This window comes from Arthrobacter sp. TmtSoilC51, assembly GCF_055388015.1.
The window spans coordinates 3,099,696-3,156,787 of sequence record NZ_AP035877.1 but is presented as its reverse complement, the minus strand read 5'-3'; the positions used below and the strand labels follow the sequence as shown (position 1 = coordinate 3,156,787).

Below are 57,092 nucleotides of genomic sequence, written 5' to 3'. Positions count from 1 at the left end.
GCGCAACGCGGAGGCAGCTGGCCTGCAGGGCCTGTTCAGCGCCCACGAATTGGGTGCGGAGCTCTTGGCGGGCGCGAACCTGGTGTTGATGCAGTTGCCGAAATCGCTGGCGGAGCTGGAGGAAAACGCCGACGCCGTTGCCCGCTACGCTGCGCCTGATGCGGTGCTGCTCGCAGGGGGTCGCATTAAGCACATGTCCCTGGGCATGAATGGGGTCCTTGACCGCTATTTCTCCTCTGTACAACCGCAGCTTGCGCGCCAGAAGTCCAGGGTGCTGGTGGCAAGCAATCCCAAACCAGTTTCCGCCACCCCTCCCTACCCGGTGGTGGAGCAGCTGCCGGAACTGGGAATCACGGTCTGCGCTCACGGTGCTGCTTTTTCAGGTGCGCGCCTTGACATCGGAACCCGCTACCTCTTGACCTTCCTGGACCGTATGCCGGAAGCGCGACGCGTTGTGGATCTGGGCTGTGGGACCGGCATTCTTGCCACGATGTTTGCACGGCACCAGCCGAAAGCGAGCGTGGTGGCCACTGATCAGTCTGCGGCGGCTGTGGCATCCACCGTGGCCACGGCAGCTGCCAATGGGCTGGGTGACCGGATTTCCGTGATCCACGACGACGCCATGTCCACACTCGATGCAGGAAGTGCGGATCTTGTCCTGCTGAATCCACCATTCCACCTTGGAGCCAGCGTGCATGCCGGCGCTGCCCTGAAGATGTTCCAAGCGGCCGCGCGCGTCCTCGCTCCCGGCGGTGAGCTGTGGACGGTGTACAACAGCCATCTGCAATACCGGCCTGCCCTCGAGCGCCTCATAGGTCCCACGGTGGAGGAAGGCCGGAACCCGAAGTTCACGGTGACGCGGAGTCGTCGTGGATGAGCGGCCCGTCGCTCTCACATAGAATTTAGTGTCATCGTTACCAAGCCCTGACCCCGGTGCGTGCGTGTGCGCATACCCGTGTGAGCGTGGGTATCGTACGATTCAGACAAAGACGAAGTACGATGATGTTTTTTCCGAATGACTAGGGGAATCAGTGACTGAGATCCGGCAGCCCACACCGAGGCGCGGAACGAATCTACCCCGCATGGGTGACTTTAATCTGACTGTCATTCTGGAGGCGATCCGGCGGTCGTCGGGTGGGCTCAGCCGTGTGGAACTCGCCCAGATTGTGGGACTGTCGCCTCAGACCATCTCCAATATTTCCCGTCGCCTGCTTGACCAGCACTTGATTGTGGAGGCAGGCAAAGAGGGCACTGGCCCAGGCAAGCCTCGAACCATCCTTCGGCTCAACCCATCGGGCATGTATGCCGTGGGTGTCCACCTTGACCCTGCAGTCATCACTTTCGTTGTCCTGGACCTCCTTGGCGACGTCGTCAGGCATTCGCGGATGGCTACTCCCGGGGGCGATCCTGCCGCTGTGATCACGAGCATCGCCCAGCAGATCAAGGTCCTTATTGAGGAATCGGGCGTGGATGCATCCAAGATCGCGGGGCTCGGCGTAGCCGTCCCGGGCCCGATCGACCTCGATGAAGGTTCCGTTGTGGAGCCCCCGCTGTTGACTCGGTGGAACCGCGTGCGCATCAGGGAGGCCCTTACGGAGGCGACCGGCCTGGAGACTCTCGTGGACAAGGACGTCACCAGTGCCGCGGTGGCCGAAACCTGGGCTGGCGGGGCCAGTGGTGCGGGCAGTTTCGTCTTCATGTATATGGGCACCGGTATAGGCTGCGGCATTGTCCTGAATGATGAAGTGGTCCGTGGGACGTCGGGGAACGCCGGCGAAATCGGACATATCATAGTTGATCCAACGGGTCCGCAGTGTGACTGTGGGCTCCGTGGCTGCGTGAAGTCCTCGTGTATTCCCCAGGTCCTGGTCGCAGAGGCCGAGGCGGCCGGTGTGTTGGACAGCCATGGCGAGGACGCGGATGGGCCCCAGGTACAGGAACGATACGCACTGTTGTGCGACAAAGCCGATGCTGGCGACGAAAAAGCCATTGCCATCCTTGACAAGTCCGCGACGCTCGTGGCCCGTGCCGTCTCGGTAGTGACCAACACCCTTGATGTCGAACGAGTTGTTTTCGGCGGTCCTTTCTGGGGACGCATGTCCAAGTACTTCCTGGAGCGTGTTCCGGGCCTGATCGCTGAGAACAGTGCGGCCCGCATGATCCACGGCATAGAAGTTGTGGGTTCCGGGGTGGGCGAGGATGTCGGCGCTATTGGTGCGGCGTGCCTCGTCCTGGAGCACACGCTGGCACCACGCGCCCAACGGCTACTGCTTGAGGGCTAACTACTCAGCCACGTTGACTCGATTGGAGCAAAATGCGCCGCCCCATGAGGTTTGCCACTGTCCTGCCCGTCGTAGCCGCTCTTCTCGCTGCAGCCGCTTGTTCCTCGACGCCTCCAACTGCCGCGAACAAGACCCTGAAGATCGTCTACCAGAAATCCGACTCCTTCACAGCCCTGGACGCCGTGATGCAGGACGCCAAAAAGGAATTCGAGGCGGCCAACTCTTCGGTGACGGTCAACCTCGAACCGATACAAGCCAACGACGACGATTATGGCACCAAACTTGCGCTGGCCCAGCGCTCGCCGGATACCGCGCCGGACGTCTTCTATGAGGACACGTTCAAGGTGCGTTCGGACGTCGACGCCGGGTACCTCCTCAAGCTGGACAGCTATCTTCAAAAGTGGGACGACTGGTCCACGTTCAACGAAGCCGCCAAAGCAGCGGGCCGGGCTGATGACGGAGGTATTTACGCGGTGCCGGTCGGCACGGACACGCGTGCCATCTGGTACAACAAAGCGGTGCTGAAGAAGGCCGGAATTTCCGTTCCGTGGCAGCCGAAAACGTGGGAAGACATCCTGTCCACGGCACGTGCCATTAAAGCCTCGGACCCCACCGTGATTCCCTTCAACATGTACGCGGGCAAGGGCACGGGCGAGGGCACTGTCATGCAGAGCTTCTACGAACTCCTCTACGGGACCGACAGCACGCTCTACGACGAAAAGGAAAAGAAATGGGTGGTCGGCTCCCAGGGGTTCACTGACTCGCTGGCCTTCCTGAAGACCCTCTATGACGAAAAGCTCGCAGCGAGCCCGGCTGAAGCCCTCGATGCCAATGTTTGGAAGAAGGTCTTTGGCGAGTGGTTCCCGCAGGGCAAACTGGCGGCAACGGTGGAAGGCTCCTATTCGCCGTCGTTCTGGCAAAAAGGCGGCCCCTATGAGTGGGCAGGCTACGAGCAGGACATGGGTGTAGCCATGTTCCCCACCCGGAACGGACAGGAACCTGGCGGCGTCAGCATGTCCGGTGGCTGGACTCTGGCAGTCGGTGCGAAGAGCAAAAACGCCGAGCTTGCGTTCAAGTTCCTCACCACCGCGCTGAACAAGAAGAATGCCTTGGCCTTTGACATCAACAACTCACAGATAGCGGTGCGCACCGACGTCGCATCGGAATCGAGCTACCTTGCTGCGAATCCTTTCGTGAAGGACGTGTCAGCCTTGGTGAAGGTGACGCACTACCGCCCGGCTACCGCAGATTACCCAAGGATCTCGACGGCGGTCCAGGTAGCCACCGAGTCTGTCATCACTGGAAAGCAAAGCCCCGAGGACGCCGCGGCGGAGTATGACGCCACGGTTCGCAAACTTGTTGGCGATGACAAGGTCCTGGAGAGATGACATCAGAGAAATGACAGCTGGGAAATGACGATTCGCCGCTACCTGCGGCTGCTGCCGGTTGTTCCGTCCGTTCTCCTGCTCCTGTTCTTCCTCCTGGCCCCGGTTGCCTGGTCCTTCTACGCGTCGTTCACGGATGCCGCACTCTCAGGCCGGGCAGCCCGGGATCCGCACTGGGTGGGGCTGGACAACTATGTCCGGATGTTCAGTGATGACGCGTTTCCGCTGGCTGCTTGGCTGACCGTAGTTTTCGTCGCGGCATCGGCTGTGCTCGGCCAGAACGTGCTCGGCCTGCTCATCGCGCTGCTCATGACGCACTCGCGAAAGGCAGTTTCTTCGTGGGTGGGAACGACGGTTGTGGCGGCCTGGGTACTCCCGGAGATCGTGGCTGCGTTCGCCGCTTACGCCTACTTCAACCGGGACGGCACGCTGAATCAGATGCTGGCCTTCTTTGGCGGGCAGGGGCTGGACTGGCTGTACACGTTCCCACTGGTCGCGATCATCCTGGCGAACACGTGGCGCGGAACGGCGTTTTCCATGCTCGTGTACAGGGCTGCCCTCGCGGATGTGCCACACGATATCTCGGAGGCTGCCCTGATGGATGGGGCGCATGGCTGGCAGCGTCTGGCATTCATCACATTGCCCATGATCAGGAGCAGCATTGCCACTAACTTGATGCTGATCACCCTTCAGACGTTGGCCGTGTTCACCCTTATTTGGGTGATGACGGCTGGCGGTCCGGCCAATGCGAGCACTACCTTGCCGGTGTTGGCCTATCAGGAGGCCTTCAAATTTGGGGATATTGGCTACGGCACCGCGGTTGCTTCGGTACTGATTTTGTTGGGAGTGGTCTTCGGCGCAGTGTATGTGCGCCTGCTCAGGGACCAGAGGCCGTGACGTCCAGGCCGCGGCTTGCGGCAGATATCGCTTTGGCCGTGATCGGGTTCTGCTTCGTGGCGCCTCTGCTGTGGTTGCTGCTGGCCGCCGTCGATCCTCAGGCCGGCTATCAGACCGCGCTGCCGTCGGCGCCATCGATGGAGAATTTTGGCGCGGTGTTCACGCCGGAGCTGTTGTTCCAGCCCCTGGCCAACAGTTTCCTTCTTTCAGCGGGAACAGCGGCCGTCAACCTGGTGGCAGCTGTCCTTGCTGCGTATCCGTTGTCCCGCTACCAATCGAGGTTCAACAAGCCGTTCATGTACTCCGTGCTGTTCGGGACGTCGTTGCCGGTGACGGCCATTATGGTGCCCGTCTATGGGTTGTTCGTCCAGCTCCAGTTGCTCGATTCCATGGTGGCAACCATATTCTTCATGGCAACAACCACCCTGCCGATGGCCATCTGGATGATGAAGAACTTCATGGACTCCGTTCCCTTGGAACTGGAGGAGGCGGCATGGATGGACGGTGCCTCAAGCATGGCGGCCTTGCGCGCGGTGGTGCTGCCTCTCATGAGGCATGGCTTGGGCGTGGTGTTCATCTTCGTCTTCATACAGGCATGGGGAAACTTCTTCGTTCCCTTCATCCTGTTGCTCTCCACGGCCAAGCAACCAGCCGCGGTGTCCATCTTCAGCTTCTTTGGCCAGCATGGTGCCATAGCTTACGGACAGCTCGCGGCGTTTTCCATCCTGTACTCAGTGCCGGTGCTGTTGCTGTACGTGCTGGTATCCCGGAGCGTAGGCAGCTCCTTCGCGTTATCCGGCTCGGTGAAGGGTTAGTCGATGTCCTCGACTATTTCGCCGTAGGGTATCGACTCGTCCAGATGAGCCTGGTGTCCGGTGGGCCCCGTGTTGTAGGTAATCCGGACCCCGTGCCTCTGGTCTGCCGCGGACTGCAGCAGAACTGGACGAACGGCGTCGATGACGCGCTGGCTTTGGCCGTTGAGATACTGCTCGTAGCGGGCTGGTAGCTGATGCATGGCAAAAGAATAGACCTCAGAAGTCCACATGGGGAGGGCTCCCCATTGCCACGGTGTTCAGGGGAGGCTTGGATAGAGTCTCCGATGCAGGTCCTGGTGCGGTACGACGGGCTGCCTGCCTCAATGATTGACGCCAGCGAGGGGACCACGAGTGCTTCAGAACACAGCCGCAACGGGAATCGAGGCACGGGACACCGGAATCGAGGCACCGGAGCTGGCCCGTGCCCAGCAGCTCGTTGGCAGCATTATCTCCAGCTTCGAGATTAAGGTGGTGGGCCAGTCCAGGCTGCAGGAGACGCTGGTGATCGGCCTCCTGACCGGCGGACATGTCCTTTTGGAGAGCGTCCCGGGCCTGGCCAAGACCACGGCGGCCCAGGCACTAGCGGAATCGGTGAGTGCCGATTTTCGCCGAATCCAATGCACCCCGGACTTGTTGCCCAGCGATATCGCAGGCACCCAGATCTTTGACGCGGCCAAAGGCACCTTCATCACCCAACTCGGTCCTGTTCACGCCAACATAGTGTTGCTCGATGAAATCAACCGCTCCAGTGCCAAAACGCAGAGCGCGATGCTGGAAGCGATGCAGGAACGGCAGACGTCCATCGGCGGCGAGTCATATCCTCTGCCTGAGCCTTTCCTTGTGCTGGCAACTCAAAACCCGATTGAGCAGGAAGGGACCTACCGCCTTCCGGAAGCACAGATGGATCGCTTCATGCTCAAGGACGTCCTGGACTATCCCAGTCCGGCGGAGGAAGCCGAGGTCATCCGGAGGATTGACGCTGGAGTGTTTCGGGCAGCGCAGAAGCCCCCGGCCGCCGCGTCACTTGATGGCGTGGTCCAGGTCCAGGAACTCGTGAAGAAGATTTACATTGATCCCGCCATCATCAGCTACATCGTTGGCTTGGCCTATGTGACGCGTCATGCCTCCCAGTACCTGGAACCCCGGTTGGCGGACCTCATCGAATTTGGCGCAAGCCCCCGGGCCAGTATTGCCTTCAGCCAGGCAGCCAGGGCGTTGGCACTGCTCAATGGGCGGGACCACGTCATCCCGGAGGACGTCAAGAAACTGGCCCACAGGATCCTGCGCCACAGAATAGTGCTGGGCTTCGACGCCGTGGTTGAAGGTGTTCCCGTGGAAACCATCATTGATGCAGTGCTCGCGTCCGTGCAAACGCCGTAGGGGGAGCCCCGTGCCGAGCCTCCTCAGACGCGTGAAGTCGAAGATGTTCATCTTCGCCCATCGTAGGACCCTCAGCTTGCTGGAAGGCGAATACGGTTCTGTCTTCAAGGGCCGCAGCCTGGACTTCGACGAATTGCGCTCGTACGTCCCCGGCGACGAAGTCAGGGACATTGATTGGAAAGCCACGGCCCGCCATGGATCGCCGCTGGTCAAACGCTATGTGGCCGTACGTCGTCATTCGGTGCTGCTGCTCGTGGACACAGGACGGAACATGGCAGCCCACGCTGCCTCCGGTGAATCCAAAAAGGACATTGCCATTGATGCTGCCGGCGTGCTGGGCTACCTCGCCTGCACGCACGGGGACGACGTCGGACTCCTGCACGGCTCGGCCGTCACGTCCCTCTACATCCCGCCCCAGAGCGGTGAAGAGCACTTGGAGCGGCTGCTCCGGGAAATTGATGCGGGCATTTCCCTGGACGGGCCGGCGAGCGCAATCACCGAGCAACTCCACTACGCGCTGAGGTTCTTGAAGGGCCGCCTGCTCATTGTGGTGCTCGCCGATGAGTTTCTGCCCGACGCCCACACGCAAACGCTGCTCCGGCGCCTGCGGGCACGGCACGAAGTCCTTTGGCTCACCATCCTCGACGCCGAGTTGGCCAGGGAACCGGGGTACCCGGCGCCTACGCAGGAAGCCAGCATCGACGTCGGGAACGGGCACCGGATCCCGGCGCCGTTGGCGGGGAACAGTGAGGTTCGTGCCGCCTATACCCTCGCCATGCGCAAGCGCGGGGAGGAGCGCTGCACCATCTTCCGCCAGCTTGGGATTGCCGAGCAGGCGGTACACGCCACAGGCGATGTCCTGCCCGCGGTGTTCGCGCTCCTTGAGAAGCACCGCTCGGGCGCGAGGTCCGCAAAGGGCAGGTTGGTGCAGTCCGCGAGAGGCAAGCCCCAGGGCGGCAACCGTGCAGAATGACGCCGGCTTCTACGCACCTCTTCAATACCACCAGTTGTGGCTGTGGCTGGGGCTGGTACTTCTGCTCCTCGTAGCATGCTGGTACGGATGGATCCTGCGGCCAGTCCGCAAAGCAACGCCACAGACACTGGCGGGCGCCCCCGTGGCGTCACGCGACCTGGAACCGCTGCGGGCCAGGTGCCTGTCGGCAATAGGCGCCATCGAAGGAGAGGCCGACGCCGGCCGCATCCCCGCACGCGACGCCCACCAGCGGCTCAGCCTCCTCGTGCGGGAATTCGCGGTTGCAGCCACAGGGCTTCCGGCCACCTCCATGACACTTGAGGAACTGCGCCTCAACGGGCTGGATCAGTTCGCCGTGGGCATCGCCGCGATCTATCCCAACGAATTCGCGCCCGTGGCCGCACATTCCGTACGGGACTCCGCAAATACTGCCCGCCAGGTGGTACAGGCGTGGAACTGACCTACTGGTGGATTCTTCCCCTCGCTGCCTTGGCACTGGTGATCGCCGCCAGAGAATTCATCCGCCGTCGACCGCAAATGGGCCGGCCCGTGGCGCACGGCGAGCGCCTCACCCATCTTCCCGAGTACCAACACGCACTACGGCGCTACAAGGCCACTTTGGTCCTGGCAGTTGCCGTGGGCGCGTTATTCCTCACGGCCACAGCAACAGCGGCGGCAAGACCCGCGCAGCGCACCACGGAGCGGCCCGAAATCCGGAACCGCGACATCGTCCTCTGCCTGGACGTTTCAGGATCCATGACCAGTACGGATGCTGCCATCGCCAACGTGTTCCAGCAACTTGCCCGGGAATTCGACGGCGAGCGCATCGGCATGGTGATCTTCGATAGCAGCAGTGTCCAACTGTTCCCGCTGACGGACGACTACGACTACGCCGCCGAACAGCTCACGGTAGCCCGGAAGGCCCTCGATAGCGGAGCAGGATCTTTCTTCGACGGGACATGGAATGGGGGAGGATCGTCCCTGATTGGCGATGGCCTGGCATCCTGCGTGCAAAGCTTCCCGGACGTTGAATCCGGGTCCGGGTCCGGGAACGCCAAGCGCTCGCGGTCTGTTGTGCTGGCGACGGACAACTTCCTTTCCGGTGAACCCATCTTCACCTTGCAGCAGGCCGGCGAGTTGGCCCGGGGCAAGAACGTCAAGGTGTATGCGCTGAACCCAGGCGACTTCGACTACGGAGATCAAGCTGATCAGCCAGGCGCCCAACTCAGGGTGGTTGCCGAAGGAACTGGTGGCAGCTACTTCACCCTGGACAGTCCCGACGCAGTGCCCGGAATCGTCCACCGAGTGCAGGAAACCGAAGCCATCAGCTACCTGGCGGCTCCACAGATTGCCGTGGCCGACTCTCCGGCGCTACCGCTTGGGGTCGCGCTGCTCGCAGGCGTGGGAATGCTGATACTCGGATGGAAGTTGAGCCCGTGACCATTCTTCCGATCATCCCCTGGGGACTCCTTGCAGCCATAGGCATAGCAGTCATCGCCTTCACCGTGTGGGCGATCGTTCGCAGTCCCCAGCCCAAAAGGAGGGTGCGGTTTACCGCCTTCCGGGGTGCCGCCGTCGTGCTTCTGGTCCTGGCCGCACTGCGTCCGGGATGGGCCGGCAGTGAGGCGAGGACCGCGGTGGCGGACCTTGACGTATTTTTCGTCGTCGATACCAGCACCAGCATGGCCGCAGAAGATTACAACGGCACGGGGACGCGCTTGTCAGGTGCCGCGAACGACGTGATCGCTATTGCCAAGGAACTGGCGGGAGCAAGGTTTTCCCTCATCACCTTCGACAATAAAGCGACCGTCCGCATGCCTTTGAGCCAGGACGCCACAGCGCTGCAGACAGCCATGACCACACTGCAGCCGCAAAACCCACGGTATGCCAACGGCAGCAGCGTTACCGGCGCGGGAACGTTGCTCAAGGACAGGCTCAAAGCTGCCAGGGAGCAGCATCCAGGGCGTCCAGCGTTGGTCTTCTACGCAGGCGACGGCGAGAACACAGCGGCCGCAGACCCAGCACCGATGCCGGTGGATGCGAACACCGTAAGTGGAGGAGCGGTGCTGGGTTACGGCACGGGGCAGGGTGGCCGGATGAAAGACCCTTCAGACACCGCAGGCGGGTACCTAAAGGACAAGAACGCCGGCAATAGCCAGGACGCCGTGTCCAGAATCGATGAAGGACAACTGAAAAACATCGCAGCTCAGCTCCATGCCCCGTACGTCCACCGAAGCGGGAACGAACCTACGGCTGACATGCTTGCCAAAGCCCAACCCGGCGCCCTTACGCCCACAGTGGACGATGGACCCGGCCGCGTGGAACTCTACTGGCTCCTGGCGCTCGCCGGATTCCTGCTGGCCGTTCATGAACCCCTCCGGCATTTCACGGCGCTACGGGAAGTGCGGGGTCAAAGTTGAGATCCGTCCAGCTGCGGTCTCTTGCCCTGTGGTCCATCCCGCCAGCCCTGCTGGCACTCGCCGTGGCACTGAAACTCCTGAGTGTGGGCGCCTTGGGAGGGTATGCAGCACATACGTTTGGCACGGCCGATCAGGACGGTGCGGCCAGAGCCGCGTCCTGGCTGCAGGTGGCAAACCTGATCGAGCCGCACAAAGCCTACTTCGCATCCGGCGACGCCCACGTTCTGGCCGGCGACTTCACTGCGGCTCGGAAGGACTTCGAGGCGGCGTTGGATGCCGGTGCTGGCCAGGACGAATGCCAAGTGCGGGTCAACCTGGTGCTGGGCGTCGAGAAACTGGGCGATGCCGCCCTGTCTGCAGGCAGTAAACCGACGGCAGCTACGTTGTTTCGTGAAGCATTGGATGTCGTCGAGTCCGCGCCTGCCCCGTGTGGCGAAGAGGGTCCCGGAAATTCGGCGGGGGAAGGGCGGGCCCTGGATTCGGCTACTGACCGGCTTAAAGCCAAGATAGCTGCGGACTCCAAAGGAAGCGGCGAGGTGCAGGCCAAGGGTACGCTGCCCGATCAACAGCAGGAGCAACTGCAAAAACTGGGGGAGACCGCGGAAGAGGCGCAACGGGAGCGGGCGGAAGGGCAGCAACGTGAGGAGTACCTGCGCGGCCCCGCGAATAACTCCGGCGTAGACAGGCCCTGGTGAGCCATTCGACGAACAAAGTTCGCAAATTCCTCTTCACGGATCGTAAAACTGCGTCTTAATTCGGTAGTCGAGTTGAACCGATCCTTGCCCACAACCTAGTGCCCCCATGTGGGCCTGACATTTGCACACGGAAAGCTTCATTTCAGGCGTACCAGTCGCGGCTGCGTCCTGCTGGAGTTCTTTCGTGTATCCCAAACTCAATTCATCGATCATGCAATCAATGGTTTCCTTGGATCCATTGGGTGTCGTTCGATGACGAACAGCCAAGGACGCAAATGTCGCCACCAAGCCTTGTTGACGTACATCCCAACCTCGCCGGAACGGCCCCCGTAGCACTTTCCTACGAACTGTTTCCCCCGCGTACTCCGGCCGCCGCAGAAACCCTGTGGACCACCATCCGTGAACTCGAAACCACCGAACCGGACTACGTCTCCGTGACGTACGGCGCAAGTGGGTCCAACCGGGACACCGCAGTTGACCTCATCAACCGCCTCCTGCTCGAAACCACGCTTCGGCCCCTGGCCCACTTGACGTGTGTTGGCAACACGCCGGTTGAACTGGCGGAGATCATCGGTGAACTCCTGGACCACGGAGTCCGTGGCATCCTCGCACTGCGCGGGGATCTGCCCAAGGACGGAAGCCAACCCGCCAGTGGCTCACTCCGGTACGCCCAGGACCTTATTGAACTGATCCGCCGCGTGGAGCAGCGCCGTTCTGCACTTCTTTGCGCTGGCAAGATCGCTGTCGGAGTTGCCGCGTACCCCACAAAGCACCCTGAATCGCCAAGTGTGGGCCACGACGTCGAAGTCCTCCTTGCCAAGCAGCGTTCAGGCGCGGACTTCGCGATCACGCAAGTCTTCTTCCACGCAAACGAATACTCGGACCTCGTTGCACGTGCGCGTCGGGCCGGGGTCACCATCCCGATCATCCCCGGCGTCATGCCGCTGACCAGCCTCCGGCGCCTTAAGCGCCTCGGCGAGCTGGCCGGCGTCGACCCTTCCGTGGAACTCATGGCGCGCCTCGCTGCCGTGGACACTGAAGCAGAGCGCCGCAGGATCGGCGTGGCCGCTACGGTGGACCTCGCCAACGCGGCACTTGATGCCGGAGCACCCGGCATCCACTTGTACACCTTCAACGAGCACGCCTACGCGCTGGACGTGCTGGACAAATTGGCGCTTCCAAGGCCTGCCAGGCCTCTCAGCCGCGCCGTCCCCACGGCCCGTCGCCAGGAATTCGCCAGCTGAATCCGTCGCCGGACGCGTTCGGCACTGCGACACCATTTTCAAGAACATCACGTCATCAAGGAGCTTCTCCATGCCTGAAAACAACACCTCCGCCACTCCGTTCCCGGCAGCGTCCCTGCTCGGCTACCCGCGCATCGGCCGTCGCCGCGAGCTGAAGAAGGCCGTCGAAGCCTACTGGGCCGGCAAGATCGACGCCGCCGCCCTGGAAGCCGCAGCCAAGGACATCCAGCTCACCATCGCCAAGCGCCTGGAGGATCGGCCTCACCGAAGCTGCCGCTGTACCGGGCACGTTCTCCTACTACGACCAGGTACTGGACACCACTGCACACCTCGGCGCAGTTCCGGCGCGCTTCGGCAAGCTCCTCAACGCCGAGGGCCAGCTGGACATCGACGGCTACTTCACCTTGGCACGCGGCAACAAGGAACAGCAGCCGCTGGAAATGACCAAGTGGTTCGACACCAACTACCACTACCTCGTTCCGGAAATCGGCCCGGAGGCGGAGTTCACCCTCGCCTCCACCGCCAAGGTTGACGAGTTTGCCTTTGCTCTGGCCAACGGCATCGAGACCCGCCCTTACATCGTCGGCCCGGTCACCTACCTGCTGCTCTCCAAGGCATCGGACGACGCCCCCGCCGGTTTCGCACCGCTGTCCCGCCTTGAGGACATCCTTCCCGTCTACGTGCAGCTGCTTGAGAAGCTTGCAGCCGCCGGCGCCAGCTGGGTCCAGCTCGATGAGCCCGCGCTGGTTGTTGACCAGGACACCCCGGCCGCCGAAATCGAAGCAGCCGTTGCCCGTGCCTACGAAGTCCTCACCGCTGCCGCCAAGCGTCCGCAGATCCTCGTCTCCACCCCCTATGGTTCGCTCGATGGCCAGCTCGGGACGCTTGCCGCCACCAACATCGATGCCCTGCACATCGACGTCTTCAAGGGCGCAGTTCCGTCCGCAGCAGCCCTTGACGGCCTCGGCAACAAGACCTTGGTTGCCGGCGTTGTTGACGGCCACAACATCTGGCGCAACGACCTCGCCGCATCCGCCGCGAAGCTGGACGAGCTGAAGGCTGCTGCCGGCAAGCTCGCCGTCAGCACCTCCACGTCCACCCAGCACGTCCCGCACGACGTCGCCGAGGAGACGCTCCTTTCCGAACAGCTCCGCAGCTGGCTCGCTTTCTCCGACCAGAAGGCAGTGGAAGTCAAGACCCTCGCTTCCTACCTGGCAGACCCCGCGTCCGCGAAGGCTGCCATCGACGAAGCATCCGCCGTGATTGCTTCCCGTGCAACTGCTGAAGGTGTCCGCCGCGACGACGTCCGCGCCCGCACCGAGGCACTGACCGTTGCGGACTTCAACCGCTCCGAGTATGCGGTTCGTGAAGCTGCCCAGGAAGAGGCCCTGCACCTTCCGCCGCTGCCCACCACCACCATCGGTTCGTTCCCCCAGACGCCCGAGATCCGTTCCGCACGTGCCCGCAACAACAAGGGCGATCTCACAAATGAGCAGTACGAACAGCTCATGAAGGACGAGATCAAGCGCGTTGTGGACCTGCAGGAGGAACTGGGCTACGACGTCCTGGTCCACGGCGAGCCTGAGCGCAACGACATGGTCCAGTACTTCGCAGAGAACCTCGAAGGCTTCGACGTCACGGTCCACGGCTGGGTCCAGTCTTACGGATCCCGCTGCACCCGTCCGTCCATCCTGTGGGGCGACGTCACCCGCAGCGCTCCGATCACGGTTGCTTGGGCCGAGTACGCACAGTCCCTGACCAACAAGCCGATGAAGGGCATGCTGACCGGTCCGGTCACCATCCTTGCTTGGTCCTTCGTTCGGGATGACCAGCCGCTGGGCGAGACCGCCAACCAGGTTGGCCTGGCACTCCGCGACGAAATCGCTGACCTCGAAGCTGCAGGCATCAAGGTCATCCAGGTGGACGAGCCGGCACTGCGCGAGCTCCTCCCGCTGCGCAAGGCAGACCACGCCGACTACCTCAAGTGGTCCGTTGACTCCTTCCGCCTCGCGACCGCCGGCGCTGCCGACGCCACGCAGATCCACACGCACCTCTGCTACTCGGAGTTCGGCGTGATCATCGATGCCATCGACGGCCTCGACGCAGACGTCACCTCCATCGAAGCTGCACGCTCCCGCATGGAGGTCGTCCACAAACTCGAGTCCCACGGCTTTGGCCGCGGTGTTGGTCCGGGCGTCTACGACATCCACTCGCCGCGTGTTCCGGGTGAAGCTGAAGTCACCGAACTCCTGGCCACCGCCGTCAAGCACGTTCCGTCCCGCCAGCTCTGGGTCAACCCGGACTGCGGCCTGAAGACCCGTGGCTACGCCGAGACCGAAGAGTCCCTGCGCAACCTCGTCAAGGCAACCCAGACAGTTCGCGCCACGCTGCTCGAAGCTGCCAAGTAAGTCAGCCTCCACAGACGACGGCGGCCGGTCACCGAAAGGTAACCGGCCGCCGTCGGGCGTTTAAGCTTCAGCCTTCAAGATTCCCAAAGAATTTCGTCATCCACTACTCCGTCTTCGTCCGCCGCCACTACCAGAAGCTCATCGGTGAAGTGTGAGCCCAAGGTGAAGTCCAGGACGAAATAGCGCTCGGGCTGGCCGGGGTAGATGGCCACATGACCCAGCTTGAGGGCTTTGAGGAAGACATCGTTGGTGAGCTGGGACTTGTCCCGGACGCCGAATACCGATTCGAGCTGTTCTTCCTTGAGCTGGGAACTGTGGAAATGAAGGAACTGCTGGGGATTGGTGCCGTCCTGGTCCAGTTCGTCAGCGATCATCTCCCGGACCTGGTCAACCAGCTCCGGCAGGAAGCGCAAGCGGTAGTCCACCTTGTGCATGGCGGCCTCGTCGAAATGGTCATGCGCCGCGACGTTGAGGTCCAGCTCAAGCTGATTGCCGCCGAGTTCGTGTTTGGTCACGAAGCAATGTTCACGCCCGTGATTGAGCTCGATCTCCCCAAAATGTGTGCTCGCTACCTTGCCCATGTGATCAATCTAACCCCAACATCCGGCGGGTTCCAGCAATTGGGAAGAATTCACCTTCGACGCTGCGGACCCTTGACAGGCGCTTGTTTCAGGGGATGCAAACCGCTCTTTTCCGACGTGCCCCGGAGGGTGTCGGCAAGAAGTTGCGTGAAGAGTTGCACTTGCGCTGTGCGCTTTTCATTGATGAGCAGCGCGAACACGTTCCGCGCCAGCCGGATGTCAGGAACGTCAAGGACCACGACGCCGGGCGGCCGGTTGCGCAGCGCAAGCTCCGGTACCAGCGAGGCGCCCAGACCGGCTGCGGTCATCTCCAAACTCGCGTGGAAGTCGTCGCTGTAGGCCACGACCCGGGGGTGCAGGTTGCAGCTGGCGAACAGCCGCTCAATCACCAGGGCGTCGCTGGTGCCCGGGTGGTGCACGATCCACGGCATATCCGACAGATGCGCCGCCTCGATTTCGGCGTCCTCGCGGATCTTCCATGATGCCGGGAGCACTACGCGGAAGTCGTCATCGCCGATCCATTGGCGCTCCAGGGAATGCGGCCATGCCAATCCTGACTGGCCCACCTGGTACACCAAGGCGACGTCCAATTCTCCGCCACTGCGCAGCCCCTGGATGGTCTGTGCCGGCTCAGCGACTGATACACGCAGTTCTATGCCGAGTCCGTTCCATCGTTCATTCCGCAGGATGTCCGGCAGCACGTACGTGGCAAGGCTTGGGAAGATGCCTAGCCGCAACTCCTGGGCGGGTGCATCGTTTGTCCTTGACGCGGCGGCCATCAGCGCTTCGACGTCGGTAAGCACCTTTGACGCGTGCCGGGTCATGGTGATGGCGGCCTCGGTGGGAATCACGCTCCTCGCTGAACGCTGGAAGAGTTCGACGCCGGTGTCGCGTTCCAGCGCGGCCATCTGTTGGGAAACGGCGGACGCTGTGTAGCCGAGCTGCGCGGCTGCCGCGGCGAAGGAACCCAGCCGGGTGACCTCCAACAGGGTCCGAAGATGGAGAAGGTTGACCATCAGCTGTCCTTTTGCTCGTTTCTTCCTGCCAACACAGGGGAGTGGTCTCCCTTGAAGCATCAGGGAAACCGTACTCTGCCTTTGACCAACAGCAAATGTGGCTGTCGGGCTTGTGTTCGCCACGCCACATTTTCAAAGTGTCACGACACGCCGGAACCGGACGACACGCTGGAGATTAAATGTGGCTAAGTAGTCCACAGGGTGTGGATTTCATCTCTCACTTTGGCGGAATTACGGACATTTTGAGGCCCCTGCCCTGTGGACGAGCGGTGGATTGAATGACATACTTGTAATACATCATCTTGGGGTCCCGGCGAGGCGCTTGCACTACATGTAGTATCGGTTTACGGATTGAGCGGGAAACCAGCACAAGACTAAATAAGCGTGTTGGCTGCCACAGCAGCCTGCGGGCCGGTATCGGATTCAGTATTCAGTTCCGGTTGAGCCCGCCAGATACGAAGAGCGACAGACTTCAACTAAGGGGACAGGGATCATGACCGTTACGGTTTACACGAAGCCGGCCTGTGTTCAGTGCAACGCAACCTACCGGGCACTCGACAAGAAGGGCATTGCCTACCAGAGTGTCGACATCTCCCAGGACGCCGAGGCGCTGGAACGCCTCAAGGCGCTGGGTTACATGCAGGCTCCCGTCGTCGTGACCGAGCAGGACCATTGGTCTGGATTCCGCCCGGACAAGATCGAGGAACTGGCCCAGGCCGTTTCCTCCGTGGCCTAAGTTTTCTTTCGGACTTCGCCACCACAGCACGCAAGAATTCCTATGTAGTCGAGGTGACTCCCATGGCACCGCTGGCAACGGCATCCGTGCGCAATGACACGGACACTGTGACCACCAGGAGTCACCTCATCTACTTTTCCTCGACATCCGAGAACACCAAGCGCTTTGTCCAGAAATTGGGCAGGGATGCAGCGCGCATCCCGCTCTATGCGCACGATGCCCCGCTTCAAGCACTTGAACCCTTCGTCCTCGTCCTGCCGACCTACGGTGGGACGAACGGCGAAGGTTCAGTGCCCAAGCAGGTCATCAGGTTTCTCAACAACCCACGGAACAGGGAACTGATACGTGGAGTTATCGGTGCAGGAAACACCAACTTCGCGGACAACTATTGTGCAGCGGGAGATATCATCGCCGCCAAGTGCAAAGTGCCGCATCTCTATAGGTTTGAACTCATGGGGACGCCGGAAGACGTCGATCGGGTCAATCAAGGATTGGAAAAGTTTTGGACACTACTGTCGCAGAAACAGAAGTAACCGGGGGCGCTGTGGAAACGGCCAAGAAGCCGCTGCCGGAGGCCTATAAGGGCCTGGGCTATCACGAGCTCAACGCCATGCTGAACCTGTATGGCCCCAACGGCGAGATCCAGTTTGAAGCCGATCGTGAAGCCGCGCACCAGTACTTCCTGCAGCATGTGAACAACAACACCGTGTTCTTCCATGACCTGGAAGAGAAGCTCGACTACCTGGTGAAGAACCAGTACTACGAGCGCGAAACACTCGACCAGTACACGATGAACTTCATCCGCGAGCTCTTCAACCGTGCATACAAGAAGAAGTTCCGGTTCGAGACCTTCCTTGGCGCCTTTAAGTTCTACACGTCCTACACTTTGAAGACGTTTGACGGCAAGCGTTTCCTTGAGCGCTACGAAGACCGCGTCTGCATGGTTGCGCTGCACCTTGCCCGCGGTAACGAAGAACTGGCCAGCCGCCTCGTTGATGAAATCATCGATGGCCGCTTCCAGCCCGCAACCCCCACCTTCCTGAACGCTGGCAAGGCCCAGCGCGGTGAGCTGGTCTCCTGCTTCCTGCTGCGTATCGAAGACAACATGGAGTCGATTGCCCGCGCCATCAACTCCGCGCTGCAGCTCTCCAAGCGCGGCGGAGGCGTGGCCCTTTCGCTCACCAACATCCGCGAGCACGGCGCCCCGATCAAGCAGATAGAAAACCAGTCCTCCGGTGTCATCCCTGTGATGAAGCTCCTCGAAGACAGCTTCTCCTATGCCAACCAGCTTGGTGCCCGCCAAGGTGCAGGTGCCGTGTACCTGCACGCGCACCACCCGGACATCTACCGCTTCCTGGACACCAAGCGCGAGAACGCCGACGAGAAGATCCGCATCAAGACGCTCTCCCTGGGTGTCGTGATCCCGGACATCACGTTCGAACTCGCCAAGAAGAACGAGGACATGTACCTCTTCTCCCCGTACGACGTCGAGCGCGTCTACGGTGTCCCCTTCTCCGACATTTCCGTCACGGAGAAGTACTACGAGATGGTTGACGATTCCCGGATCAAGAAGACCAAGATCAGCGCCCGGGAGTTCTTCCAGACCCTCGCGGAGATCCAGTTCGAGTCCGGCTACCCGTACATCATGTTCGAAGACACCGTGAACCGGGCCAACCCTATCGCCGGCAAGATCACCATGAGCAACCTCTGCTCGGAGATCCTGCAGGTTTCCTCGCCGTCCGTCTACGCCGAAGACCTGAGCTACGAGACCGTGGGTAAGGACATTTCCTGCAACCTCGGTTCGATGAACATCGCAAAGACCATGGATTCGCCGGACTTCGGCCTCTCGATCGAGACCTCCATCCGTGCCCTCAGCGCTGTGTCCGACATGTCCTACATCAACTCGGTGCCGTCGATTGCCCAGGGTAACGCCCAGAGCCACGCGATTGGCCTCGGCCAGATGAACCTCCACGGCTACCTTGCCCGTGAGCACGTCCACTACGGTTCCGAAGAGGGCCTGGACTTCACCAACATCTACTTCTACACGGTGCTGTTCCACGCACTCCGCGCTTCGAACAAGCTGGCCATCGAGACCGGCCAGAAGTTCGGTGGCTTCGAGAAGTCGGCGTACGCCAGCGGCGAGTTCTTCGACAAGTACACGGAGCAGGAATGGGTTCCGGAGACGGAACGTGTCCGCGAGCTCTTCGCCGGCCACCACATCCCCACGCAGGATGACTGGCGCGAGCTGAAGGCGTCCGTGATGGAGCATGGTATCTACAACCAGAACCTCCAGGCCGTTCCGCCCACCGGTTCCATCAGCTACATCAACAACTCGACGTCGTCGATCCACCCGGTGGCCGCCAAGATTGAAATCCGCAAGGAAGGCAAGATTGGCCGCGTCTACTACCCGGCTCCGTACCTGACCAACGACAACCTGGAGTACTACCAGGATGCGTACGAGATCGGCTACGAGAAGATCATCGACACCTACGCAGCTGCAACGCAGCACGTGGATCAGGGCCTGTCCCTGACGCTGTTCTTCAAGGACACCGCCACCACGCGCGACATCAACAAGGCGCAGATCTACGCATGGCGCAAGGGCATCAAGACCCTCTACTACATCCGTCTCCGCCAGCTCGCGCTGGAGGGCACGGAGGTGGAAGGCTGCGTCAGCTGCATGCTCTGATCAACCGTTATCGGTTGATAGCCGGCGGCAGTTGCCGCACTCAAAACTGAAGATTACGACGGCGGGTTCCCACCCGCCGTCGTAGGCTTACCTTAAAGAACCCAACGCTAAAGGGGATGAAATGACCGAGAAGGTCAAGCTGCTTAGCCACGTCGAAGCAATCAACTGGAACAAGATCCAGGACGACAAGGACGTGGAAGTCTGGAACCGGCTGGTCAACAACTTCTGGCTGCCGGAGAAGGTGCCGCTGTCCAACGACGTCCAGTCGTGGCACACGTTGACGCCGGATGAGCAGCAGCTCACCATGCGCGTTTTTACTGGCCTCACCCTGCTGGACACCATCCAGGGCACGGTTGGTGCAGTTTCGTTGATCCCGGATGCGCTGACCCCGCACGAGGAGGCCGTGTACACCAACATCGCCTTCATGGAATCTGTCCACGCGAAGTCCTACTCGTCCATCTTCTCCACCCTGTGCTCCAGCAAGGAGATTGACGACGCTTTCCGCTGGTCCCTCGAAAACGAGAACCTGCAGAAGAAGGCTCAGATTGTCATGGACTACTACCAGGGCGACGACCCCCTGAAGCGCAAGGTGGCCTCCACGCTGCTGGAGAGCTTCCTGTTCTACTCGGGCTTCTACCTGCCCATGTACTGGTCCTCGCGCGCCAAGCTCACGAACACGGCCGACCTCATCCGCCTCATCATTCGCGACGAAGCCGTGCACGGTTACTACATCGGCTACAAGTTCCAGAAGGGCCTGGAGAAGGTTTCCGAGGCCCGCAAGCAGGAAATCAAGGACTACACGTTCGAGCTCCTCTTTGAGCTGTACGAAAACGAAGTCCAGTACACGCACGACCTCTACGACGGTGTCGGCCTTGCCGAAGACGTCAAGAAGTTCCTGCACTACAACGCCAACAAGGCCCTCATGAACCTCGGCTACGAGGCCATGTTCCCGGCTTCCGTCACCGACGTGAACCCGGCCATCCTGTCGGCACTCTCCCCGAACGCGGACGAGAACCACGACTTCTTCTCCGGCTCGGGCTCCTCCTACGTGATTGGCAAGGCTGTCAACACGGAGGATGAGGACTGGGAGTTCTAAGGGATTCAGTTCTTGGTACCTTCAAAGCCCCTTACGCTGTGCCGGCGTGAGGGACTTTGTTGTTAACAAGGGAGACACCCATGGCGAAGTATCTAATTTCGTTTCCTTCTGAGGCCATGGCTGCGGGCATCAATCAATCCGGCTTCGTTCATAGCCTGGTAGTGGTGGCACCGTTGAGTGGTAGTTGTGCCCCGTGGGCGTCGTCACCTTTAGCGTGTGTCTCTCTGCGGGTTCTGGTCTGACACTCCACCCGGGGCTTTCCTTGGTGTGGTTGCATTGTTCGCAGAGCCCGGCCCCGTTATCCAGTGTGGTTTTACCGCCTTCAGCCCACGGCAGGATGTGGTCGTAATGGCGGATGGGCGCGTCGCAGTAGGGCGTGCGGCAGGTGTGGTCACGGGTTTCGATGAACCGTCTCATGCCCGTGGGGAAGAATCGTGCCCTGGAGTCCGTGGCAAGGAGTTCGCCCGTGCTTGGTGCAGTGAAGAGTCGTCGCAGCCAGATGGTGAAGTCCTGATCCGTCCTCTTCTTACCGCCCCTCAGGAGTTCCCTGGCCCACCCCGCCGGGATGATGCCGTACCCAGTAAGTCGTGCGGGTTCGCTATCGCCTTGGAGCAGGGTGCGGTCGGTCATGACGAGTTGCAGGTCGATGCTGGAGAACCCGGCGGGAGATCCGGTGAGGCGTTCGACCAGAGTGTCGGCCATGACCTGGCCACGGGAACGGTTGTCACCGCTTGATCGGGCGGAATCGGCGTGCCGGGTGAGCGCGGCATAGGCGGCGACACCTTGGGCGACGGGGAGCAATGCGGTGAGGTAGGTCATCGTGTCCGGAGCCGGGCGCAGGCTGACGTGCCGTTCGGATGTGGCGTGTGCTGCGCGTTTAGTAACGGAGCGGGGATCGCGCCGATAGGCAGCGGCCTTCGCGGCGGCAATGATCGCTTTGTCCCCGGCGCCGTCGAAAGTTCCGGTGTCAGGGGCGAGTTCCTCATCCACCGCGCACCGGTTCTCAGAAGACAGGCACGCGGTTTCCTTCACGAGGAGTGTGGCCCGCCATTCGTTCAGTTGCCCGGTTTCCAGGGCCGCCATGGTCCGTGGCATCTCTGACACCAGCGCCTTGGCCAGTCCCAGAAGCCGGGAACCCTTGTTAGGCGATTCACGCCGGGCGAGGGCGATCTGCGCTGCCACGCCTTGGCTTCGTTCAGCCGCAGGAATTCCGGACTCTGCCCGCTCGTGACGCTGGGCAAGGTCAAAGGCCACGGCTATCTTCGCTTGCAAACTTGAGATCGCAGATTTCATATCCTCAAGAGCACGCAGCTGATTTATCAAGTCACCGCTGACGCTGCCTGCAGGAGCAGGCGCAGGCAGCGAGGCGATCGCTTTGGCGGCTTGTATCTGCTGACTCCGGCTCATATTTTCACTATGTCAGTAGCCACTGACAGTAATGATGGAATTGGCTTGTGTTGCGGTGTGACTCTGCCTCCGACTGACGCCCTTGTGGTTTGTCTTCAAAATGATCTGTCCGCCGTGACGCAGGCTGTAATAAGCGCGGCGGCCAGGTGGACATGACCTCATAGGAGCCTGCTCAAAGAATCCCATTACTGTCTTGTCTGACCACCCGGCCGGCGTGCCCTTCATGTTCCATTGCACGCAACAGAAGGTCAGGGCAGTTTCATCATGGCAAAACAACATCCGAAAGTCATCGCTGGGATCGACACGCATGCCGATACCCACCACGTCGCCGTCATCAGTGAAACAGGGCGGCATCTAGGGGACAAGGAGTTCCTTGCCGTCGGTTCCGGCTACCGGCAGATCGTGGAGTTCATCACCGGATTTGGCCCGGTCTCGTCCATCGGCGTGGAGGGCACAGGCAGTTACGGAGCGGAGCTCGCACGCGTCCTGAGTCGGGAGCACTTCTGGGTCCTGGAAGTGATGCGTCCAAACCGGCAAGAACGCCGGCTACGGGGCAAGTCTGATCCGTTGGATGCCTATCAGGCTGCGGAAGCTGCACTTGCCGGCAGCAGGGTTGCGACGCCAAAAGCCAGGGACGGGGCTGTGGAATCACTACGTGTTCTGCGCGCTGAACGAAACTCTGCCATGCGGGCAAGGGTCGCGGTCATGGCTCAGATCAAGAGCATCCTGGTCTCTGCTCCTGAGCCCATCCGGGCGAAGTACCGCGGCTTAAGCCGCGTTGCAATGATGAGCGCACTGGAGAAAAGCCGACCGATCGGTGACCCTGCCGAGCCTCCAAACGCCACCGCCATCGTTCTCAAGCGCTTGGCTGTCCGCTACCGGCACCTGAACACGGAAGTGGCCCTGATCGATACTGAACTCGACGCAATCCTCACCATGCACGCCCCTACGCTCAGGGACATTCAGGGTGTTGGCACTGACGTTGCAAGTCAGTTGCTGGTAACCGTAGGCGACAACTCCGAAAGGGTCACCTCGGAGGCAAGGTTCGCAGCCCTGGTCGGCGTTGCCCCCATCCCGGCCGCCTCAGGGAAAACCACCCGGCATCGACTTAGCCGTGGCGGAGACCGGCAAGCCAATAAAGCCATCCATCGCGTAGTGCTCGTACGGATGATGAGTGATAGCCGGACCAAAACCTACGTGGCCAGGCGCCGACAAGAAGGCAAAACCACCAAGGAAATCATGCGCTGCCTCAAACGCTACGTTGCACGGGAAATCTATGACCAGATCATGCACCCCCACCCAGCACCCTTCGCCGGGCAGCTCCGGGCCCTGCGGAAAGCCAAGAACATCACCCTCCAGGCCGCCGCTGATGACCTCCGCGTCTGGCCTACCGCACTATCCCGTCTCGAACGCGGACTCACCCGCGACGACAACTTCCACAAACGCTACGAAAGCTGGCTCAACGACCATTGACAGCAATAGGAGCATCATTTTTAGCGTTGAGATCTGTGACAGCGGACCCAAACCACATGTGAACCATCCCGCCCTTGCCCGCGTCTCTGCACCAGAGGAAGATACTGCCCAACTTCGGGAGGACGTCATGGTTCAGCTTGAGAAGTTTGAAAAGTACTTGATCGAAGAGTTCTACGACGATTACCGCTCGGGCGACATGTCCCACGGGACGTTCACCAGGCGCGTGGCGTTCATCATGGGGAGCATGACCGCTGCTGCGGCGGCTATGACCTTGGTGGGCTGCACGGCGGACGAGGTGCCCAAGAATGGGGACCCAATGCCGACGCCCACGGCGTCAGCAAGTTCCGGAAACACCACCGCAGTGCCCAACGCCAAGAGTCCGCTGACAGTGCCGGAAGGGACGGCGGGCCTGGCAACAGCCACGGTGAAGTTCGATTCCGGAGGGACTGAAATCAGTGCGTACCTGGCCAGGCCCGAGAACGCTAAGCCGGGTCCGGCCGTCCTGATCTGTCACGAAAACCGCGGCCTTACGCCACACATTCAGGACGTCGCCCGGCGCTTCGCCAAGGAAGGCTACGCAGCTCTGGCGCTGGACCTCCTGAGCAGGGAGGGCGGCACGGCATCGATGGATCCGGACGCGGTCCCGGGCGCACTCACCAAGGCAGGTGCCCAGCGGCACGTGGGGGACTTCCAAGCAGCATTTGAGTATCTGAACGGCCAGGACTTCGTGGAAAAAGGCCGAATTGCCATGGTCGGCTTCTGTTTTGGCGGTGGCATCACCTGGCAGGCGGCCACGGAGATCCCTGGACTCAAGGCAACGTCAGCGTTTTACGGCCCGGCCCCCGACCTTGCGAAGGTCCAGACCATCAAACCCGCCGTTTTCGGTGTCTACGCTGAAAAAGACGCGCGGATCACCGGTTCCATGCCGCAGTTGAAGGAAGCCTTGGACGCGACGCGGGTCAAGCACCAACTCAAGGTGTACCCGGGCGTGGACCATGCATTCCACAACGACACAAGCGACCGTTACAACGAGGCTCAGGCTACGGCCGCCTGGAACGACACGTTGGCTTGGTTCAGGGACAACGTCTGAGGTCAATCCGGCAGGATGCGGGCCTTGCTGGCCAGCTCGGCCTCCAACGTCTCGATACTGGGCAGGCTGGCAACAAATTCGTCGGGCAAGGACTCGGCAAGGGAGGTCCTCCACTCCGCAATCCCCACCGGAGCGTTGAAGCCACGAAGGGCGTACTCGGCCACCACGCTGTTCTTCTCCTTGCACAGCAGCAGGCCGATGGTTGGTTTGTCGTCCGGGTGAGCCATGAGATCGTCAACGGCCGCCATGTACATGCCCAACTGGCCCAGGAACCCGGGCTCGAACTTCACTGCTTTTAGCTCAATGACCATGTAGCAGCGCAATTTCAAATGGTAGAAGAGCAGGTCCGCGAAGAACTCGTCGCCGGCGATCTCCAATCGCACCTGTTCACCAACAAACGCGAAGCCTTGACCCAGCTCCAACAGAAATTTCTCCACGTGTTGCACCAGTTGAAGCTCGAGTTCCCGCTCGCTCCGGCGGTCAGTCATGGCAAGGAAATCAAAGACATACGGATCCTTGGTGGCCTGCTGGGCGAGGTCTGAATCGGCAGGAATCATGGTGGTTTTGAAATTGGTGATCGCCTGCCCGGAACGCTCGTGCAAGCGGGTCTCGATCTGGTGCGTCAAGACGTTGCGCGACCATCCATGCTGGGCGGCTGCCGCTGCGTACCAGAGGCGGGTGGCGGCGTCGTCGAGCTTTTCCAACAGCGCGATCTGGTGGTACCACGGCAATGTTGCAAGCGGCGCTTGCAACATTGGAAAATCAGGCCAGGCCTGGGCAAAGCTCTTCATATACCGCAGGTTCCTGGGGGAGAAGCCCTTCGCTTCAGGGAAACGGCTCCGGATGTCGGCGGATAGACGAGTGACCACTTTGGCGCCCCAACCCTCTTGCGATTCGCGCTCGGCCAGTTGCCGGCCAATGCTCCAGTAGGAGTTGAGCAGCTCGCTGTTCGCTGCCGCAAGAGCGAGGGTGCGGCCTGTGCGGACCTGTTGCGCCACAGTGTTGAGCAGGGCGGGGTACCAGTCGGGCATCGATGTCGCAGCGGGGACTCCTGGGACGGACGCTGTGGCCTCGGTAGCGAGCTCTTGCGAAGGCATAATCTCTCCTGTCGATTGCTGTTGCCATCACGCTAGGTGAAGGCACTGACAGAATGGACGCGTGAGTGAAGCTGGTGAATTTGTGGACTTCACGCTGCAGCGTGAATCGTCGTGGGAGAAGGCCATGGAAGCCCGGCAGCGCCTGGGCGGCATGAAGGTCTACGGCGCATCGGTTGGCGCAGTGCGAGGAACAGTCCGGGATGCCCTCAAGCGGCACAAGAACCTTGACCATGACGACATCACAGCCCTGAGCTCGGAACTGTGGGGTGAAGCGGTCTTTGAACGGAGGCTAGCTGCAGTTGTGTTGCTGCAAACCAAGGTTGGGATCCTGATCAACACGGACCTTACCCGCATTGAGGGTTTCATCAGGCAGGCCGGCACGGAGGAACTGGCCGATCCTTTGGCGGTGGATGTGGTCAAGCCCCTGCTCGCCGGGCTTGAGGGACAGGCAAAGGAACGCGCTGAACGTGTTTTGGAACGCTGGTCGCGTGACACGGATCCGTGGCTACGCCGTGCCGCGCAACTCGCCACGGACAACTCGACCCCTTGATAAGGCCCAGCCACCGGCCTACCGTTTTCATCAACACATGCCAGGCGCCAATTCCGTGAATTGAGAGGCAGGTTGTTCGATGAAATCGCTGTGGTTGGACAGGGAATCCAGCTTCACGTCCGATGCAATCCCCGATGAAAAGCACTTTGACACGATTGTGGTGGGAGCAGGGCTCACCGGAATGGTGACGGCCCTGCTGTTATCCAGATCAGGTCAGCGTGTGGCAGTTTTGGAAGCACGGACCCTCGGCGCCGTTACCACCGGCAACACCACGGGGAAACTAAGCCTCCTGCAAGGAGGGGCACTCTCGGCGCTGCGTGGCCAGTACTCGCTGAAAGTGGTGCAAGCCTATGTGGAGGCGAATCGCACTGGTCAGGCTTGGCTGATGCGGTATATGGAAGAGCAGGGCATCCCGTTTCAGCGCCGGACGGCAGTCACGTTCGCAACTAGCGACGACGGCGGCCAGCGCCTGCGCAAGGAGGCTGCCGTTTCTCGGGACGCCGGCTTGGACGTGCATTTCAGCCGTGACCCCGGGCTGCCATTCCCGGTGGTTGAGGCACTGGAACTTGATGACCAGGCGCAGATCCATCCGATGGAAGTCCTGGAGACGCTCGCCAGGGATATCCGGGAGCACGGCGGAATAATTGTTGAGGATGTCCAGGTGCAGGATGTGGGTTCGGACCTGCCTGTGGCAGTATCCACCCGAAAGGGCGCCTTCACTGCGAATACGGTGGTCATAGCCACCGGCACGCCGATCCTGAACCGCGGGCTCTACTTCGCCAAACTGGAACCGAACCGCTCGTACGCTGCGGCTCTTCGGCTTCCAGACGCAACCCCGCCTCCAAGCGGAATGTACTTGAGCATTGATCCACCCACACGTTCCCAACGCACTCACCCAACGCCGGAGGGTGAGTTGTTGCTGGTAGGCGGATATGGGCATACCGGCGGCCGGGCAGTGTCCCCCAAGGCCCACTTGGATGACCTTCTCTCCTGGGCAAACCAACACTATCCGGGCGCGGAAGTCACCCATACGTGGTCTGCGCAGGACTACCGGCCAACCAACCTTGTTCCCTTTTTTGGAAAGATGCCCAGGGGACACGGCCGGATCTTCTTCGGCACCGGCTACAACAAGTGGGGTATGAGCAACGGCGTTGCAGCTGCGTTATCGATTACTGCGGACATCCTGGGCGGCCAGTCTGATTGGGCCAGCGTCATACACCACCGGGTTACGTCGCCCCAGGGTGCTTTGGAAGCCGTTCGCCTCAATGCCGGCGTCGCCAAGCGCATGGTCGAAGACAAAGCCAAGGTCAGGAGCAATCCGGAGATCACGGACCAGACCCGTCCCCCGGAGGGGAGCGGCGTCGTCGGACTTTACAAGGGTGAGCCAGCCGCTGTGTCCACTGTTGATGGCAACGTCTGCATGGTGTCTGCCAGCTGCGCCCACTTGGGAGGCTTGCTGAGCTGGAACGACGCCGAGAAATCGTGGGATTGCCCTTTGCACGGCTCAAGGTTCGCTCCCGACGGCACGTACTTGGAAGGTCCTGCAACGCATAACCTGCAGAAGTCGCCACTCAAGAAGAAGGACAGTCAAGGAGCAGACTAAGCAAGCCGTTCGACGCGCCGCCGGGCCTGGTCCGCGGCGCGTCGTTGCTGTGTGGCGGCCCGGACGGCCAGCTTTTTCTCCGATTCAGCGGCTTCCGCGTCCCGGGTGATGCCGATCAGCTGAGCTTCGAGGGAAGCCAAACGCTTCTTGGCGTCGGCGATCTCCGCCTCGACGTCCGAGCGCCTGCCCGCGAATTCCTTGACAGCCTCCGACGCCTTCGATGCAGCGTTTTCGGCCTCCCGGGCCTCCTGATCGGCTGCCTCAAACTCCTTGCGGGCCTCTTCCAAAGCGGCCTGGCGCTTGTGGGCCCGGCGTTCGGCCAGGGATGTTGCGGCCTCGGCAGGTGCTTTCTCTTTCTGCTGCGGCTCTTGTTTCTTCTTGCTCTGCCGTGCTGGCCTGTCGTGCTGCGGTGCCGGCCTGGTTTCGGCGGGTAGCTTCAGTTCTGGCGGCTCTCCCGCCCCCAATATCTCATCGGGATTTGTTGCAGCGACGGCATCCGTCAGGTCCACGGACTCAAAGCCGCTCCCGCTTAGTCCGCGGACCAGCCGGCCTGTCGCCACCGCGGCTGAGGCGCCGGTGTCTGCCATTGCCGCGCGGAGAGTCTGCTCGACGTCGGCAACGGCGGCCGCGCTCAGCGGAGCTCCGAGCCTGGCCGCTAAGTCCTTGGCTGCGTGCACGGCCGAGGCCAGTTGGCCTTGCCGCTGCTGGCCAAGTCCACGGAAGGCCTCAGCGTCCCCCTCTTCTTGGACAGTGCGCAGGGAAGCGCCAAAACGCACGACGCCGTCAATCACCTCGGGTTGGTGAACGGCCAGCATGTTGATGGCCCAGGCGCCGGCGGCGGGCTTGGGCAGGCTGCCGATTTCCTTCGCGAGTTCCTTGTGCCCGGCCTCCTTGGCTATTCGCGCCAAGGCTGTCCGCTCGGCCGTGAATTCACGCGGCAGCACGGCGTACAACTGTTGGGCGGCATCGCGGAGATCCATGGATTCATCCTAGGGGCGCTGTTGCCGACCTTGCCGCTTATCCTTGGGTACTGGTCCATCACGCCCAAGGGCTTAGGGTAGCCTAAGTCACGTGGACCAGATCATGAGCTTGCCCTTTGGCGTCGCGCTTGCGGCGCTCTTCGCGATTGTCATGATCCGCGTCAATGTCACGTACTGGCTGGGCCGGGGAGCTGTTACCGGCTTCGCCCACACCCGCTTCGGCGATTCGCTCCAGCGGCCCAAAGCAGCCCAGGCCCAAGCCCTCATTCAGCGTTGGGGGCCGTACGCCGTCGTGCTCTCCTTCCTGACCGTCGGCCTGCAGACCGCGGTCAATCTGGCAGCCGGGGCAGCGCGGATGCCGTTGCGTCGTTACGTCCCCGCGGCAACCGTGGGCTCTGCCATCTGGGCGTTGCTGTATGCGACGATCGGCCTTGCCGCGCTTGAGGCGTGGCTGGCGGTAGCCGCGGCGTCGCCGGCTGGGGCCGGGCTGGCGGTGACGGTGGTGATCGCCGTGACGGTGTGGGTGACGGTGGCCCGGCGGCGTCGGGCAGCAGCCAAATCAGCGGATACAGTGGTCTGAGTTCTACTGCTGGATCGGCGAAAGGCTCGGGTTGACAACTTCACTACCGGAACTGGCGGAGGGCAACTTCTACTACGAATCGTTGGGTGAGGGTCGCTACCGCTCCACGATTCATGCCCAAGGTGCCTGGAATCCGCACGAACAACATATGGCTCCTGCCTCGGGCATCCTCGCTGATGCCCTGCTGAGGCATGAGCCCCGCGATGACGTCCGCATGGCGCGTATCAGCTACGAGATCCTAGGGCTGATCCCCGGAGGCGAGTTCCAGGTGACCACCTCAACTTTGAGGCCTGGACGGACCATCGAACTCATCCAGGCCGAGCTTTCCGCGGGTGGTCGCGTGGCCATCCGTGCCGCAGCGTGGCGCATGATCACCAGCGATACCAGCGCCGTGGCGGCGTCCGAAGACGAGGCCATGCCGGCCCCGGACGAATGCAAGCTGTGGGATGGTGCCAGTGTATGGCCCGGCGGCTACATCCGGTCCCTGGAAATGCGCATCGCCGAAGGCCACCGGCCGGGCTCGGGCAGGGTGTGGATCCGGACCATGCATCCTCTGACGGACAAGGAAGACAGCAGCGATCTTGCCCGCCTCATGGGCTTGGTCGATACCGCCAATGGCATCGCGGCACGGGTCCCGCCGGGGGAGAACAGCTACATCTTCCCCAATGTGGATCTGCAGATCCACATGTACCGTGCGCCGTCCGGAGAATGGCTCGGGCTGGATAACAAAGTTTCCTTCGGAGCCGAGGGCATCGGCCTCACGTCCAGCGTGCTCCATGACATCAACGGACCGTTCGGCAGGGCCGAGCAGATCCTGACGCTGAGGAAGAGCTGATGAGCGAAGCACGGCTGGAACGCGACCGTGGCGCTTCCGCCCGCCATAACCTCACGGTCTATCGCCAAGAGGATTCCCTCGGTGCCGCAGGGGATCTTGATTTTGCGTTGGAGCTGCTGAAGCGGGCCCGTAGCGGGCAACTGGGCCCTACCCTTCGCTTGTACCGCCCGCAGCCAACAGTTGCGTTTGGCCAGCGCGATGCGAACCTCCCTGGCTTCAGCGCGGCCGAGGATGCTTGCCGGGAGCTCGGGTTCGAGCCCCTCGTGCGGAAAGCAGGCGGACGTGCGGCTGCGTATCACCAGGGCACGCTGGTGATCGACCACATAGAGCCGCACCCTGACGCTATTGTCCGTGCGAAAGCCCGCTTCGCGGAGTTCGGTGAGCTGTTGGCAGGTGCGCTCCGCAACGTCGGCGTCCATGCCGCCGTCGGGGAGATCCCGGGGGAGTATTGCCCCGGGGAGTTCAGCGTGCATGGGGAGGATGCGGAGTTTCCCGCCCATCGCATCAAGCTGATAGGGACTGCCCAGCGGGTTGTTTCCGGCGGGTGGCTGTTCAGCTCCGTGATTGTGGTGGAGAACTCCGGTCCTATCCGTGACGTCCTGACGGCGAGCTATGCGGCGTTGGGCCTCGAGTGGGATCCTGCCACCGCCGGTGCTGCAAATGACCTGCTGCCCCATCTGGACGTCAAGACTGTGGAGGACGCCGTGGTTGACGCTTACCGCGGCTACGCAGACGTGGTGGACGGCGACTTCCGGAGTCTCTTGGCGTAAGGGGGCCTTTGGTCCACCGTTGTTGAGCGTGCTGGGAGCCGGGTTTACGCTGAGGGGATCAGGAGCACAACCACACGAAACCTGGTGGAATGATGGGCCGGAAGAAGCACCCAGTTCAGGATACCGACGTAGACCTGAGCGTCAGCGAGCCCAAGCGGTCGGCCGCCGGTTTGCCCAGCCTCAGCGAAACCCTGCCCCATGCAATGGCCCACATGGGCCCTTCCCGCGCATGGAAGACGCTCACAGCCGTCAATCAAAAAGACGGTTTTGACTGCATGAGCTGTGCTTGGCCCGATCCGCCGGAACGCAAGGCTGCTGAATTCTGCGAAAACGGTGCCAAGGCCATCGGGTGGGAAGCCGAGCCCCTGAGGATCCCCACGGAGTTCTGGGCGGGGAACCCGCTGGCTTCGCTGGAATCCCGTTCCGAGTACTGGCTGGGGCAACAGGGCAGGTTGGTGGAGCCTGTATATAAGGCCGCAGGGGCGGACCACTATGCGCCCATCAGCTGGGAAGAGGCCTTCGGCATTATTGCGAACGAATTGAACACGCTTGATGATCCGAGTGAGGCCACGTTTTACACCAGTGGACGGACCAGCAACGAAGCAGCGTTCCTGTACCAACTTTTCGTCAGGGCTTTTGGGACCAACAACCTTCCCGATTGTTCCAACATGTGCCATGAGTCCACGGGCGTAGCAATGGGCGAGACCATCGGGGTGGGCAAATCGGCCATCACGTACACGGACTTCGCAAAATCGGATCTGATCATCATCATGGGGCAGAACCCGGGAACCTGCCATCCGCGGATGCTGACGGCGTTGGAGGAGGCCAAGCTCGCGGGTGCGTCCATTGTCGCTGTTAATCCGCTGCCTGAGGCCGGGCTTATTAACTTCCGGAACCCGCAGCGCGTTCGCGGCATCGTTGGTAAGGGAACCGACTTGGCGGACCAATTCCTGCAGATCCGGCTCGCCGGGGACATGGCACTGCTGCAGGCCCTTTCCAAGCGCGTCCTGGATGCCGAACGGGCGGCACCCGGTTCGGTCCTGGATCGTGTATTCATTGATGAGCACTGCCAGGGGTTCGTTGGATTCGCCGCGCACCTGGCAACCTTGCAGGAGCGGGACGTTCTTGCCGCCACCGGCCTGCGCAGCACAGAAATCGATGAACTTGCTGACAGGTACATCCACGCGGACAAAGTCATCATCACGTGGGCCATGGGACTGACCCAGCACAAGAAGGCGGTTTCCACCATCAAGGAGATCATTAATCTCCTTCTGCTCCGCGGCAACATTGGAAAACCGGGGGCTGGACCCTCTCCAATCCGTGGACACAGCAATGTTCAGGGTGACCGCACCATGGGCATTTGGGAGAAAATGCCACCACGGTTCCTTGACGCCTTGCAGGATGAGTTTGGCTTTGACCCGCCACGAAAGGCCGGGGTTGATTCGGTGGACAGTATCCGTGGAATGCGGGACGGCAGGATCAAGGTGCTCATCGCGCTGGGCGGCAACCTGGTTCATGCGATTTCCGACACCACGGTTGCCGAGCAGGCTGTTCGGAAGACCCGGCTCTCAGTTCAGATCTCCACCAAGCTGAACCGCTCACACGTGGTGGTTGGAGAGCAGGCATTGATCCTACCTACTCTTGGCCGCACCGAAATCGACAGGCAGGACGGTATTGAGCAGTTTGTCACTGTAGAGGACACCGTATGTGCAGTGCACCGCTCCGCCGGGACGCTGGAGCCTATCGCTACGGATGTCCTCTCCGAGGTGGCGATCGTCAGCCGGCTGGCTGAGGCGGTTCTTGACCACAAAGTTCCGGTGGACTGGCCGGGCCTCAGGCGCAACTACGACACCATCCGTGACCACATCTCCCATGTGGTGCTTGGATTTGATGACTTCAATGCCCGCATCCGAGAGCGCGACGGCTTCGTCCTTCCGCACGGCCCCAGGGACTCGCGTACCTTCCCTACACCCACAGGTAAAGCCGTGTTTTCGGTGAATGATCTGGAAACCATTGAAATACCGGCCGGACGACTGCTCCTTCAGACGGTGCGCTCCCATGACCAGTTCAACACGACCACTTACTCCATGAACGATCGTTACCGTGGCATCAAGAAGGGCCGCATGGTCTTGTTGGTGAATCCGGAGGACCTGGCTGGGTTGGGTTTCCAGGATGGTGCCTACGTGGATGTGCACAGCGAAGCCGACGACGGCGTTGACCGTGTGCTGCGGCAGTTGCGTTTAGTGGCGTACCCCAGTGCCAGGGGCTGCGCCACGGCCTATTACCCGGAGGCGAACGTGTTGGTCCCGTTGGATTCAACTGCGGAAGGCAGTAATACGCCGGTATCGAAGTCTGTGATTATCCGGCTGGAGCCGGCTGCCGCCCCGGTTTTCGAGGCGGCAGCGGGCCAGGGGCACAGGCCTTAGTGGCCGCGTGCGATCCACTCATCCAGATGTGGCAACTCTGCGCCGATCGTGGTGGAGTCTCCGTGACCTGTGAGAACTACCGTTTCCGGAGGCAGTGACAGGATCCGCGTACGGATGGAATCGATAATGGTGGGGAAATCGCTGTAGGAGCGTCCCGTAGCGCCGGGGCCGCCTTGGAAGAGTGTGTCTCCGCTGAAGAGTGTCCCCTCCGTAGGCAGGTAGAAGCACACCGAGCCGGGCGAGTGCCCCGGAGTGTGGATCGCTTTCAAGGTGGCGCCGGCAACCTTGAATTCCTCGCCGTCCACGATCGAGTCGTCAGGATCCACCTCGGGGAAGACCGCGCGCCACAGCATCCAGTCGTCCTGGTGCAGGTGGATGGGTGCCTTGACGAGTTCCCAGAATGCTCCGGCCGAGCTGATGTGGTCGTCATGGCCATGGGTCAGCAGGATGGCTTTTACTGTGCGCCCGTTCACTGCCTCCAGGACGGCTGCAGGGTTGTGGGCGGGGTCGATGACGATGCATTCGGTGTCGTCGCCAATGATCCAGACGTTGTTGTCAACGTCCCACGTCCCGCCGTCCAGGGAGAATGTCCCCGAGGTTACGACGCGATCGATAGTGATGGTGGATTCAGTCACAGCTCGACCACCGATCGCAGGACGGCTCCGTGGTGCATCTTGTCGAATGCCTCTTCAACTTGGTCGATGGTAATTCGTTCGGTGACGAAAGCATCGAGGTCCAGTTTGCCCTGCTTGTAGAGGTCCACGAGCATGGGGAAATCGCGTGAGGGCAGGCAGTCCCCGTACCAGGACGACTTGAGTGATCCACCGCGTCCGAAGACATCGAGGAGAGGCAGTTCAAGGGTCATTTCCGGTGTGGGAACGCCCACCAGGACGACCGTTCCTGCGAGGTCGCGGGCGTAGAAAGCCTGCTTGTAGGTTTCGGGACGTCCGACGGCGTCAATCACCACGTCTGCGCCGAAGCCGCCGGTGAGCGCACGGATTTCTTCCACGGGATCCCCGGCTGAGGAGTCGACGGTGTGTGTGGCACCCAGGTCCTTGGCGCGCTGAAGCTTCTTGGCGTCGATGTCGACGGCGATGATGGTGGTTGCGCCCGCGAGTGCGGCTCCGGCGATTGCTGCCACGCCGACACCGCCGCAGCCAATGACGGCAACCGAATCGCCGCGTTTGACGCCGCCAGTGTTGAGGGCAGCGCCCAAGCCTGCCATGACGCCGCAGCCGAGCAGCCCTACCGCGGCGGCATCGGCGTCGGGGTCTACTTTGGTGCACTGCCCGGCGGCGACCAGGGTCTTTTCGATGAAGGCGCCGATTCCCAGTGCAGGCGAAAGCTCGGTGCCGTCTTCGAGTGTCATCTTTTGGGTGGCGTTATGCGTGTTGAAGCAGTACTGGGCCTGGCCGCGGTTGCAGGCGCGGCAATTGCCGCAGACGGCACGCCAGTTGAGGACGACGCGGTCGCCCGGAGTGATGTCGGTGACGTCGGGGCCGACTGCACTGACTACGCCGGTGGCTTCGTGGCCCAGCAGGAACGGGAAGTCGTCGCTGATGCCACCGAGCTTGTAGTGGAGGTCGGTGTGGCAAACACCGCTGGTAAGGATGTCGACGAGGGCTTCGCCGGGGCCGGGTTCGGGAACCAGGATTGTTTCGAGGGTGGCGGGTGCGCCTTTGGAACGCACGACGACACCTTTGACTGCATGGACCATTAATGTTCCCTTCGGACTCGCGGAGAGCGGGCCGGCTTAAGACAGCTGGGCCCGCTACGGATTCCCATTCTGTCTATCACAGGTGGCAGACAGTGCGGGGATTGTTCCGTGCGGACCCAGCGAGGCTTCAGGCGCAGCTTAGGCGGCGAGCCGGCTTTCAACTTCCGAAGCAGAAGGGTTGGTTGCTGCGGTTCCGTCCGGGAAGAGGACGGTGGGGACGGTGCGGTTGCCTCCGTTGAGCTGCTCGACGAGTTCGGCCGTGCCATCCACTTCTTCGATGTTGATCTCGGTGTAGCCGATGCCTTTGGCGTCCAGCTGCTTCTTCAGGCGGTTGCAGTAGCCGCACCAGGTGGTCGAGAACATGGTGATGGTGCCGGAGTCGGGAGTGAAATCCACAGAGCTCTCCTCAGTTTGGGTCGTTTTCACGGGTGGTTCGTTGGTATCAACCGTAACCCGCAGCCTAATAATTCCCCTGAGGCCGGGAACTGGGGTTACGTCACATTCCGGACTGGTGTGTCCTTGAACCACGCGGCAGACTGTTCCCATGTGTGGACGTTATGTGATGGCCCGTGCCGTGGGGGATCTGCTGGCCGACTTTGATGCCGAGCTTGAAAATGAGATCGCCCTCGAAAAATCGTGGAATGTGGCTCCAACGGATGCTGTTCCGATTGTGCTGGAAAGGCTCGTGGACGATGGATTGAAACGGCAGCTGCATGTTGCGCGCTGGGGGTTGGTTCCCTCATGGGCCAAAGATCCCAAAGGCGGCGCGCGCCTCATCAATGCCCGCAGTGAAACTCTCCTGGAGAAGCCGTCCTTCCGAAAGGCCGCCGTGGCCAGGCGATGCGCTGTTCCTGCCGATGGCTATTACGAGTGGAAGAAGGGCGAAGGCAAAAGCAAGCAGCCCTATTACGTACATCCGGCAAACGGCGAAGGGCTGGTCTTCGCCGGCCTTTATGAGTGGTGGCGGGACCAGTCGATGTCCAATGACGACCCCGCCCGTTGGCTGCTGTCCATGTCCATCATCACGGCCGATACGCCCACGTCCGAATCGGCCCGTACACGGCGCAGCGCTTCCGTCTTTGACGAGCTGACCGCTTTGCATGACCGGGTTCCCCTGCCCATGAGCCGGGACACCATGGAAGCCTGGCTGGATCCACGGCAGGACGATGCGGCCGGTTTGGTGGACATGGTGCGCTCAAGGGCGCACGATGCCGCTGCTGACTGGACGCTCGACGCCGTCGGGGCAGCGGTCGGAAATGTCCGGAACAACTCACCGGAACTCATCGAACCGGTGGAGGGCCTTTTCTAGCTAGAGCGATTCCGTGACCGGCACGCCGGCCTGGAACTCGCGCCCGTCCGCCTCGCTGAAGGCTGTCATGACGTGGCCTTTACTCAGTCCATGTATGGCCGACATCGGGAAGTTTCCCGTGATCACGTTGCCGGAGTGTTCCACGCCCTTGATGTCGTAGTTTTCCTCGGCGCTGAGTGAATGGTTGAAGGAGTAAAACGAGATCGCTTCTCCGTTCATGAACTCAATGCCCAGCCTGCGCTGGGAGGAATAGTCCTCGCTTGCGGCAACAAGGCCCACGACGTAGGCGCCGGAGCCCGGTATGTTGCCTTCGATTTCGAATCGAGCAACGAGGTTGTCATCGGCGGCGGAGATGCTGACCTGCTTCAGGAGTGCGTCATTGGTACTCATGCCACAATCCTGCTCTGTGGACCCGCCCGCGTCCACCCCTTTGCCCTCATCCCTCCAAGAGGCGGCGAACGTTGGCCGCAACGGTGGATCGGTCCATGTCCTGTCCGCGGCGGGCAGTCAGGAGGTGCATGGCCAACCCGTCACCGTAGTCCGATACCGCTTCAGCGCGGGCCCTTGCGTCAGTCACTCCCATGGAACCCAGCATCTGTTCAAGGGCTGAAAGCATTCTTTGGTGCCCGGCGGCCACAACGTCGGGCTGGTCCAAGGCAAAGGCGAATCGTGCCCTGGTCAGTTCAGCGTGGTTTTTTGCCAGCGCGAGCAGTGCCCCGGCGAGCTGTTCCGCCAGGGCGGCTACCGACGTCGGGATTTCGGATCCGCCCTGCTGCTGCAGCAGGAGCGAATCGCGTTCTTCAACGCGGTCGACGGCGGCAGCTACCAAAGCGGCACGGTTGCGGAAGTAATTGGAAGTAGTTCCCACGGCGACGCCCGCTTCGGCGTCAACGGCCCGATGGGTGAGTCCCTTGAGGCCTTTGGCAGCCACCACGGTGAGGGCCGCGTCGGCAAGGCTGGTTCGTCTGTCCGGCATGGCGAAAGTCTAGCCTTTAACCTCCCAATTACTACAAATGTAGTAGTAGAGTGGCGGCATGAAAAAGGTGGATATCGTCGGTGGGGGCATAGCGGGCCTCGCCCTTGCAGGAACCCTTGATCCCAGCCAGTTCCACGTCACTGTGCACGAACAGCGGGCTGACCTCCCAGCGGTGGGAACAACCCTGGCCATGTGGCCCGAGGCCCAGGAAGCCCTGGCTTCGTTGGGCATCCTTGGCGCCATCCGGGAAAACAGCCCCCTCATCAAAGGCGGTGCACTCAGGAGCTCCGCAGGCACTCCGTGGATAAGCGTGGAGGGGCAGAACCTTGTGGGGGTCGCCAGGCATACGCTCCTGCGGTTCCTCGACTCCGCCGTGCCCCCGACGGTCCAGAGGCGAAACGGAAAGGTGGACGCGGTTCCAGGCGACTCCTACCTGGCAGTAGCGGCGGATGGGGTGCACAGCATGGTGCGGCGCTCCGTGTGGGGCCAGGGGTGTGCCGCCAAGCTGACCCCCTACCTCGCCGTTCGGGGCGTCATTCCAGAAGACCCGGGCAGCGAAAGCATAGGTGAGTACTGGGGGCGCGGGGATCTCTTTGGCATCGGCCCATCAAGCGGCGGAACCAACTGGTACGCGTCCTTCCGCAGCGGCATGGGACCTGAAGGAATCGACGTCGGCGACGCCCTTGATTTGGCACGACGCCGCTACTCCAAGCACGCGACGGGCATCCAGCATGTCCTGAATACGGCGACGCCCGAAACGTCATTGGCACAACGCATTTGGACCACCCCGCCGCTATGGCGCTATTCGCGGGGCAATGTTGTCCTCATCGGAGACGCGGCCCACGCCATGGCGCCCAACCTTGGGCGGGGCGCCTGCGAATCGCTGATAGACGCCGTCACCCTGGGAAAGCTGGTCAATACCATGCCCCTGGACCAGGCCCTCACTGCCTACAACCGTCAACGTGTGCTTCGGACCCAGCAATTCCGCCTCGGGTCATCCCTGATGATGCGCGTCGCGCTCGCAGAGAGTGCCCAACCCCTGCGTGACAAGTTGCTCGAACTTACTGCCAGGCGGAAGTCCAAGGCGTCTCCAGGGAGCAAAACTTCCCAGTAGGTTTTGTCGGGGGAGCGACGTAAACTGGATATATTCGAACATACATTCGAATAGCGATTTTGCTGACAGGCGATTTTGCTGACCAGGTAATTTTGCTGATCCAGGGCGATGCCCCCAGGCAAGGAGTGTGGATATGGGGCTTTTCAGTGAGTCCGTGGACGTCATCTGCACGGAAACGGGAAGGCCACAAGCAATCCAGTGGAAAGGAATCCACTACGTCGTCACCAACGAACCCATCCGGTGGTACGAGCGGCGCCAATGGTGGGTGGAAGAAAGCAGGGCCCCTCTAGGAAGCGGCGCAGGCTTGGTAGACCACGAGATCTGGCGGGTCCAACTTCAGCGCCCACAGGATGAAGGGCAATCCGGCAAGGCCATAACCCTTGACCTCGTCCGACATCTCGCCAGCGGCCGCTGGCGGCTCCTTCGCATCCACGACGCCGCACCGGCCCGGGCAGTCGAACCAGACGAAGCCGCCTGAACCTTGAACTTCACACACCTGCACGTCTCCACAGCCTTCAGCGCCCATTACGGCGTTTCCTGGCCAGACGAACTTGCCCAGTCCGCAGCAGCAGATGGCGCAACAGCTCTCGCCTGTACAGACAGGGACGGCTTGTACGGCATCATCAAACACCTCAAAGCATGCATGGACGCCGGCATCGACCCCATCATCGGAGTGGACCTCGCCATCTTCGACGACGACGGCGACCACCGCACCCAAGTTGCGGGCCGCGTCGTCGTACTCGCCCACGGCAACAACAACGGCGCTGGCTACCGCGCCCTCTGCCGCCTCGTCTCCGACGCCCATGCCCGCACCTCCGGCAAGGCCGGGGGAGTGGTGCCCGTCGCCGTAACAAGGGCAGAACTCGCATCGAGGACACTGGACCCAAAAACCCTCAAACCCGTGCTTACCGTCCTCATAGGACCAGACTCCGATGTAGGCCGTGCCATGGGAGGGCGGAAATATCTTCGGCCCCGGACACTCTTCAAACAATGGATTGACGCCATGCCGCCCGGGACTATCGTTGCCGAGGCCGTATCCCACCTGAGCGCCCCTGGAGAACCCCTCAGCACAGCCCACGCTGTGCGCATGCTCAAGCTCGCCTTTGAATACAACATCCCCGCCATCCTCAGCAACGCCGTTCGCTACTGCGCCCAGGATGGCGCCCCAACCGCGGACGTCCTGGACTCCGCCCGCACACTAAAATCCCTCCCCGAACTTTCCGCAGCCCCCCTGCTCCAGCCAGCAGGTCAACTACAACCAACAGGTCCACTACAACCAACAGGGCAGGGCTGGTTGAAGAACGCCCAACAAATGCTCCAACTCGGTAAAGAGATCATGGGCGCGGCAGGGCAAGGAGCAGCCGGGCTGAACAAACTGCTCTCCAACACAGAAGCGCTCGCCGATAAATGCCGCATCGATCCCATCCTGGACATGGGATGGAAGAAGCCCGTTGTCCCTGAAGCCTCCATCATTGGCATCGACCGTGACCCCATGGTGGAACTCATCCAACGATGCGAGGCAGGAATCACCCGGCGCTTCCCAGGCATCAAAGGCGATGCGGAAGGGCAGATGCGCTCGCGGTTGGAACATGAGCTCGGAATCATCGGCAAGCTTGGTTTTGCCTCCTACTTCCTCACAGTGGCCGAAGTGTCCCGGATGATCATTGAAATGGGCGTCCGGGTAGCTGCCAGGGGCTCCGGGGCCTCGAGCTTGGTTAACTACCTGATCGACATCAGCCAAGTTGATCCGATCCGGCATGACCTCATTTTTGAACGATTCCTCTCGGGGCGCCGGTCAACCCTTCCTGATATTGACATCGACGTCGAAAGCGCCGAACGGCACAACGTCTACCGGAAGATCTTCGAGCGTTTCGGAGCGGAACGGGTGACCCTGATGAGTATGCAAAACGGTTACCGCGCCCGCGGTGCTGTCCGGGACGCCGGCATGGCTCTTGGCATGGACGAGGCTGAAATCGGCGAAATCGCCAAGCAGTTGTGGCGGTTCTCAGCCCGCAAATTCAGGGAAGCGTTGGTTGAAAAGCCTGAACTCCGTGAGTTTGCCGGGCGTGTGGAGTCTGGACGCGGAGGGCCGGGAGGCATGGAGGAAAACCAGCAGCTGGACCTGCTGGTGGATCTCACTGAAAGGTTGGATCGCCTTCCACGGCACATTTCCATGCACCCCTGCGGGGTGATCCTGGGGGACGCCACGCTCCTGGACAGAACACCGGTGCAGCCCAGCGGTTTGGGGCTACCCATGAGCCAGTTCGACAAACACGACATGGATCCCATGGGAATGCTCAAACTGGATGTCCTGGGTGTGCGGATGCAAAGTGCCATGGCGTTTGCGGTGCGGGAGGTTATCCGCCTGCACCCTTCCAAGGCAGAGGTAGTGGCGGCGGGCCACCATCCTGTGGAGCCGGGAAGCACAGGTCCGGACTATATTGCGGAGGACGGACGGATTGACCTCAATGCAGTGCCATTCGACGACGAGCCCACTTATGAGTTGATTCGCAGTACGCATACGTTGGGCTGTTTCCAGATTGAGTCTCCTGGCCAGCGTGAGCTGATTGGGAAGATGGCACCGCGGGAATTCAATGACCTCATTATCGATATTTCCTTGTTCCGGCCTGGGCCCATGAAGTCGGACATGGTCCGTCCGTTCCTGGAGCACCGGCATGGCTTCGCGCCTGAGGTGTACCCCCACCCGGACCTGAAGCCCGTCTTGCAGGAAACCCATGGCGTCACTGTTTTCCATGAGCAGATCCTGAAGACCTTCCACGTCATGACAGGGTGCGGTTTGGACAGGGCAGACGAGTTTCGCCGGGCCTTGGGTGACGAGATCCACGAACCGGAAGTGGAGAAGTACTTCCGCCGGGAAGCGATCAAGAGATACTCACCTGACGTCGTGGACAAAGTGTGGGGAACCCTCAAGGCCTTTGGCAGCTTTGGTTTCTGTAAAGCCCATGGAGCTGCCTTTGCAGTGCCCACCTATCAATCGGCGTGGCTGAAAACCCACCACCCTGAAGCGTTCCTGGCGGGGCTTTGGGAGCACGACCCCGGGATGTACCCCAAACGCCTGCTGGTTGCTGAGGCCCGCCGTTTGGGCATTCCCATCCTGCCCTTGGATATTAACCGCAGCCAGGCTGAATACAGGGTGGAAAGAATCCAGGAAGGCCAGGACTCCGGCAGGCTTGGCATTCGCTTGAGCCTGAACGGAATATACGGCCTCTCGGGAGCGGAGCTTAAGCGGATCGTGGCTGGGCAACCCTACGATTCCCTCGCCGACCTCAGGGCCAGGGCCAGGGTGAGCAAGCCGAATATCAAGAGGCTCGCCCAACTCGGGGCCTTCGACGCCCTGCACCGGGATGCTGGAGGAACAGCAAACCGCGCCGATTTGGTGCAGCACTTGCAGGCTCTCCAGACCAGTCCCTCCAAGAAGGCCAACGACGTCATTGAAGGGCAGTTGTCCTTGCCCCTTGGTGATGTGGAGTTGCGGAATATTGCTGCTGGACTACCTGAGCCCAGCATGGTGGACAACGTGCGGGCAGAACTTGATCTCATGGCTGTGGATGTGAGCGAGCATCTTATGGAAAGCCATAGGCCATTGCTGGACAAGCTTGGTGTCACCACGGCGGATAAGCTCCTGGGTCTTCGCAACGGCACCGAGGTACTGGTGGCAGGCGTCCGGATCGCAACTCAGACACCTCCCATGCGTGGGGGGCGCCGCGTAGTGTTCATCAGCATCGACGACGGTACAGGCTGCGTGGACACAGTCTTCTTCCATGAAGCCCAGGAAGAATCGGGTCCGCTCCTGTTTGGTACCCGCCTGCTGCTGATTCGAGGAACCACGCGACGAACTGGTCCCAAGGGAATCAGCCTAAGCGCAAGCAAGGCCTGGGACCTTGGCCGCCCCGAGACCCTGCCGTATGCAGAAGTCCTGCCACCCGGCGTCGGGCTTCCTCCGGAATTCACCCACTCAGGGCCCCTTGACGGTATCTCCAGGAACCTTGCCATCACCGGCCTCGGAAGCTGATCCCGGGCGACCGGAAGCTGATTCCAGGCGACGGCGCGCTGCTTTGGCCGCCTTCGTCGAAACAGATACGATTGACGGTGGCTGGCTGTGGTCCCCGTACGCCACAAGCTATGAAGCCTTCACTATGAATAGGAGACACCCGTGTCAGATGCCCAACAGATCACCCTCATCGTCGATGGCGAAGAGACCAAGGTGACGGAAGGGACTACCGGCGCGGAACTCTTCTTTGAGCGCCGCGACGTCGTTGTTGCCCGTGTCAATGGTGTGCTGAAGGACCTTGACCAGGTCCTCACCGAGGGTGCAGACGTTGAAGGCGTCACCATCGAATCCCCTGACGGGCTCAACGTTCTCCGCCACTCCACCGCACACGTCATGGCCCAGGCCGTGCAGCAGCTGCGGCCCAATGCCAAGCTTGGCATCGGCCCTTACATTACCGACGGTTTCTACTTCGACTTCGACGTTGCTGAGCCGTTCACGCCGGAAGACCTGCGCCAGCTGGAAAAGATGATGCAGAAGATCATCAACCAGAACCAGAAATTCGTTCGCCGCGTGGTCACCGAAGACGAAGCCCGCGAAGCCATGGCTGGCGAGCCCTACAAGCTGGAGTTGTTGGGCAAGAAGAACGACGCCGCAGACGCCGGTGAAGGCGTGAACGTTGAAGTCGGTACTGGCGACATCACTATTTACGACAATGTGGATCGCAAGAGCGGCGAAAGCGTCTGGTGCGACCTCTGCCGCGGACCGCACCTGCCCAACACCAAGATCATCTCCAACGCGTTCGCACTGACACGCTCGTCCTCCGCGTACTGGCTGGGCAACCAGAACAACCAGCAGCTGCAGCGAATCTACGGCACAGCATGGCCCACCAAGGAAGCCCTCAAGGCTTACCAGGAACGCATCGCTGAGGCAGAACGGCGCGACCACCGCAAGCTGGGTGTGGAGTTGGACCTGTTCTCGTTCCCGGACGAACTCGGCTCGGGCCTTCCTGTGTTCCACCCCAAGGGCGGCATTATCCGCAAGGCCATGGAGGACTACTCCCGCCAGCGCCACGTCGACGCCGGCTACGAGTTCGTCTACACCCCCCACATCACCAAGGGACACCTCTACGAGGTCTCGGGCCACCTTGACTGGTACAAGGACGGCATGTTCCCGGCGATGCAGGTGGATGCAGAGCTCAACGAAGACGGCACCGTGCGGAAGCCTGCGCAGGACTATTACCTGAAGCCGATGAACTGCCCCATGCACAACCTGATCTTCCGCTCACGTGGCCGGTCCTACCGCGAACTGCCGCTGCGCCTGTTCGAATTCGGTTCGGTTTACCGTTACGAGAAATCCGGCGTGGTGCACGGCCTGACCCGTGTCCGCGGCATGACACAGGACGACGCCCACATCTACTGCACCCGCGAGCAGATGAAGGACGAACTGACCACCACGCTGAACTTTGTCCTTGGCCTCCTGAAGGACTACGGGCTGGACGATTTCTACCTCGAACTCTCCACCAAGAACGAGGAAAAGTTCGTGGGTGACGACGCCGCCTGGGAGGAAGCAACCCGCACACTCGCCGAGGTTGGCGCAGCGTCCGGGCTGGACCTGGTACCGGACCCGGGTGGAGCAGCGTTCTATGGCCCGAAGATTTCCGTCCAGGCAAAGGACGCCCTCGGCAGGACCTGGCAGATGTCCACCATCCAGTTGGACTTCAACCTGCCTGAACGCTTCGAGCTGGAGTACCAGGCAGCGGATGGATCGCGCCAGCGTCCCGTCATGATCCACCGTGCCCTCTTCGGTTCGGTCGAACGATTCATGGGTGTTCTCACGGAGCACTACGCCGGCGCCTTCCCGGCGTGGCTATCTCCCGTCCAGGTGGTGGGCATCCCTGTCGCTGAGGCGTTCAACGACTACATGTTCGACGTCGTTGACCAGCTGAAGGCCGCGGGAATCCGTGCCGAGGTGGACATCTCCTCGGACCGTTTCCCGAAGAAGATCCGTACGGCCAGCAAGGACAAGATCCCGTTCGTCCTGATCGCCGGCGGTGAGGATGCAGAAGCAGGTGCTGTCTCGTTCCGCTTCCGCGATGGCAGCCAGGACAATGGCGTGCCCGTGGCAGAGGCGGTCCGCAGAATCGTGGACGCCGTCAAGAACCGCGAAAGCTGACGGAACGGACAATAGACGGTGCAGGAGAACACAGGCGCAGCAGCTGACCTTCCGGGCGACGCCGAAGTAACCGATGACTTCGGCCTGGCAGGTGTTCCGGACGCTTTTCAGCGCCTGTGGACTCCCCACCGCATGGCTTACATCAAGGGCGGGCAGGACCAGTTCAAGGACAAGGACGACTGCCCGTTCTGCGTAGGGCCCACCCGTAGCGATGAGGAGTCCCTCATCGTTTATCGTGGCAGGACCTGCTACGTAGTGCTCAATCTTTTCCCGTACAACCCGGGTCACTTGCTGATCTGCCCCTACCGCCATGTTCCGGACTACACGGACATCACAGTGGAGGAAACAGCGGAGTTCTCCGAGCTCACGCAGACAGCCATGCGCGTGCTGCGCAAGGTTTCCAACCCGAGCGGCTTCAACCTGGGCATGAACCAAGGCGTTACGGGTGGAGCAGGAATCGCCGCGCACTTGCACCAGCACGTTGTACCGCGCTGGGGTGGGGACGGAAACTTCTTCCCCATCATCGCCCAGACCAAGGCCATTACGCAGACACTTGACGAAGTCCGCAAACTGGTGGCCGAGGCCTGGCCGGGGGAGTCGAATGCTCAATAGGCATGCGCGTGGTTTCTTTACTTCCCTTTTCACACCCTTGGCGCGTTGGCTCCTCAAAGTCGGCATAAGTCCAGACGCAGTGACAGTTGCTGGTACAGCAGGAGTCATTCTGGGCGGACTGGTCCTGTATCCGCTGGGATACCTGTGGTGGGGTTCGGTGGGGGTGGCATTCTTCGCGTTCTCGGACGTCGTGGACGGCATTATGGCCCGCTTGCAGGGCCGGAGCGGGGGCTGGGGGAACTTCCTCGATTCCACCTTGGACCGCTTAGCGGACGGTGCCATCTTTGCAGGGTTGGCCATTTGGTTCTTCACCGGGGGTGAGGACGCTGCGATCGGTACTGCCGCTGTCATTTGCCTGGTACTGGGGATGGTGGTTTCCTATGCGCGAGCCAAGGCAGAATCACTGGGCTATCAGGCCAGCGTTGGCATTGCCGAACGTGCGGAGCGGTTGGCTTCCGTGCTTCTCATAGCCGGACTGACAGGGCTGGGACTTCCGGCGGTGGTGCTCTTCGCGACCCTGATCCTGCTCGCCCTCGCCAGTGTGGTCACTATCGTCCAAAGAATGGCGACGGTCCGCAAGCAGGCCATGGCCGAAGCCGAGGGAACTGGCATCTGACCAGAGCCCGGTAGCCGCAGTTGTGCAGGTGTCCTACCGTGGCCCTGTTCTTTGCCGCCTAAGGTGGTAATGAATGTACTGCCACCCGGCAACGTGCGACTACTATTACTAGTACTTGGTCACCTTGACCTGAAAATCCGGTGTGCGCTGATTGCGGTCGTGTGGCTGCGCGAGCCTCCGGCAAAAGGTCGTTTATCTACCCATAGGGGTTTTTGTGTCTACACCAGATGTAAGCAACGAAGCCGGTTCGTCCGCGAACAGCGTCACGGGCAGCAGCCGTGTCAAGCGGGGCATGGCGGAGATGCTCAAGGGCGGCGTCATCATGGACGTCGTTAACGTCGAGCAGGCCCGCATCGCCGAGGACGCCGGTGCCGTGGCGGTCATGGCGCTTGAGCGCGTGCCCGCCGATATCCGCGCCCAGGGCGGCGTGTCCCGGATGTCCGATCCCGACATGATCGATCAGATCATCGCTGCCGTGTCCATCCCGGTCATGGCCAAGGCCCGTATCGGCCACTTCGTCGAAGCCCAGGTCCTGCAGTCCCTCGGTGTCGACTACATCGACGAGTCCGAGGTCCTGACCCCGGCCGACTACGTCAACCACATCGACAAGTGGAACTTCACCGTTCCCTTCGTTTGTGGCGCCACCAACCTGGGTGAGGCGTTGCGCCGCATCAACGAGGGCGCGGCGATGATCCGTTCCAAGGGCGAAGCCGGTACCGGTGACGTTTCCAACGCCACGGGACACATGCGCAAGATCCGTGCCGAGATCGCCAAGCTCGCCGCCCTTCCCGAGGACGAGCTGTACGTTGCGGCCAAGGAACTGCAGGCCCCGTACGAGCTGGTCAAGGAAATCGCGGCCACGGGCAAGCTCCCGGTAGTGCTGTTCACCGCCGGTGGCATCGCCACCCCGGCCGATGCTGCGATGATGATGCAGCTCGGCGCCGACGGCGTGTTCGTCGGTTCCGGCATCTTCAAGTCCGGCAACCCCGCCGAGCGCGCTGCCGCCGTCGTGAAGGCCACCACGTTCTACGATGACCCCGACGTCATCGCCAAGGTCTCCCGCGGCCTGGGCGAAGCGATGGTCGGCATCAACGTCGACGAAATCCCGCAGCCCCACCGCCTCGCAGAGCGCGGCTGGTAACAGCAAAAGAAGTATGCCGCCGGCCGGTCACCTCCTTCCGAGGTGGCCGGCCGGCGTCGTGTTCTACTCCAGTCCGCGCCGCTTCAGGAGCGGCTCGAGTTGGGCGTCCCTGCCGCGGAACGCCCGGAACGATTCCATCGGATCCTGGCTGTTTCCCCGGGCGAGCAGCTCGCGACGGAACCGCTCGCCGTTTGTGCGGGTCAGGCCGCCGTTTTCCTTGAACCACTCAACGGTGTCCGCGTCCAGGACCTCGCTCCAGATGTACGAGTAGTAGCCGGCAGCGTATCCGGCTCCGGCAAAGATGTGCTGGAAGTAGCCGGTGCGGTAGCGCGGCGGAATCAGCGGGTGTGCGATGCCGGCGGCGGCGAGGGCCTTGGCTTCAAAGGCAAGCACGTCCGCAGGGACGTCCTCCGCGGACAGCACGTGCCATGCCACATCCAGCAACGCTGCCCCCAGGTATTCCGTGGTGGCAAATCCCTCACCCCACAGCAGTGATTCGTTGATGTGGTCCACGATCTCCTGGGGAAGCGCCTCGCCTGTGGCGTAGTGGCGGGCGTAGTTCTTCAGTACTTCCGGCCACATGATCCACATCTCGTTGACCTGCGACGGGTATTCCACGAAGTCGCGAGGTACGGACGTCCCGGAGAACCGGGGATAAGTCACGTCCGAGAACAAGCCGTGCAATGCATGCCCGAATTCATGGAATAGCGTCCGGACCTCGTCCAGGGAGAGGAGTGCCGGCTCACCCGGTGCCGGCTTGGTGATGTTGAGGTTGTTGATCACCACGGCCTGTGTGCCAAGGAGCCGCGACTGTTCCACGAGCGAGTTCATCCAGGCTCCTCCGCGCTTGGATTCGCGGCTGTAATAGTCTCCAAGGAAGAGACCCAGGCTGCTGCCGTCATCGTTCCGGACCTCCCATACGCGGACGTCCTCGTGGTACCCGGCGAGGTCCAGCCGTTCATGGAACGTGATGCCGTAGAGCTGGCTCGCCGCGAAGAAGACACCCTCAGCCAAGACCGTTTCAAGGCTGAAATAGGGCCTGATGACCTGTTCGTCCACGTGGTACTTTTCCCGCCGAACCTGGGCGGAATAATAGGCCCAGTCCCAGGGCTCCAGCGAATGACCCGCGGATTCGGCCAAAGCCTGGGCCTCGGTTTGGGCATTTCCGAGCGCTGCAGGTGCCAACCGTGCCAGCATTGCCCGCACTGCCTCGAAGTCCGGGGCCGTTTGCTGGTCAACCACGAGCTCCGCGAAGTTTTGAAAGCCCAGCAGGCTCGCTTTCTCCGCACGTAAACGGACTGTTGCCGTCACCAGATCGCGGACGTCCAGGCTCCCGCCGTCGGTTCCCCGCGCGAGGGAGGCTTCAAACAGCCGACGCCGGATGGCCCGGTTTTCGAGCCAGGCGAGGGCGGGTTGGTTGCTTGGCTGGATCAACGTCAGGAGGTACTTGCCGTCGTGACCCCCGGCTTTGGCGGCCTCGGCAGCGCCTGCGATATCTTCGGCGGGCAAGCCAGCCAGGTCCGCGTCGTCGTCGAGGAGAAGTGATGCAGCCTTCATGGCCTCCTTGACGCGTTGGCCGAATTCGGTGCCCAGACGTGAGAGTTCGGCGTTGATTTCCCGGAGCCGCGCCTGTCCATTGTGGTCCAGTTGAACGCCGGACAGCCGAAACTCTTTGAGGTACTCCTGCACCAGGCGCTCGGATTCGGCATCCAGGCTGGTGGTATCAATGGCCGTGAAGCGCTCATAAAGGCTGTGGTTCATGTAGATGGCGTCTTGGTGTGCGGCAAACTTGGGCGACAACCAAGTCTCCAACTCCCTGATGGCCTCCGATGCGTCGGCCGATACGAGCGTAAAGAACGCAGCCGCGGCGCGGTTGAGCAAAAGCCCGCAGTGTTCCATGGCTAGGGCAGTGTTCTCGAAATTCGCCGGGGTGGGGTTCCCGGCAATCTGCTGGATCTCCTGGAGATGTTCGGCCAGTCCTGACTCGACGGCTTCGGCGTAGTCCTCAGTGGTGATTGCTTCAAAAGGTGGCAGCCCGAAAGGCAGGGGGCTGGGGCTCAACAGAGGATTGGTCATCAAGCGACTCTTTCACTTAAGAATCGTGTCCTCAAGAGTGGCTCGCCAGGATCCACTCCACTTGGCGCCGTAGGATTGCCGCTATGGGGTACATCACTTCTTCCGGGCGACGAATGGTCGGCCTGCTTGCGGCATCAGTATGTGCGTTGTCCTTGACGGCCTGTGGAGTCATCGCAGAGAACGATTCCCGGGAGAAGAGCAGCGCCGCTACCGCTCCCGTGACTGCAACATCCACACCAACGCCGACGCCGACGCCTACCCCTGGCAAGGGACCAGCCTGTCCAGAGCTGCGTTGTACTTCCGTCACTGTGACCGGCGACATGCTGGTCCATACACAGCTATGGCAGCAGGCGCGGGCCGATGCCGCCGCCGCAGGCCAGCCAGGGTACAACTTCGTACCGCTCCTCGAAGGCCAGCGCCGCTACATCCGGAACAGCGATCTCGCCATATGCCATCAGGAAACTCCTGTAGCCACTCCGGAGGGTCCGTTCTCCGCATATCCTTCCTTCAACGTGCCGCCGCAGATCGTTACCGCCTCCAAGGACGTCGGGTACCAAGCCTGCACCACGGCCAGCAACCACACTATTGACCGGGGGACTGAAGGGCTGCTCCGGACATTGGACGCATTGGATGCTGCCGGACTCAAGCACACTGGTTCGTACCGAACGGAAGCTGCATCACAGGAAATCCTGATGCTCAAGACCGACGCCGCCACGGTTGCGGTCATCGTTGGCACCTACGGCCATAACGGACAAATTCCGGAGTACCCGTGGCTTGTTGACGAGTTGGATCCCACGGCCATGATTGCGAAAGCCACCAAAGCCCGTGCCCTCGGGGCGGATATCGTCCTGGGCGTCATGCACGCCGGTGATGAGTATGCCAGCGAGGCCAATGCCCAGCAACAGGAAGTCGCCCACGCGTTGGTGGACAGTGGCCAATTCACCATGGTCTACGGACACCACACGCACTCCGTGCTGCCGATCGAAAATTACAAGGGTACGTGGATTGTCTACGGACTGGGCAACGGAGTCACTGAATTGTCGCCCTGGTATGTGGTCAACAACGAGGGGCTGCTGGTCCGGGCCCAGTTCAGTCAGAATGCCGCCGGCGTTTGGGCTGCGTCCGATCTCGCGTGGGCGCCGTCTGTGATTGTCCGGGATCCCTACCGGTGGTGCTCGGTAGCCAGCGACGCACCGCAGGGAGTCTGCGCTTCGCCGGCAGCCGATGCAGAAACCCACGAGCGCACCAAAGCGGTGGTCGAGTCGATGGGCGCGGCAACTGCAGGCGCCCACGAGTTGCTGATTACCAAGGAAAAATAGCTTCTACCGGGACCTGCGGGCGGCGTGTTCCCGCGCGAGGCGGGCATAGTCGTCGTCGGGCGTTCCAGGCACGAAGGTGCCGTATTTCCGTTCCACTGCCGTTCGGATCAGGAAGTCGGCTATCGCCGGATTCTTGGGCAGCAACGAACCATGCAGGTAACTGGCCACGACGTTGCGGTAGCGGGCGCCCTCGTGGCCGTCCTTGCTGTTGTTTCCTGCACCTTTGGTGACGGTCCCAAGGGGTTCGACGCCGGGGCCCAGCGTGGTCTGTCCGCTGTGGTTCTCGTAGCCCAGGACGTCCCCGAACTCCGGCGACTTGAGGGTCACGTTGCCGATAAGCCGCTCGTCGGTACCGTGGGTTTCGACGTCAAGAATGCCGATGCCCGGAATGACGGGGCCCGCGCTGGTCTTAAAGAACTTCCCGAATAGCTGGTAAAGGCCGCAAATGACCAGCATTGGCGCGCCATCATCCGCAAGGGCCCGCAAATGATCGGCGCGTGCCTGAAGATCATCCTGAATAACCAGCTGGCCGCTGTCCTGCCCGCCGCCACCCACGATGATGTCAATGTCGCCGGGAAACTCGTCGCCAACGTTGTATTCGAGCAGCTCCGGAGTGTAGCCATGCCACTTGATTCGTTGCTGGAGGACCAGGGCATTGCCCCAGTCGCCGTAAATGTTCATGTCCCGCGGGTACAGCTGGAGGACGCGGACGGTTCCTTTGGCGGGCTGTGCTTCCGAGGTCATGAGACCACCTCAACTATGGTGATTTTGGCCAGTTCGCGGCGGATCGCGAGCATGGCAGTGTATGTGCAGAAAATCCGCTTGGGCTTGCCTCGCGAGCCGTCGATGAACGCGTGCAGGGCCGCAGTGATGTCGGTCTCGACCGTGCCGAAGCGAACCTCGTCGTATTGCAGGCGCAAGGCCATGTCGTAGGCGCGGACGCCGGTAAGGACCTCAACGCCATCTTCCCTCAGGGACTCGAAGTCAACGTCCCAAAGCCAGGACATGTCCCTGCCATCTGCATAATTATCGTTGATGGCGATCATGGTGGCGTATCCGCCGGCAGGGAAGGACTTAAGCCCGAGCCGGAATCCACTGGGATTCTTGACGAGCACAAGTTCCAACGGCTGGCCATCCACCGTGAGGCTTTCCCCGCGACCGAAAGCGGGAGCGACATCACCCAGGGCTTTGACCAGTTTGGGAGTGTCCACGGCCCCCGTGCCAAGGATGGCCCTGGCCAGGGAGAGGGCGGCCGCCGCGTTGAAGATGTTGTAGACGCCGCGCAGCTTCATGCCCGTGGTGACCGTTTCGCCGTCGAACTCGAAGTCGGCATCCTGCGCACCCACGCGGCGGAGCACGACGTCGGCGGCAGGGCCGTCGGATACCTCACCCGCGGTGCCGGGGGCCGGCGTATTCGGGGAAGACGGTCCGGTGGTGGCGGTTCGCATATCGTCGTCGTTGGGGAACGTGCTGCGGAGTGACTCATCCAGGCCGAAGTAACGGACGCTGGGATTGTGGACTGCCCCCGGAACGTTCAGGACGTTGGCAATGCGTGCCACGCGTGGGTCTTCACGGTTCAACACCACTGTATCCGTGGTCTTCAGTGCAATGTGTTCGAGCAAGCGGGCGGTCTTGTCGATCTCGCCGAACCGGTCAAGTTGGTCCCGAAGGACGTTCAGCAAGAGGCTGAAACGCGGTGGGACCTTGTTCACGAAGTGCACGGCGTGTGCTTCGTCGAGTTCGAGGATGGCGACATCGGCGTCGAGGCGGCCACGCCAGTCAACATCGCCGAGGAGGGACGCGGCTACGCCCCGGGTGAAGTTACTGCCGGTGCGGTTGGTGAAGACCTTCAGGCCTTGGCTTTCCAAGAGCTCGACTACCATCTTGGTTGTTGTGGTCTTCCCGTTAGTGCCGCTGACAACGGCCACGCCACGGGGAAGGCTGGACAGCGTTCTCTGCATGAAACCGGGATCGATTTTTTCGACCACCAAGCCGGGGAAAGCAGAGCCGCCACCCCGGAGCCGGGACAGTGTGCGGACCAGCTTGCCGAGGGGAACGCTGAAGGAAAACATGCTCTGTAATATATCCCAGTTAAGGCATGGAACTTGGCGTGGAAGCCCCTCCGGTTGGTCACCCCGCTTGTCCTTCGGAGGAGTTTGCCGGACCGGGCCACTATGATGGTCGAATGACCAACCCCCTTTCCGACGCTTCATCACGCGTGGGTGCAGGACTCCGGATCGGCGTACTGGCCCTCCAAGGCGACTTCCGCGAGCACATCCACGCAGTGGAAGCCGCAGGCGCCACGGGTGTGGGCATCCGTCGCCCCGCTGAGCTGGATGACGTTGACGGCCTCATTATCCCTGGTGGGGAGTCCACCACGATCGACAAACTCTCACGGATCTTCGAACTCGCCGATCCGCTCCGGAAACGCATCGCCGACGGCCTTCCCGTTTATGGCTCCTGTGCCGGCATGATTCTCCTTGCCGATGAGATTGCGGATCCCGCCACGGACCTGGACGGAAACCCGCAGCAGACCTTCGGTGGGCTGGACATCACCGTGCGCCGCAATGCCTTCGGCCGCCAGCGCGAGTCCTTTGAAACCGACCTTGATTTCAAAGGACTCGACTTCAGCGCAGGGGAGCAGGGCGTTGATCCTGTGCACGCAGTCTTCATCCGTGGACCTTGGGTTGAACGGGTTGGCCCCGGAGTTGAAGTCCTGGCCCAGGTTGATCCGGAGCATGCCAGCCACACCGCCACTTTGCACGGATTGGCTAGAATTGTTGCAGTGCGCTCCGGCCAGCTGCTGGCCACCTCTTTCCATCCGGAAGTGACAGGTGAGAAGCGCGTGCATGAACTCTTTATTCGAATGATCAGAGGAGAAGCGTAAAGCATGTCAGGCCACTCCAAATGGGCGACGACCAAGCACAAGAAAGCCATCATTGATAGCCGGCGTGCAAAGTCGTTCGCAAAGCTGATCAAGAACATCGAAGTTGCTGCCCGCATGGGCGGCCCGGACCTCGCCGGCAACCCTGGCCTGGAACTCGCTGTTACCAAGGCGAAGAAGACCTCGGTTCCCAACGACAACATCGACCGTGCCATCAAGCGTGGGGCCGGCCTCACGGGCGAAGTGGTCGATTACACCGAGATCATGTATGAAGCCCGTGGTCCCCAGGGCTCAGCGTTGTTGATCGAGTGCCTGACCGACAACAAGAACCGTGCGGCTTCAGAAGTTCGGCTCGCGATTTCCCGCAACGGTGGCACTATTGCCGACCCCGGCTCGGTTAGCTACCTCTTCACCCGCAAGGGCGTCGTGGTGCTGCCGAAGAACGGTCTGAGCGAGGACGACATCCTGATGGCCGTCCTGGACGCAGGCGCAGAAGAAGTCAAGGACAGCGGCGAGAACTGGGAAGTCCATTCCGAGCCCTCGGACCTGCAGGCCATCCGTGACGCCTTGAAGGATGCCGGCATCGAGTACGAATCCGATGAAGCTGAATTCGTGCCCTCCATGCAGGTGGACCTCGATATTGATGGTGCCAGGAAGTTCATGAAGCTCGTGGATGCGCTGGAAGACCTGGACGACGTCCAGAACGTCTACAGCAACGCCGACTTCAGCGAGGAAGTGCAGGCTGCCCTCGACGCCGACTAGGCGGGGCAGCACGTCTATTTTGACAACAAACAGGAAGGCCCGGACTTGACTCTTCGCGTATTGGGAGTCGATCCGGGCCTCACCCGTTGCGGCATCGGTGTGGTGGATATCGAGCGGAACCGGCGAGCCACCATGGTGGCTGTTGGTGTCGTCGGCACTTCCGCGGAGCTGACGCTGGACAAGCGGCTTTTGGTCATCGCACAGGCCATTGACGAGTGGCTCGATCTTCACGAGCCGGACGTCGTCGCCGTCGAGCGCGTTTTTTCGCAGATGAACGTCAGCACGGTGATGGGCGTGGCCCAAGCCTCTGGCGTTGTCATCGCAGCGGCCGCGCGTCGCGGTATTCCTGTTGCCTTGCACACGCCTTCTGAAGTCAAGGCGGCCGTGACCGGAAGCGGTACAGCCAATAAGGACGCGGTCACTAAATTGGTTACGAAAATTCTCCGGTTGGACGCTCCGCCAAAGCCGGCGGATGCGGCGGATGCCCTTGCCTTGGCGCTCACCCACGCGTGGCGGGCGGGTAGCGGAATGGGTGCGCCTAATGGTTCCTCCGGCAAGGATTCGCTCACACCGGCGCAACGTGCGTGGGCTGAAGCAGAAGCGAAAGCGCGCCGCGCACGCTGATTGTCGGTAGCCCTTGCTAGGGTATTCGTAGATATGTTCGGATAGTTTGCTAATCTCAGGAGCCGGGTCTTGATCAGTTTTCTCCGTGGAACAGTAGCCCACGTTGGCTTGTCGACCGCCGTGATCGACCTCAACGGTGCGGGAATGAGCGTTTTCGCTACTCCCCAGACCTTGAGCAACCTGAAAGTCGGCGCTGAGGCGAAGCTCTTCACCTCCATGATCGTCCGTGAGGATTCCCTTACGTTGTTCGGTTTCGCCGATGACGATGAACGCGAGGTTTTCGATGTCCTGCTGAGCGTTAGCGGCGTCGGTCCACGTTTAGCTCTGGCCGTGCTTGCGGTGCACGAGCCCGAAGCGATCCGGGTTGCGGCGCACACCGGCGATGGCAAGGCGTTCACCAAAGTCCCTGGCATTGGGCCCAAGGTCGCTGGGCGGATAGTCCTTGAACTGGCCGGCAAGCTGGTCCCGCACGGCACGGGCACAGGAGCAGCGCCTGCAGTCATCAATACGGTGGAATGGAAGCCCCAGGTGGTAGCTGCCATGACCAGTCTGGGGTGGTCCGAGAAGGACGCCGCGGGCAGTATCGACAAAGCAATGGCGGATTCACCCGAACTTGTTGACGCCGGTAATGTGGCGCAGATCCTCCGGGCTACTTTGCGCTGGTTGGGCCAGGACGGCGCGCGCGCCGGAAACCGTGTAGGCACCCGTGGCTGAGCAATCCCTCGTCGCCGGAGGGGAAGAGCCGGAGGAACGGGTCATTGAGGCCGCACTCAGGCCGAAGAACCTTCATGATTTTGTGGGCCAGCACCGTGTCCGCAAGCAGCTTTCCTTGGTGCTTGAAGCCTCGCGGATGCGGGGCCGGAGCGCTGACCACGTACTGCTCTCAGGGCCTCCCGGCCTGGGCAAGACGACTCTTGCCATGATCATTGCCGCAGAGATGAACGCACCATTGCGGATCAGCAGCGGACCAGCCATCCAGCATGCCGGCGACCTCGCGGCGATCCTCTCCTCGTTGTCCGAGGGCGAGGTGTTGTTCCTTGACGAAATCCACCGTATGTCCCGCCCGGCCGAAGAAATGCTCTACATGGCCATGGAAGACTTCCGCGTGGACATCGTGGTGGGCAAGGGTGCTGGCGCAACTGCGATTCCCCTTGAACTTCCACCCTTCACCCTCGTCGGTGCCACCACCCGCGCCGGCCTGCTGCCGGGCCCCTTGCGGGACCGCTTCGGTTTTACGGGGCACCTGGAGTTCTACTCCGTAGCCGAACTGGAACTCGTACTGCGCCGCTCGGCTGGATTGCTGGACCTGAAGGTCAACTCAGCCGGATTCACGGAGATTGCCGGACGATCCCGGGGCACGCCACGTATCGCAAACCGCTTGCTCCGCCGTGTCCGCGACTGGGCCCTTGTCCACGGAATCGAACAAATTGACGCGCGGTCGGCGTCTGCTGCCCTGGACATGTACGAGGTAGATGAACGGGGCCTGGACCGCCTCGACCGCTCGGTCCTTGAAGCATTGATTACCAAGTTCAACGGCGGACCCGTGGGTCTTTCAACTCTGGCCATCGCCGTGGGCGAAGAGCCGGAAACCGTCGAAACCGTTGCCGAACCATACTTGGTGCGCGAAGGACTGCTGGGGCGGACCCCTCGTGGCCGTATCGCCATGGCACCAGCTTGGACGCACCTTGGCTACGCTGTGCCGGCAGGTGTATTCGGCCAGGAGACCCTCGCGCTGTTTGACGAGGATGAAAACCACGCCGAAAGCGTAGATACCATCGGTTAACACGCTGTATTCAGCTTTTCCCACTAGACTGGTATGACGCTCGGCACGTTCGAGTCCTTGATCCATGCGCCCGCTTCGCTGTGAAGCGAGTTGCCGTGCGGGGGTTTACTCCCGTGACCGCAGGATCTGCCGGGGACGTTGCCGTGAACCAAAACGTAAGTACAGAACGGAACTTCCCTGTGGATCCAATGACCATATTGCTGTTCGTCATGCTTGGACTCTTTGTCTTCATGATGTTCCGCCGCAACAAGAAGACCCAGCAGCAGCAGGCTGAGATGCAGTCCAAGTTCGCTCCGGGCGTCGATGTCATGACCAGCTTCGGTCTCTTCGGGCGCATCGTGTCCATTGATGAAGCTGAGAACAAGGTCGTTATCGAGCTGTCTCCCGGGAACCAAGCTACGGTTCACCGCCAGGCGGTCACCAAGGTCGTCGAAAAGGCCGAAGAGGAAGCCCCGGTTGTGCCGGATGACGCTTCTTCGCTGACCGTTGCTGACGGTGAAACTCCCTCTGCGACCGAGACGCCGGAAGAAACCATCGCGCGCCTCAATAA

The 57,092-nt window shown here is 61.4% G+C and carries 53 protein-coding genes and 1 pseudogene (2 of these 54 cut by a window edge); 40 read left to right on the top strand and 14 right to left on the bottom strand.

Annotated elements, in window-relative coordinates; all coding sequences use genetic code 11:
* From ACZ5G6_RS14360 to ACZ5G6_RS14340, 5 genes are all read left to right on the top strand, one after another.
* A protein-coding gene (locus ACZ5G6_RS14360; protein ID WP_498686126.1) for a class I SAM-dependent methyltransferase crosses the window boundary here: on the top strand, positions 1–877 show its 3' portion. It extends 254 nt beyond the left edge of the window; only the last 877 of its 1,131 coding nucleotides appear in the window; the start codon falls outside the window, past its left edge; its stop codon occupies positions 875–877.
* 205 nt (positions 878–1,082) lie between these two features.
* Positions 1,083–2,282 carry an ROK family transcriptional regulator gene (locus tag ACZ5G6_RS14355; RefSeq protein WP_223933104.1) on the top strand — a complete coding sequence of 400 codons (1,200 nt, stop codon included), beginning with the start codon at positions 1,083–1,085 and terminating at the stop codon, positions 2,280–2,282.
* A 32-nt stretch (positions 2,283–2,314) separates the two neighbouring features.
* Positions 2,315–3,670: an extracellular solute-binding protein gene (locus tag ACZ5G6_RS14350; protein WP_498686124.1), complete on the top strand. Its 1,356-nt coding sequence runs from the start codon at positions 2,315–2,317 to the stop codon at positions 3,668–3,670.
* A 24-nt stretch (positions 3,671–3,694) separates the two neighbouring features.
* A complete protein-coding gene (locus ACZ5G6_RS14345; RefSeq protein ID WP_498686121.1) occupies positions 3,695–4,564 on the top strand; it encodes a carbohydrate ABC transporter permease in 870 nt (289 codons plus the stop codon).
* On the top strand, positions 4,561–5,379 hold the full coding sequence (locus tag ACZ5G6_RS14340; RefSeq protein ID WP_498686119.1) for a carbohydrate ABC transporter permease: 819 nt from the start codon (positions 4,561–4,563) through the stop codon (positions 5,377–5,379). Before ACZ5G6_RS14345 ends, ACZ5G6_RS14340 begins: the two co-directional genes overlap by 4 nt.
* Here the strand turns inward: ACZ5G6_RS14340 and ACZ5G6_RS14335 are convergent.
* Complete coding sequence (locus tag ACZ5G6_RS14335) at positions 5,376–5,579, bottom strand: hypothetical protein (RefSeq protein ID WP_224090646.1); 204 nt, start codon at positions 5,577–5,579, stop codon at positions 5,376–5,378. The two genes, ACZ5G6_RS14340 and ACZ5G6_RS14335, sit on opposite strands and share 4 nt — an antisense overlap.
* 151 nt (positions 5,580–5,730) lie before the next feature.
* Between ACZ5G6_RS14335 and ACZ5G6_RS14330 the strand changes: the two genes are divergently transcribed.
* From ACZ5G6_RS14330 to metE, 8 genes and pseudogenes are all read left to right on the top strand, one after another.
* On the top strand, positions 5,731–6,759 hold the full coding sequence (locus ACZ5G6_RS14330) for an AAA family ATPase (protein WP_498686117.1): 1,029 nt from the start codon (positions 5,731–5,733) through the stop codon (positions 6,757–6,759).
* A gap of 10 nt (positions 6,760–6,769) precedes the next feature.
* Positions 6,770–7,732 carry a DUF58 domain-containing protein gene (locus ACZ5G6_RS14325; RefSeq protein WP_498686116.1) on the top strand — a complete coding sequence of 321 codons (963 nt, stop codon included), beginning with the start codon at positions 6,770–6,772 and terminating at the stop codon, positions 7,730–7,732.
* Positions 7,722–8,192: a hypothetical protein gene (locus tag ACZ5G6_RS14320; RefSeq protein WP_498686114.1), complete on the top strand. Its 471-nt coding sequence runs from the start codon at positions 7,722–7,724 to the stop codon at positions 8,190–8,192. Before ACZ5G6_RS14325 ends, ACZ5G6_RS14320 begins: the two co-directional genes overlap by 11 nt.
* The gene (locus tag ACZ5G6_RS14315) at positions 8,183–9,172 is read left to right on the top strand and encodes a vWA domain-containing protein (protein ID WP_498686111.1); all 990 of its coding nucleotides are present in this window, start codon (positions 8,183–8,185) and stop codon (positions 9,170–9,172) included. The genes ACZ5G6_RS14320 and ACZ5G6_RS14315 overlap by 10 nt, the downstream gene beginning before the upstream one ends.
* The gene (locus ACZ5G6_RS14310; protein WP_498686108.1) at positions 9,169–10,152 is read left to right on the top strand and encodes a vWA domain-containing protein; all 984 of its coding nucleotides are present in this window, start codon (positions 9,169–9,171) and stop codon (positions 10,150–10,152) included. The genes ACZ5G6_RS14315 and ACZ5G6_RS14310 overlap by 4 nt, the downstream gene beginning before the upstream one ends.
* The gene (locus tag ACZ5G6_RS14305; RefSeq protein WP_498686104.1) at positions 10,149–10,847 is read left to right on the top strand and encodes a hypothetical protein; all 699 of its coding nucleotides are present in this window, start codon (positions 10,149–10,151) and stop codon (positions 10,845–10,847) included. The genes ACZ5G6_RS14310 and ACZ5G6_RS14305 overlap by 4 nt, the downstream gene beginning before the upstream one ends.
* A gap of 275 nt (positions 10,848–11,122) precedes the next feature.
* Positions 11,123–12,091: a methylenetetrahydrofolate reductase gene (locus ACZ5G6_RS14300; RefSeq protein WP_498686102.1), complete on the top strand. Its 969-nt coding sequence runs from the start codon at positions 11,123–11,125 to the stop codon at positions 12,089–12,091.
* Between the two features lie 70 nt (positions 12,092–12,161).
* Positions 12,162–14,499, top strand: a pseudogene (metE, locus tag ACZ5G6_RS14295) (5-methyltetrahydropteroyltriglutamate--homocysteine S-methyltransferase).
* Between the two features lie 74 nt (positions 14,500–14,573).
* On the opposite strand, the gene ACZ5G6_RS14290 reads toward metE, so the two are convergent.
* Together ACZ5G6_RS14290 and ACZ5G6_RS14285 are read right to left on the bottom strand one after the other, a co-directional pair.
* Entirely contained in the window at positions 14,574–15,080 is a 507-nt protein-coding gene (locus ACZ5G6_RS14290; protein ID WP_498686099.1) for a DUF2004 domain-containing protein, read from the bottom strand.
* Positions 15,081–15,130: 50 nt separating this feature from the next.
* The gene (locus tag ACZ5G6_RS14285) at positions 15,131–16,096 is read right to left on the bottom strand and encodes a LysR family transcriptional regulator (RefSeq protein ID WP_223933079.1); all 966 of its coding nucleotides are present in this window, start codon (positions 16,094–16,096) and stop codon (positions 15,131–15,133) included.
* A gap of 493 nt (positions 16,097–16,589) precedes the next feature.
* On the opposite strand from ACZ5G6_RS14285, the gene nrdH reads away from it, so the two are divergent.
* The 4 genes from nrdH to nrdF all read left to right on the top strand — a co-directional run bounded on the left by nrdH (position 16,590) and on the right by nrdF (position 20,614).
* Positions 16,590–16,832 (top strand): glutaredoxin-like protein NrdH, encoded by a 243-nt coding sequence (gene nrdH / locus ACZ5G6_RS14280; protein ID WP_011775022.1) that lies wholly within the window; start codon positions 16,590–16,592, stop codon positions 16,830–16,832.
* 62 nt (positions 16,833–16,894) lie between these two features.
* A complete protein-coding gene (gene nrdI / locus ACZ5G6_RS14275; RefSeq protein ID WP_223933077.1) occupies positions 16,895–17,365 on the top strand; it encodes a class Ib ribonucleoside-diphosphate reductase assembly flavoprotein NrdI in 471 nt (156 codons plus the stop codon).
* Positions 17,366–17,397: 32 nt separating this feature from the next.
* Positions 17,398–19,518, top strand: coding sequence for a class 1b ribonucleoside-diphosphate reductase subunit alpha (gene nrdE, locus ACZ5G6_RS14270; RefSeq protein ID WP_498691874.1), 2,121 nt, complete (start codon positions 17,398–17,400; stop codon positions 19,516–19,518).
* A gap of 121 nt (positions 19,519–19,639) precedes the next feature.
* A complete protein-coding gene (nrdF, locus tag ACZ5G6_RS14265; protein ID WP_498686095.1) occupies positions 19,640–20,614 on the top strand; it encodes a class 1b ribonucleoside-diphosphate reductase subunit beta in 975 nt (324 codons plus the stop codon).
* 129 nt (positions 20,615–20,743) lie between these two features.
* Here the strand turns inward: nrdF and ACZ5G6_RS14260 are convergent, their stop codons facing one another.
* Positions 20,744–22,021 carry an HNH endonuclease gene (locus ACZ5G6_RS14260; protein ID WP_498686092.1) on the bottom strand — a complete coding sequence of 426 codons (1,278 nt, stop codon included), beginning with the start codon at positions 22,019–22,021 and terminating at the stop codon, positions 20,744–20,746.
* 264 nt (positions 22,022–22,285) lie between these two features.
* Between ACZ5G6_RS14260 and ACZ5G6_RS14255 the strand changes: the two genes are divergently transcribed.
* Positions 22,286–23,494, top strand: a complete 1,209-nt coding sequence (locus ACZ5G6_RS14255; RefSeq protein ID WP_498685934.1) for an IS110 family RNA-guided transposase — start codon at positions 22,286–22,288, stop codon at positions 23,492–23,494.
* A 58-nt stretch (positions 23,495–23,552) separates the two neighbouring features.
* Entirely contained in the window at positions 23,553–24,584 is a 1,032-nt protein-coding gene (locus tag ACZ5G6_RS14250) for a dienelactone hydrolase family protein (RefSeq protein ID WP_498686090.1), read from the top strand.
* Positions 24,585–24,586: 2 nt separating this feature from the next.
* Here ACZ5G6_RS14250 and ACZ5G6_RS14245 read toward each other — a convergent pair whose 3' ends face one another.
* A complete protein-coding gene (locus ACZ5G6_RS14245) occupies positions 24,587–25,681 on the bottom strand; it encodes a PDDEXK nuclease domain-containing protein (RefSeq protein ID WP_223933067.1) in 1,095 nt (364 codons plus the stop codon).
* A 61-nt stretch (positions 25,682–25,742) separates the two neighbouring features.
* Between ACZ5G6_RS14245 and ACZ5G6_RS14240 the strand changes: the two genes are divergently transcribed.
* Together ACZ5G6_RS14240 and ACZ5G6_RS14235 are read left to right on the top strand one after the other, a co-directional pair.
* Positions 25,743–26,231 (top strand): DNA alkylation repair protein, encoded by a 489-nt coding sequence (locus tag ACZ5G6_RS14240; protein ID WP_223933065.1) that lies wholly within the window; start codon positions 25,743–25,745, stop codon positions 26,229–26,231.
* A gap of 79 nt (positions 26,232–26,310) precedes the next feature.
* Entirely contained in the window at positions 26,311–27,834 is a 1,524-nt protein-coding gene (locus tag ACZ5G6_RS14235; protein WP_498686087.1) for an FAD-dependent oxidoreductase, read from the top strand.
* Here ACZ5G6_RS14235 and ACZ5G6_RS14230 read toward each other — a convergent pair.
* The gene (locus tag ACZ5G6_RS14230) at positions 27,831–28,814 is read right to left on the bottom strand and encodes a hypothetical protein (protein WP_498686085.1); all 984 of its coding nucleotides are present in this window, start codon (positions 28,812–28,814) and stop codon (positions 27,831–27,833) included. The genes ACZ5G6_RS14235 and ACZ5G6_RS14230 overlap by 4 nt on opposite strands.
* Positions 28,815–28,905: 91 nt before the next feature.
* Here ACZ5G6_RS14230 and ACZ5G6_RS14225 point away from each other — a divergent pair, with 91 nt between their 5' ends.
* From ACZ5G6_RS14225 to ACZ5G6_RS14210, 4 genes are all read left to right on the top strand, one after another.
* On the top strand, positions 28,906–29,394 hold the full coding sequence (locus ACZ5G6_RS14225; protein ID WP_498686083.1) for a DedA family protein: 489 nt from the start codon (positions 28,906–28,908) through the stop codon (positions 29,392–29,394).
* A 31-nt stretch (positions 29,395–29,425) separates the two neighbouring features.
* Entirely contained in the window at positions 29,426–30,229 is an 804-nt protein-coding gene (locus ACZ5G6_RS14220; RefSeq protein ID WP_498686081.1) for a thioesterase family protein, read from the top strand.
* A complete protein-coding gene (locus ACZ5G6_RS14215) occupies positions 30,229–30,999 on the top strand; it encodes a lipoate--protein ligase family protein (RefSeq protein ID WP_223933055.1) in 771 nt (256 codons plus the stop codon). Before ACZ5G6_RS14220 ends, ACZ5G6_RS14215 begins: the two co-directional genes overlap by 1 nt.
* A gap of 92 nt (positions 31,000–31,091) precedes the next feature.
* Positions 31,092–33,425: an FdhF/YdeP family oxidoreductase gene (locus ACZ5G6_RS14210; RefSeq protein ID WP_498691872.1), complete on the top strand. Its 2,334-nt coding sequence runs from the start codon at positions 31,092–31,094 to the stop codon at positions 33,423–33,425.
* On the opposite strand, the gene ACZ5G6_RS14205 is transcribed toward ACZ5G6_RS14210, so the two are convergent.
* From ACZ5G6_RS14205 to ACZ5G6_RS14195, 3 genes are all read right to left on the bottom strand, one after another.
* Positions 33,422–34,060, bottom strand: coding sequence for an MBL fold metallo-hydrolase (locus tag ACZ5G6_RS14205; protein ID WP_223933052.1), 639 nt, complete (start codon positions 34,058–34,060; stop codon positions 33,422–33,424). The two genes, ACZ5G6_RS14210 and ACZ5G6_RS14205, sit on opposite strands and share 4 nt — an antisense overlap.
* A complete protein-coding gene (locus tag ACZ5G6_RS14200) occupies positions 34,057–35,142 on the bottom strand; it encodes an S-(hydroxymethyl)mycothiol dehydrogenase (RefSeq protein ID WP_223933050.1) in 1,086 nt (361 codons plus the stop codon). Before ACZ5G6_RS14200 ends, ACZ5G6_RS14205 begins: the two co-directional genes overlap by 4 nt.
* Positions 35,143–35,280: 138 nt before the next feature.
* Positions 35,281–35,538: a mycoredoxin gene (locus ACZ5G6_RS14195; RefSeq protein WP_018777778.1), complete on the bottom strand. Its 258-nt coding sequence runs from the start codon at positions 35,536–35,538 to the stop codon at positions 35,281–35,283.
* A 166-nt stretch (positions 35,539–35,704) separates the two neighbouring features.
* Between ACZ5G6_RS14195 and ACZ5G6_RS14190 the strand changes: the two genes are divergently transcribed.
* On the top strand, positions 35,705–36,451 hold the full coding sequence (locus tag ACZ5G6_RS14190; protein ID WP_263422397.1) for an SOS response-associated peptidase: 747 nt from the start codon (positions 35,705–35,707) through the stop codon (positions 36,449–36,451).
* On the opposite strand, the gene ACZ5G6_RS14185 is transcribed toward ACZ5G6_RS14190, so the two are convergent.
* Together ACZ5G6_RS14185 and ACZ5G6_RS14180 are read right to left on the bottom strand one after the other, a co-directional pair.
* Positions 36,452–36,841: a hypothetical protein gene (locus tag ACZ5G6_RS14185; RefSeq protein ID WP_431115413.1), complete on the bottom strand. Its 390-nt coding sequence runs from the start codon at positions 36,839–36,841 to the stop codon at positions 36,452–36,454.
* Between the two features lie 46 nt (positions 36,842–36,887).
* Complete coding sequence (locus ACZ5G6_RS14180; RefSeq protein ID WP_498686078.1) at positions 36,888–37,427, bottom strand: TetR/AcrR family transcriptional regulator; 540 nt, start codon at positions 37,425–37,427, stop codon at positions 36,888–36,890.
* A gap of 58 nt (positions 37,428–37,485) precedes the next feature.
* Here ACZ5G6_RS14180 and ACZ5G6_RS14175 point away from each other — a divergent pair, with 58 nt between their 5' ends.
* The 7 genes from ACZ5G6_RS14175 to pdxS all read left to right on the top strand — a co-directional run bounded on the left by ACZ5G6_RS14175 (position 37,486) and on the right by pdxS (position 47,094).
* A complete protein-coding gene (locus tag ACZ5G6_RS14175; protein WP_223933043.1) occupies positions 37,486–38,541 on the top strand; it encodes an FAD-dependent monooxygenase in 1,056 nt (351 codons plus the stop codon).
* 133 nt (positions 38,542–38,674) lie between these two features.
* A complete protein-coding gene (locus ACZ5G6_RS14170) occupies positions 38,675–39,019 on the top strand; it encodes a DUF6504 family protein (RefSeq protein WP_223933041.1) in 345 nt (114 codons plus the stop codon).
* 3 nt (positions 39,020–39,022) lie between these two features.
* A complete protein-coding gene (locus ACZ5G6_RS14165) occupies positions 39,023–42,574 on the top strand; it encodes a DNA polymerase III subunit alpha (protein WP_498686077.1) in 3,552 nt (1,183 codons plus the stop codon).
* Positions 42,575–42,715: 141 nt separating this feature from the next.
* On the top strand, positions 42,716–44,725 hold the full coding sequence (gene thrS, locus ACZ5G6_RS14160; protein WP_498686073.1) for a threonine--tRNA ligase: 2,010 nt from the start codon (positions 42,716–42,718) through the stop codon (positions 44,723–44,725).
* A gap of 18 nt (positions 44,726–44,743) precedes the next feature.
* Entirely contained in the window at positions 44,744–45,337 is a 594-nt protein-coding gene (locus tag ACZ5G6_RS14155) for an HIT family protein (protein WP_216925531.1), read from the top strand.
* Positions 45,327–45,953, top strand: a complete 627-nt coding sequence (pgsA, locus tag ACZ5G6_RS14150; RefSeq protein WP_223933037.1) for a phosphatidylinositol phosphate synthase — start codon at positions 45,327–45,329, stop codon at positions 45,951–45,953. The genes ACZ5G6_RS14155 and pgsA overlap by 11 nt, the downstream gene beginning before the upstream one ends.
* A gap of 214 nt (positions 45,954–46,167) precedes the next feature.
* A complete protein-coding gene (gene pdxS, locus ACZ5G6_RS14145) occupies positions 46,168–47,094 on the top strand; it encodes a pyridoxal 5'-phosphate synthase lyase subunit PdxS (protein ID WP_211712266.1) in 927 nt (308 codons plus the stop codon).
* A gap of 63 nt (positions 47,095–47,157) precedes the next feature.
* Here pdxS and ACZ5G6_RS14140 read toward each other — a convergent pair whose 3' ends face one another.
* Complete coding sequence (locus ACZ5G6_RS14140; RefSeq protein ID WP_498686068.1) at positions 47,158–49,170, bottom strand: M3 family metallopeptidase; 2,013 nt, start codon at positions 49,168–49,170, stop codon at positions 47,158–47,160.
* Positions 49,171–49,253: 83 nt separating this feature from the next.
* Here ACZ5G6_RS14140 and ACZ5G6_RS14135 point away from each other — a divergent pair, with 83 nt between their 5' ends.
* Positions 49,254–50,489: a CapA family protein gene (locus ACZ5G6_RS14135; protein ID WP_498686067.1), complete on the top strand. Its 1,236-nt coding sequence runs from the start codon at positions 49,254–49,256 to the stop codon at positions 50,487–50,489.
* Between the two features lie 3 nt (positions 50,490–50,492).
* On the opposite strand, the gene ACZ5G6_RS14130 is transcribed toward ACZ5G6_RS14135, so the two are convergent.
* Together ACZ5G6_RS14130 and ACZ5G6_RS14125 are read right to left on the bottom strand one after the other, a co-directional pair.
* Positions 50,493–51,233, bottom strand: a complete 741-nt coding sequence (locus ACZ5G6_RS14130; protein ID WP_498686065.1) for a type 1 glutamine amidotransferase — start codon at positions 51,231–51,233, stop codon at positions 50,493–50,495.
* Positions 51,230–52,561 (bottom strand): Mur ligase family protein, encoded by a 1,332-nt coding sequence (locus ACZ5G6_RS14125; protein WP_498686063.1) that lies wholly within the window; start codon positions 52,559–52,561, stop codon positions 51,230–51,232. The genes ACZ5G6_RS14130 and ACZ5G6_RS14125 overlap by 4 nt, the downstream gene beginning before the upstream one ends.
* Positions 52,562–52,674: 113 nt before the next feature.
* On the opposite strand from ACZ5G6_RS14125, the gene pdxT reads away from it, so the two are divergent.
* The 6 genes from pdxT to yajC form a co-directional block, all read left to right on the top strand.
* Complete coding sequence (gene pdxT, locus ACZ5G6_RS14120; RefSeq protein WP_223933032.1) at positions 52,675–53,376, top strand: pyridoxal 5'-phosphate synthase glutaminase subunit PdxT; 702 nt, start codon at positions 52,675–52,677, stop codon at positions 53,374–53,376.
* A gap of 3 nt (positions 53,377–53,379) precedes the next feature.
* Positions 53,380–54,135 (top strand): YebC/PmpR family DNA-binding transcriptional regulator, encoded by a 756-nt coding sequence (locus ACZ5G6_RS14115; protein WP_216925538.1) that lies wholly within the window; start codon positions 53,380–53,382, stop codon positions 54,133–54,135.
* Positions 54,136–54,180: 45 nt separating this feature from the next.
* Positions 54,181–54,759 carry a crossover junction endodeoxyribonuclease RuvC gene (ruvC, locus tag ACZ5G6_RS14110; protein WP_498686060.1) on the top strand — a complete coding sequence of 193 codons (579 nt, stop codon included), beginning with the start codon at positions 54,181–54,183 and terminating at the stop codon, positions 54,757–54,759.
* 69 nt (positions 54,760–54,828) lie between these two features.
* Positions 54,829–55,473 (top strand): Holliday junction branch migration protein RuvA, encoded by a 645-nt coding sequence (gene ruvA / locus ACZ5G6_RS14105; RefSeq protein WP_498686059.1) that lies wholly within the window; start codon positions 54,829–54,831, stop codon positions 55,471–55,473.
* Entirely contained in the window at positions 55,466–56,542 is a 1,077-nt protein-coding gene (ruvB, locus tag ACZ5G6_RS14100; RefSeq protein WP_223933029.1) for a Holliday junction branch migration DNA helicase RuvB, read from the top strand. The genes ruvA and ruvB overlap by 8 nt, the downstream gene beginning before the upstream one ends.
* A gap of 188 nt (positions 56,543–56,730) precedes the next feature.
* Positions 56,731–57,092, top strand: partial view of a preprotein translocase subunit YajC gene (gene yajC, locus ACZ5G6_RS14095; protein ID WP_223937591.1) — the 5' portion only. The gene runs 22 nt beyond the window's last position; the window shows 362 of its 384 coding nt (coding positions 1–362); the start codon lies at positions 56,731–56,733; the stop codon falls past the right edge of the window.

What these genes read in the sequence shown, in the direction of transcription:
- ACZ5G6_RS14255 (WP_498685934.1), top strand. Translation starts at nt 22,286, where the DNA reads ATGGCAAAACAACATCCGAAAGTCATCGCTGGGATCGACACGCATGCC.
- ACZ5G6_RS14260 (WP_498686092.1), bottom strand. Translation starts at nt 22,021, where the DNA reads ATGAGCCGGAGTCAGCAGATACAAGCCGCCAAAGCGATCGCCTCGCTG.
- ACZ5G6_RS14355 (WP_223933104.1), top strand. Translation starts at nt 1,083, where the DNA reads ATGGGTGACTTTAATCTGACTGTCATTCTGGAGGCGATCCGGCGGTCG.
- ACZ5G6_RS14290 (WP_498686099.1), bottom strand. Translation starts at nt 15,080, where the DNA reads ATGGGCAAGGTAGCGAGCACACATTTTGGGGAGATCGAGCTCAATCAC.
- pgsA (WP_223933037.1), top strand. Translation starts at nt 45,327, where the DNA reads ATGCTCAATAGGCATGCGCGTGGTTTCTTTACTTCCCTTTTCACACCC.
- ACZ5G6_RS14300 (WP_498686102.1), top strand. Translation starts at nt 11,123, where the DNA reads ATGTCGCCACCAAGCCTTGTTGACGTACATCCCAACCTCGCCGGAACG.
- ACZ5G6_RS14245 (WP_223933067.1), bottom strand. Translation starts at nt 25,681, where the DNA reads ATGCCTTCGCAAGAGCTCGCTACCGAGGCCACAGCGTCCGTCCCAGGA.
- nrdF (WP_498686095.1), top strand. Translation starts at nt 19,640, where the DNA reads ATGACCGAGAAGGTCAAGCTGCTTAGCCACGTCGAAGCAATCAACTGG.
- ACZ5G6_RS14130 (WP_498686065.1), bottom strand. Translation starts at nt 51,233, where the DNA reads ATGACCTCGGAAGCACAGCCCGCCAAAGGAACCGTCCGCGTCCTCCAG.
- ACZ5G6_RS14200 (WP_223933050.1), bottom strand. Translation starts at nt 35,142, where the DNA reads ATGGTCCATGCAGTCAAAGGTGTCGTCGTGCGTTCCAAAGGCGCACCC.
- ACZ5G6_RS14235 (WP_498686087.1), top strand. Translation starts at nt 26,311, where the DNA reads ATGAAATCGCTGTGGTTGGACAGGGAATCCAGCTTCACGTCCGATGCA.
- ACZ5G6_RS14135 (WP_498686067.1), top strand. Translation starts at nt 49,254, where the DNA reads ATGGGGTACATCACTTCTTCCGGGCGACGAATGGTCGGCCTGCTTGCG.
- ACZ5G6_RS14180 (WP_498686078.1), bottom strand. Translation starts at nt 37,427, where the DNA reads ATGCCGGACAGACGAACCAGCCTTGCCGACGCGGCCCTCACCGTGGTG.
- ACZ5G6_RS14230 (WP_498686085.1), bottom strand. Translation starts at nt 28,814, where the DNA reads ATGGATCTCCGCGATGCCGCCCAACAGTTGTACGCCGTGCTGCCGCGT.
- ACZ5G6_RS14335 (WP_224090646.1), bottom strand. Translation starts at nt 5,579, where the DNA reads ATGCATCAGCTACCAGCCCGCTACGAGCAGTATCTCAACGGCCAAAGC.
- ACZ5G6_RS14210 (WP_498691872.1), top strand. Translation starts at nt 31,092, where the DNA reads ATGGGCCGGAAGAAGCACCCAGTTCAGGATACCGACGTAGACCTGAGC.
- ACZ5G6_RS14115 (WP_216925538.1), top strand. Translation starts at nt 53,380, where the DNA reads ATGTCAGGCCACTCCAAATGGGCGACGACCAAGCACAAGAAAGCCATC.
- ACZ5G6_RS14170 (WP_223933041.1), top strand. Translation starts at nt 38,675, where the DNA reads ATGGGGCTTTTCAGTGAGTCCGTGGACGTCATCTGCACGGAAACGGGA.
- pdxT (WP_223933032.1), top strand. Translation starts at nt 52,675, where the DNA reads ATGACCAACCCCCTTTCCGACGCTTCATCACGCGTGGGTGCAGGACTC.
- ACZ5G6_RS14185 (WP_431115413.1), bottom strand. Translation starts at nt 36,841, where the DNA reads ATGAGTACCAATGACGCACTCCTGAAGCAGGTCAGCATCTCCGCCGCC.
- ACZ5G6_RS14140 (WP_498686068.1), bottom strand. Translation starts at nt 49,170, where the DNA reads ATGACCAATCCTCTGTTGAGCCCCAGCCCCCTGCCTTTCGGGCTGCCA.
- ACZ5G6_RS14350 (WP_498686124.1), top strand. Translation starts at nt 2,315, where the DNA reads ATGCGCCGCCCCATGAGGTTTGCCACTGTCCTGCCCGTCGTAGCCGCT.
- nrdI (WP_223933077.1), top strand. Translation starts at nt 16,895, where the DNA reads ATGGCACCGCTGGCAACGGCATCCGTGCGCAATGACACGGACACTGTG.
- ACZ5G6_RS14285 (WP_223933079.1), bottom strand. Translation starts at nt 16,096, where the DNA reads ATGGTCAACCTTCTCCATCTTCGGACCCTGTTGGAGGTCACCCGGCTG.
- ACZ5G6_RS14175 (WP_223933043.1), top strand. Translation starts at nt 37,486, where the DNA reads ATGAAAAAGGTGGATATCGTCGGTGGGGGCATAGCGGGCCTCGCCCTT.
- ACZ5G6_RS14190 (WP_263422397.1), top strand. Translation starts at nt 35,705, where the DNA reads ATGGCCCGTGCCGTGGGGGATCTGCTGGCCGACTTTGATGCCGAGCTT.
- ACZ5G6_RS14125 (WP_498686063.1), bottom strand. Translation starts at nt 52,561, where the DNA reads ATGTTTTCCTTCAGCGTTCCCCTCGGCAAGCTGGTCCGCACACTGTCC.
- ACZ5G6_RS14345 (WP_498686121.1), top strand. Translation starts at nt 3,695, where the DNA reads ATGACGATTCGCCGCTACCTGCGGCTGCTGCCGGTTGTTCCGTCCGTT.
- nrdH (WP_011775022.1), top strand. Translation starts at nt 16,590, where the DNA reads ATGACCGTTACGGTTTACACGAAGCCGGCCTGTGTTCAGTGCAACGCA.
- ACZ5G6_RS14215 (WP_223933055.1), top strand. Translation starts at nt 30,229, where the DNA reads ATGAGCGAAGCACGGCTGGAACGCGACCGTGGCGCTTCCGCCCGCCAT.